Origin of the sequence: Micromonospora sp. NPDC005299 (genome assembly GCF_042872345.1) — a bacterium.
Taxonomy (GTDB): Bacteria; Actinomycetota; Actinomycetes; order Mycobacteriales; family Micromonosporaceae; genus Micromonospora.
Map to the genome: position 1 here is coordinate 1 of NZ_JBIAKG010000009.1, position 50,889 is coordinate 50,889.

The window sequence follows — 50,889 nt, forward strand, 5'->3', positions numbered from 1 at the left end:
CGGCAAGGGGGTGCGGAGGTGCCGCAGAAAGGGGAAAGTCTTTTGGGGTGCCCGGCGATCAGGGGGTGACCTGCTCGGGCGGACCGGGGATGTAACCATCGGCGGCGGGCGGTGATTCCCTCGACCTGACCCGATGGTGTCCCGGGGATGTAACCACCGGCGCCGGGGAGGCATTCCCTGGCTGGACCCGGTGCGGACCGGTGGTGCACGGTCCGGGGGATGTAACGACCGGGGCTGGGAGGTCATTCCCTCCGGCCGACCCGGGCGCGGTGGACCGGTGGTGCGTGGTCCGAGGGTGTAACGACCGGCGGGGCCGGGTCATTCCGGCCGGCGCTGCCTCGCTCGGGCGGGCTGCTGCGCGGTCTGCCATGTACAACGACCCCACCCCCGGCATGATTCCGCCGTGACGGTGACACCGACCACGCGCCGAAACCGGACACCGGGCAGGAACTGGTCACCACAAACCGGACAAACGCCCCAGGTCACGCAAGGCGACGGTGCGGATCTTGGACAGTTGTCGTGCGCAGGGAACGGCAATGCTCCAGGATTCGCAGCCGGAACGGCGGCGTGAACCCGGCGAGGTCGGCGGCCGACGTTCCCGTACGTTGATCAAGAGGTTTGCGTCGCGATCCAACCGAATCCCGACGCAAACTTCTTGATCAACACCAGCGGGCCGAGGCTTCGGGCAGTGATGAACGGTCGTCGGGGGCATAACGGACATCTCGCCGGACCGCGTCACGGGCGCTCGGACGGGGCGTCGGTGCGTGGAACGCCCTGGGTGTTTCGGCAGCCGCAAGACACCCATACCGTTCCACGGAAGCCCCAGTCGGAGGCGGGAGCTGGGCGGCGGTACTCGGGCGACAAGCGGCGTAGGGACGCGACCTGCCGAATGGCAAGCTCTCGGGTGCCGGCCCGGTCAGGCGCTCGGGGTCCGCTGGGCACCTTCGTCGAGGGCGGCCAGGATCGCCTCGGCGGTCCGCTTGCCCACCCCCGGCACCTCGGTAATCTCCTCCACCGTCGCCGCGCTGAGCCGCTTCAGCGAGCCGAAGTGCCGCAGCAGGGCCTTGCGACGTACCTCGCCGAGGCCGGGGACGTTGTCGAGCGCCGACTCGGTCATCCGCTTGGAGCGTCGCTGGCGGTGGAAGGTGATGGCGAAGCGGTGCGCCTCGTCGCGTACCCGCTGGAGCAGGTAGAGCGCCTCGGAGGTGCGCGGCAGGATGACCGGGAACTCGTCGTCGGGCAGCCAGACCTCCTCCAGGCGCTTGGCCAGTCCGCAGAGCGCCACGTCGTCGATGCCCAGCTCGGCGAGGGCCTGCGCGGCGGCCGCGACCTGTGGCGGGCCGCCGTCGACGACGACCAGCTGCGGCGGGTACGCGAACCGGCGCGGCCGCCCGGTCGTCGGGTCGATGCCGGGCCGGTCCGGGTCGCCGGCGGTCTCGTCGCCGATCTCCCCGGTTTCGGCGCGGGCGTCGAGGTAGCGGGCGAAGCGCCGGCGCAGCACCTCGGACATGGCGGAGAGGTCGTCGGTGGCGCCCCGCACGATGAACCGGCGGTACTCGCTCTTGCGGGGCAGGCCGTCCTCGAAGACGACCATGCTGGCCACGACGTCGGTGCCCTGGATCTGCGAGACGTCGAAGCACTCGATGCGCAGCGGGGAGGTGCGCATGCCGAGCGCGTCGGCGATCTCGTCGAGGGCCTGGCTGCGGGTGGTCAGGTCACCGGCCCGCTTGAGCTTGTGCCGGGCGAGCGCGTCCTTGGCGTTGCGCTCGACGGTCTCCAGCAGCGACCGCTTGTCGCCGCGCTGCGGCACCCGCAGCGACACCCGGCTGCCCCGCCGGGTGGAGAGCCAGTCGGCGAGCGCGTCGACGTCGCCGGGCAGCTCGGGGACGAGCAGCTCGCGGGGAACGTCGGCCTCGCCCTGCTCGCCGCCGTAGACCTGGGTGCAGAAGTGGTGCACCAGGTCGCCGGTGGTCAGCTCCTCGGTCTTCTCCACCACCCAGCCGCGCTGGCCGCGGACCCGGCCGTCGCGGACGTGGAAGACCTGGACCGCGGCCTCCAGCGGGTCGTCGGCGAAGGCCACCACGTCGGCGTCGGTGCCGTCGCCGAGCACCACGGTCTGCTTCTCCATGGCCCGGCGCAGCGCCGCCACGTCGTCGCGCAGCCGGGCGGCCCGCTCGAACTCGAGCTGCTCGCTGGCCTCCAGCATCTCCTTCTCGAGCCGGCGGACCATGGTGTCGGTGCGGCCCGCCATGAAGTCGCAGAAGCCGTTGACGATGTCCCGGTGCCCCTCGGCGGTGACGCTGCCGACGCAGGGCGCGGAGCACTTGCCGATGTAGCCGAGCAGGCAGGGCCGGCCGACCTGGCCGGCCCGCTTGAACACGCCGGAGGAGCAGGTCCGCGCCGGGAAGACCCGGAGCAGCAGGTCCAGCGTCTCGCGGATGGCCCAGGCGTGCGAGTACGGCCCGAAGTAGCGCACCCCCTTGCGCTTGGCGCCGCGCATCACCTGCAGGCGCGGATATTCCTCGTCGAGGGTCACCGCCAGGTAGGGATAGGACTTGTCGTCGCGGTAGCGGACGTTGAACCTCGGGTCGTACTGCTTGATCCAGGTGTATTCCTGCTGGAGCGCCTCGACCTCGGTGGCGACCGTGATCCAGTCCACCGACTCGGCGGTGAAGACCATCTGCCGGGTGCGCTGGTGCAGGTTGACCGGGTCGGCGAAGTAGGAGTTGAGCCGACTGCGCAGGCTGCGCGCCTTGCCGACATAGATCACCCGGCCGGTGCCGTCGCGGAAGCGGTAGACCCCTGGCGACTCCGGGATGGTGCCGGGTGCGGGACGGTAGGTCGAGGGGTCAGCCACGCGCCAAGCCTAGTCCGCACCCCCGACAACCGGCCGTCACCGCGCGTCCCCCGGCCGGCGGGCGGCGGGCGGGGGACGCGCCGGGACGATTCAGGCCAGGCTGATCTGCTCGCCGGTGACCTTGATGGTCTTCGGCGCGAGCGGCTTGGTCGCCGGGCCCTGCTTCACCGAGCCGTCGGTGATCGAGAACCGGCTGTTGTGGCAGGTGCAGTTGATGGTGCCGCCGTCGACGTTCGACACCGGGCAGCCCTGGTGGGTGCAGATCGGGTCGAAGGCCTTGAACTGGCCGGCCTCGGGCTGGGTGATCACGACGCCCTTGCTGGCGAAGACCGCCCCGCCACCGACGGGGATGTCGGTGGTGCGGGCGAGCGGACCGGTGCTGTCCCGGTCGCCGCCCTCGGCGCCGCCGGCGCCGGTGGCGCCCGGGCCGCCGCTGGTCGGGGCGGGGGCGCCCGCGCCCGATTCGTCGTCGCCGCCGCAGCCGGCCAGCACCACAGCCGCGCCGACCGCGCCGGCGCCCGCGAGCAGGGCTCGGCGCGTCTGCGTACCCGACCCGGTCAGCACCTGATCATCACTCATGTCCGGCCTTCCTCTCTGCTGTCGCCACCCGTCATGATCCGTGGCCGCACTTCGGAACACGGACCAGGGTGCCGCACGGTTCATACTCACGCGTCACCAAACGGATATCTGAGCAGACATCGGGCGGACCGGTAGCCCCCGGCCCGCCCGTCGTACGCCTCGTTTCAGCGCGCCCCGGCCGGCACCTTGCGGGTGCGTGGCTTCGCGGCGCCGCCGTTGGCCTTGGCCGCCCGGGTGGTGGCCGCCTTGGCGCCCTTGGCCGTGCCGTCGAGCTTGAGGATCGGCCGCAGGAACTGGCCGGTGTGGCTCTCCGGCACCTCGGCGACCTCCTCCGGCGTGCCGGTGGCCAGAACGGTGCCGCCGCGGTGCCCGCCCTCCGGGCCCATGTCGATGATCCAGTCGGCGGACTTGATCACATCGAGGTTGTGCTCGATGGTGATCACGGTGTTGCCCTTCTCGACCAGGCCCTCCAGCACCATGAGCAGCTTGCGGATGTCCTCGAAGTGCAGGCCGGTGGTGGGCTCGTCGAGCACGTAGACCGTGCGGCCGGTGGAGCGCTTCTGCAACTCGGAGGCGAGCTTGACGCGCTGCGCCTCGCCGCCGGAGAGGGTCGGCGCGGGCTGGCCGAGACGCACGTAGCCGAGGCCGACGTCGACCAGGGTCTTGAGGTGCCGGTGGATGGCCGGGATGGCGGAGAAGAACTCGGCCGCCTCCTCGATCGGCATGTCCAGGACCTCGGCGACCGTCCGGCCCTTGTAGTGCACCTCCAGGGTCTCCCGGTTGTAGCGGGCGCCCTTGCAGACCTCGCAGGGGACGTAGACGTCCGGGAGGAAGTTCATCTCGATCTTGATGGTGCCGTCACCGGAGCACGCCTCGCAGCGCCCGCCCTTGACGTTGAACGAGAACCGGCCCGGGCCGTAGCCCCGGACCTTGGCCTCGGTGGTCTCGGCGAAGAGCTTGCGGATGTGGTCCCAGACCCCGGTGTAGGTGGCCGGGTTGGAGCGCGGGGTGCGGCCGATCGGTGACTGGTCGACGCCGACGACCTTGTCGACGTGCTCCAGCCCGGTGATCCGGGTGTGCCGGCCGGGGACCAGCCGGGCGCCGTTGATCTGGTTGGCCAGCACCGCGTGCAGGATGTCGTTGACCAGCGTCGACTTGCCGGAGCCGCTGACCCCGGTGACCGCGATGAGCTGGCCGAGCGGGAAGCCCACGGTGAGGTTGCGCAGGTTGTGCTCGCGCGCCCCGTGCACCACCAGCTCGCGCCCCGGGGTCTGCGGCCGGCGGATGACCGGCGTCGGGATCGACCGGCGCCCCGACAGGTACGCCCCGGTGACCGACTCCTCGTTCTCCAGCAGGGCCGGCACCGACCCGCTGTGCACGATCTTGCCGCCGTGCTCGCCGGCGCCCGGGCCGATGTCGACGATCCAGTCGGCGACCCGGATGGTGTCCTCGTCGTGCTCGACCACGATCAGCGTGTTGCCCAGCCCGCGCAGCCGCAGCAGGGTCTCGATCAGCCGGTGGTTGTCTCGCTGGTGCAGGCCGATGGAGGGCTCGTCCAGCACGTAGAGCACGCCGACCAGGCCGGAGCCGATCTGGGTGGCGAGCCGGATGCGCTGCGCCTCGCCGCCGGAGAGGGTGCCGGCCGGGCGGTCCAGCGAGAGGTAGTCGAGCCCGACGTCGAGCAGGAACTTCAGCCGGGCGTTGATCTCCTTGAGCACCCGCTCGGCGATCATCTTCTGCCGGTCGGTCAGCTCGATGCCGGCGAGCAGGTCGGCGGCCTCGCCGACGGAGAGGTTGCAGACCTCGGCGATGCTCTTGCCGGCCAGGGTGACCGCGAGCACCTCGGGCTTGAGCCGGGTGCCGCCGCAGGCCGCGCAGGGCACGTCGCGCATGTAGCCCTCGTACTTGTCCCGCGACCACTCCGACTCGGTGTCGGTGTGCCGGCGCTCGATCCACTGCATCACACCCTCGAAGCCGGTGTAGTAGGAGCGCTCGCGGCCGTACTTGTTGCGGTAGCGGACGTGCACCTGGTCGTCGGAGCCGTGCAGGATCGTCTTCTGCGCCCGGGACGGCAGCGCCCGCCACGGGGTGTCGACATCGAAGTGCTGGGCCTCGCCGAGCGCCTCCAGCAGGCGCAGGAAATATTCGAGGTTGTGCCCGGTCGCCCAGGGCTGGATGGCGCCCTCGCGCAGGGTGCGCTCCGGGTCCGGGATCACCAGCTCCGGGTCGACCTCCTTCTTGGTGCCCAGGCCGGTGCACTCCGGGCAGGCGCCGTAGGGCGCGTTGAAGGAGAAGACCCGGGGCTCCAGGTCCTCGATCGCCAGGGGGTGGTCGTTGGGGCAGGCCAGGTGCTCGGAGTAGCGGCGCTCCCGACCCGGGTCGTCCTCGGCCAGGTCGACGAAGTCGAGCAGCACCAGGCCGCCGGAGAGGCCGAGCGCCGCCTCGACCGAGTCGGTCAGCCGCTGCTTGGCGCTGGGCTTGACGCTGAGCCGGTCGATGACCACCTCGATGGTGTGCTTCTCCTGCTTCTTGAGCTTCGGCGGCTCGGTGAGCGGGTGCACCACGCCGTCGACCCGGGCCCGGGCGTAGCCCTTGGCCTGGAGCTCGGCGAAGAGGTCGACGTATTCGCCCTTGCGGCCGCGCACCACCGGGGCGAGCACCATGAACCGGGTGCCCTCGGCCATGGCCAGCACCCGGTCGACGATCTGCTGCGGGCTCTGCTTGGAGATGCGCTCGCCGCAGATCGGGCAGTGCGGCTCGCCGATGCGGGCGAAGAGCAGGCGGAGGTAGTCGTAGACCTCGGTGATGGTGCCGACGGTGGAGCGCGGGTTGCGCGAGGTGGACTTCTGGTCGATGGAGACCGCGGGGCTGAGGCCCTCGATGAAGTCGACGTCGGGCTTGTCCATCTGGCCGAGGAACTGCCGGGCGTACGACGAGAGCGACTCGACGTAGCGGCGCTGGCCCTCGGCGAAGATGGTGTCGAACGCCAGGCTCGACTTGCCCGAACCGGAGAGCCCGGTGAAGACGATCAGGGCGTCCCGGGGCAGGTCGAGACTGACGTCACGCAGGTTGTGCTCGCGCGCGCCACGGATGATCAGTCGGTCGGCCACGGTGCGTGTGCTCCCGGAAGAAGATTGTGAGGCGGATCTGTCCGCCCGACGCGGGGTCTGAGCGGTTTTCTAGGCGCAGCGAAGACGCCTCGGCAACTCTAGCCCCGAGGTATGACAACTTCGTCGCGCGGACATTCCCCCAGCTCAGCGCGGTCGGGCGGACACCGACGCGGCCCGCCCGACCGCCCCGGCACGGTCTAGAGTCCCCCGGGTCCGGGCGGGGTCGCCGGACGCCCGGTCCGCCGCCGGCCGCTGCGCCAGCTGCCCCGCCGCTCGGCGGCCAGCCGGACCTCCCGGCGCCGGCTCTCGTACGCCACCTCGCGCTGGAGCCTGCGCCAGTTCTCCCAGCGCCGAACGGGCAGCTCGCCGGTCTCCAGGGCCTCCCGCACCGCGCAGGCCGGTTCGGCCTCGTGGGCGCAGTCGCCGTACCGGCAGTCGGCGGCGAGCTCGGCGATGTCGGCGAACGCCCGGTCCAGGCCGGCCGAGCCGTCCAGCAGGCCGACCGCCCGCACGCCCGGGGTGTCCAGCACCGCTCCCCCGCCGGGGATCGGCACCAGCGCCCGCCAGGTGGTGGTGTGCCGGCCCTTGCCGTCGGACCGCCGGATCGCCTGCGTACGCATCACGTCAGCCCCGGCCAGGGCGTTGACCAGGCTCGACTTGCCTGCGCCGGAGGGCCCGAGCAGGCCCAGGGTGCGCCCCGGCGCGACGTACCGGCGCAGCGGGTCCAGCCCGGTGCCGCGCTCGGCGCTGACCGGCAGCACCGGCACCCCGGGCGCCAGGGCGGCGAGCTGCCGGGCCACGGCCGCCGGGTGGGGGGCCAGGTCGGCCTTGGTGAGCACGACGAGCGGCTCGGCGCCGGACTCGTGCGCCAGGGAGAGCAGCCGCTCGATCCGGGCGGCGTCCGGCGCGGGGTGCACCGGCTCGACCACCGCGGCGGCGTCGAGGTTGGCGGCCAGCACCTGGCCGCTGGCGTCCTTGCCGGCGGTGCGCCGGACCAGCGCGGTGCGGCGGGGCAGCACGGTCTCCACGGTGACCGGCCCGTCCGGCCAGGTGGCCAGCAGCACCCAGTCGCCGGCGCAGGGCAGCGCGGTCAGGTCGCGGGCCGCGGCGGCCAGCACGCCGCCGCCCAGGCTGGCCCGGACGGGCCCGTCCGGGAGGAGCACGGTGCAGACCCCGCGGTCGACGCGGGCCACCCGGCCCGGTCGGCGGTCACTACGTCGATTCAGGTACGCCGCCCGGTCGGCGTCCCAGCCGAGGGCGGTGAGGTCGATGGTCATGGTGTCCTCATCGGTGTCGAGGGGGTTCATGGCGGAACACGCGTGCTGCGACCGGCATGCTCACCACCTCCGCTCCGACTCCCGGTGCCGCGTCCAGGACGACTTCAGCTCGGCGCGTCTGACGCCGCGACCTGAAGTCGTCGGCCCCGACGGTAGGGTGCGCGCCGACGCGCCGAAAGCGATTTCCGCGGCGACGGGACGGCGGCCGACCGCTAGGGTCGGTGCGTGAGCGCGAGGAGTGAGCCGATCCTGCGAGCCCCGCAGTCGCGAACAGAGGTGACGCCGTGAGCGCGAGGAGTGAGCCGATCCTGCGAGCCCCGCAGTCGCGAACAGAGGTGACGGCATGACGAGCGACCCCCTCCTGCTGACCGGCGAGCTGGACGAGGCGACCGCCCGGCTGCTGCGTACCGTGGCCGCCCTGGGCGCCGACGACGTGGCCGCGCCGTCCCTGCTGCCGGGCTGGACGCGCGGGCACGTCCTGACCCATCTGGCCCGCAACGCCGACGGCTTCGTCAACCTGCTGACCTCCGCCCGGACCGGCGAGACGATCCCGATGTACGCCAGCCCCGAGGCCCGGTCCGCCGACATCGAGGCCGGCGCGGGTCGCGGGCCGGCCGACCTCATGGACGACCTTCGCCGCAGCTCGCAGCGGTTCACCGCGGCGGTCGCCGAGATGCCGGTGGAGGCGTGGGGTGCCACCGTGCAGACCCGGCGCGGCCCGTGGCCGGCGGCGATGCTGGTCTGGGGCCGGCTGCGCGAGGTCGAGGTGCACCACGTCGACCTCGGGGCCGGCTACCGGCCGGCCGACTGGCCGGACGCGTTCGCCCAGCGGCTGCTGCACGAGGTGGTGGCCGGCCTCGCCGGCAACCCGGACGCGCCGGCCATGGTGCTGCGCTTCGACGGCGTCCGCCAGGAACTCGTCGTGGGTGACCCCGAGGGGGCGCCCACCGTCACCGGCCCCGCGCCGGAACTCGCCGCCTGGCTGACCGGCCGCAGCGCGGGCGAGGTGCTCACCGTCACTCCCGACGGTCCCCTGCCGACTCCACCGGAATGGATCTGAACGCCGTCATGACCTACAGCGGAGATGTCACGCCCGGCGGTCCGCCGGCCGTGCGCGAGCTCGACCGGCTCACCATCACGAAGGTGTCGGTGGGCCCGATGGACAACAACGCCTATCTGCTGCGCTGCCGGGAGACCGGCGAGCAGGTGCTGATCGACGCCGCGAACGAGGCACCCCGCCTGCTCGACGTGGCCGGTGCCGGGGGGCTGGCCGCGGTGGTCACCACCCACCGGCACATGGACCACTGGGTCGCCCTGGAGGAGGTGGTCGCCAAGACCGGCGCCCGCCCGCTGGTGCACGCCGACGACGCCGAGGGGCTGCCCATCGACGCCGAGCCGCTACGCGAGGGCGACACGGTCGCGGTCGGCGACTGCGCGCTGGCGGTGATCCACCTCAAGGGGCACACGCCGGGTTCGATCGCGCTGCTCTACCGCGACCCGTCCGGCGTGCCGCACCTGTTCACCGGGGACTCGCTGTTCCCCGGTGGGGTCGGCAACACCGAGCAGGACCCGGAGCGGTTCGGCCAGCTCATCGACGACGTGGAGCGGAAGCTCTTCGACCGGCTGCCGGACGAGACCTGGTTCTATCCGGGCCACGGCAAGGACAGCACGCTCGGCGCGGAGCGCCCGGCGCTGCCGCAGTGGCGGGCCCGCGGCTGGTGAGCGTGGCGGTCCGGCCCGGCCGGCCCGCTGAGCGGCGTCCGCGGCGGTCACCGCGCGGAGCCGGTGCCGGGTGCCGAGCAGTACCGGCCCGGCGAGCAGCAGGCCGACCGCCATGGTGAGCACGGTCGGGTTCGGCGCGCCGGGCAGCAGCCCGGTCAGCGTCCGCGCCGTGATGCCGAGGGCAACGTAGAGGCCGGCCCAGAGTGTCGCGCCGAGCGCCGCGCTGACCACGAATCTCCGGTAGGACATCCGCAGGCCGCCGGCGGCCAGGGGCAGCAGCGCGTTGAACACCGGCAGGAACGGCGCCACCAGCACCATCCGCCCGCCGCCGCGGCGCAGCAGCGCCTCCGCGGCCGCCCAGCGCGGCTCGCCGATCCAGTCGCCCAGCCGGCTGCGCCGCAGCCGCTCGCCCCAGCGCCGCCCGGCCAGGAAGCTCAACGACCAGCCGGCGAGGCATCCGGCCACCACGGCCACGACGGTCGCCAGGCCGGTCGCCGGCCGGCCCGCGCCTACCGCGGCGAGGACCGCGGCGTCGCCGGGGACCAGCACCCCGAGCAGGGGTACGGCGTCGGCGAGCATCACCATGCCCAGCATCCCCATCAGCAGGGTGGTGGGCAGCTCCCCGACCTGGGCCAGCAGATCCGTCATGCTCCGTACGCTAGGGCCCTGGGGCGACCCGGCACATCGGGCATGATCCCCCACCGGTCCCCGAGTCCGGCTCCGGATGATCCCTGAGGGGTCAGCGGGGGCGGAGCACCTGGACCCGGCGGACCGGGGAGTCGACCGAGGGCTCGGTGACGGGCACCGGGTACGTCGCCACCAGCTCCAGCCGGTCCGGCGGCAGGTGTCCCCGGTCCGGGTCGCCGACCAGCACCTGGACGCCCCGGTCGGCGGCCCGTTGCAGGTAGGGCAGCATCCGCCCGGCCAGCGCGGCGTCGTAGAGGACGTCCCCGGCCAGCACGAGGTCGGCGCTGGCGGTGCCGTCGAGCAGGTCGTCCCCGGTGGCGGCCACGGTCACCCGGTTGGCCCGGGCGTTGACGGTCACGGCCGCCACCGCCCAGGGGTCGACGTCGTTGGCGACGACCCGGTCGGCGCCGGCGAGCGCGGCGGCGATGGCGACCAGCCCGGAGCCGGCGGCCAGGTCGAGCACCCGCCGCCCGGCGGCCAGGTCGGGGTGGTCGAGCACGTGCCGGGCGAGCGCCTGCCCGCCGGCCCAGACGGAGGCCCAGTACGGTGGCGGCAGCGACCGGCCGGCCGCGGCCTCCATCCGGGCCCACCAGAGGATGGCGTCCTCGGCGAGGTGCAGGCGGACCTCCGGCACGAACGGCGCGTTGACCAGCCGGAGCCGGTCCAGGCCGTCGCCGGGCGCCGTGATCTCCCGTTCCAGGTCGGCCAGCGGCGTCGGTGTCCTCACCGGGGCAAGCATGCCCCCCGCCGCGCCGGGCCGGAGGGATTTTCTCGCTGACGGCGTATTCGTGAGCCACGCCGGCACTTCCGGCAGCGGATCGCGGTTCGGGCGGTTACTGTCGGGAAGGTACAGGGGGATCACCGGCCGCGACCGGTGCTTCCCGCATTGAACAGGGAGAGACGCATGGCAACCGGCACGGTCAAGTGGTTCAACTCGGAAAAGGGCTTCGGCTTCATCGAGCAGGACGGCGGAGGCCCGGACGTGTTCGTCCACTACTCGGCAATCCAATCCGGCGGCTACCGCGAGCTGAACGAGGGCCAGAAGGTCGAGTTCGAGGTGACCCAGGGGCAGAAGGGTCCGCAGGCGGACAACGTCCGTCCGATGTAGCTTCGTGCCGGTGGCGGCGGTCGGTTGTGCGGCCGCCGCCGCAGCGCATTCTCAGGCCGGCGCGGCCGGCAGGTCCCGGCGCCGCCGCAGCGGCCCGGCCAGCAGGATGAGCGGGGTCAGCGCGAGCCAGGCGGTCATCACCCGGATCGCCCCGGCCGGCCCCCACGCGGCGCCCAGCGCGCCGGCCAGCAGGGCGGCGAGCGGGATGGTGCCGTAGTTCAGCAGGTGCATGCTCACGGTCACCCGCCCGAGCAGCCCGTGCGGCGTGTAGGTCTGCCGGAAGCTGCCCTTCACCACGTTGCCGATCGCGACGCCCAGACTGACCAGGGCGCCGCCGAGCACCAGCCAGCCCACCCGACCGCCGGGGCCGGCCAGCGGAATGAGCAGCGCCGGCGGTCCGGTGAGCGCGCCCGCGACGAGCAGGGCGCGGGCCGAGCCGAGCCGCCGCGCGAGCCCGGTGGCCAGGGCGGCGCCGACGAGCCCGCCCACGCTGGCCAGCCCGATCAGGAGCCCGACCAGCCCGGCGGGCAGTCCGGCGGAGCGGACCAGGAAGACCACCAGCACCGCCTGGTAGCCGGTGAGGCCGATGTTGCTGGCCGCGCCGAAGACCGTCAGCACCCGCAGGTAGGGGTCGCGGACCACGAAGCGCAGCCCGTCGGCCACCTCCCGGCGCAGCGAGGACGACCCGGCGGGGCGCCGCGGGCGGGGCTCGACGGCCCGGATGCGGCTCAGGCATGCCGCGGAGACCAGGAAGCTGACCGCGTCGAGCAGGACCGCGGTCACCGCGCCGGCGAGCTGGGCGATCAGGCCGGCCAGCCCGGGGCCGACGAGGTAGCTCGCGGTCTGCGTGGCGTGCAGCCTGGCGTTGCCCTCCGGCACCTGCTCGGGGCGTAGCAGGGTGGGCAGGTAGACCTGCTCGGCGGTCTCGAAGAACACCCGGGCCAGGCCGGCGCCGAGGGCGACGACCAGGAGCTGCCCGACCGTGAGCAGGTCGAGCAGGGCGGCCACCGGCACGCTGGCGAACAGCGCCGCCGAGACGAGGTCGGCGGCGATCATCACGGGACGCCGGCGGATCCGGTCGACCCAGGCGCCGGCGGGCAGGCCGGCCAGCAGCCAGGGCAGCCAGGCCGCCGCCGTGAGCACCGCGACCTGGAACGTGGTCGCGTCGAGCACGGCCACCGCGACCAGCGGCAGTGCCACCGCGGTCACGTTGCTGCCGACGGCGCTGACCGTCTGCCCGGCCCAGAGCAGCCGGAAGTCGCGGTGCCGGAGCAGGCCGCCGCGCAGCCGGGTGTCTGGCGCGGTCGTGCGGACCGGGGCGGTCACGGCTGACCCGGCACGCCGTGCGCGAACAGGAAGACGGGCTCGCGTCGTTGCCCGTCGTCCGGGGCCGGGCGGTCGGCCCAGCGGGCGAGGAGGTCGGTGACCTCGCGGCTGAGCTGGTCCAGCTCCGCCGGGGTCAACCGCAGCCACTTGTCGGTGCTGAACGGGCCGTCGCCCCAGGCGGCGTGGGCCTCGTCGGGCGCGGCGTACCAGGCCCGGACGAGGGCGACGTGCCGGTCGAGGTTCAGCGAGCTGGCGGCGTCGGCCACCGCCCGGGCCGCGGGATCGGCGTCGAAGTCGGCGTTGGACCAGCGCACCCCCCGGTCGCGGAGCCGCCACCAGCGTTCCCGGCGGTCCCGGGCCAGTTCGGGCGCCTCCACCAGCAGGTCGGCGGCGGCGAGCACCTTGAGGTGGTGGCTGACGTTGGCCGGCGCCTGGCCGGTGCGCTCGGCGAGCAGGCCGACGGTGCACGGGCCGTACACCTTGAGGACGTCCATGAGGCGGCGCCGCAGCGGGTGGGCGAGCGCGGCGAGGACGCGGGAGTCGGTGACGTGCCGGACGGTGGGCTTGTCCATGGGGAGAGCGTGACATTAGCAAGAGCTGTTGCGCAATGCCTGTTGCTGAACTTTCTGGTCGGCGGAGCCGGGAACCGCGGCGCGGCACTCGCCGCGGGTCGGGCCCGCTCAGGAGGTCAGCCGCCGGGACAGCTCGTCGGCGACGTCGCGGGCGATCTGCGGCGGGATCGCCTCGGCGATCTTCTCCGGTGGCAGCCCGGCGAGGACCCCGGTGACGATCTGCTCCTCGTCGGTGAAGTCCCGGTTGGAAAGCGCGTTCACCTGCGCCACGAGCGCCGGCCAGGCCCGCGCCATGGTCAGCATCTGCTGCAGCGGTGAGTTCGCCTGGGGCTGGGTGATCAGGCCGGTGCTGTTGGCCGGCGAGATGAGCCAGTTGCGCAGGTTCTCCAGGTCGGCCAGGACGTCACCGACGGTCCGGTTCGCGGATCCGGTGTTCCTGACGAGCTTGTCGGTCTGTTCCATGTCGGGCTCCGGTTTCGGTGGGGCGATCAGGCCGATCGCGGTCAGGTAGCGACGGAACAGCGGGGTCTGGTCCCGGCCCGCCTTCGTCGAGTCACGGAAGAAGCTGAAGTGGGTGTGGAACAGGTGGCTGCTGTCCCCGGTGGTGCGCTTGCCCAGCCGGTCCCAGCGCTTCACGGTCCTGCCGTCCGGGGAGTAGATGATCTCCCGGATGTCCCTGGCGTCCGCGGCGTCCGCGGCGCACTGCGACACGAACCAGGCGGAGAGGGTACGCAGGTTGTGCGTGGCGCCGCCGGACGAGACCGAGAACGTCCCGACGTCCAGCGCGGACGCGTGCAGGGTCAGCCCGGAGGAGTCCCGGGTGGACTCCACCACCGAGTAGTCCCCGGGCACCACGCGGTCGGATCCGCAGTGGTATCCGCCCCTGTGGTGGGGATCGCCGACGATGCCGACCTCGGCCGGCTCCAGGTCCTGACTCCGTACGGTGTCCTTGTCGACGTTGAGGTGGGTGAGCAACAGGTTGCGGACGGCCAACAGGTTCGCCGGAGCCGACGTCATGGGATCTCCCCTCCGGATCGATGGCCGATGGGGCACGACAATCACTACGCGTGAGCACGCATGATCCGGGGACGCACCCCACCGGATAGCTGCACGGCACCGGGCACTTGCCCCGAGGATATCCACACAGGAAATGAATGCCCAGCTCAGAGCACTATCTGGAACTATGGGCCGACTGTGGACGGCGCCGGCACGACCGGCAGGACCAAGGCCGAAGGATGCTCGGAATCGTGCAGGATCTCCCGCCAGCCGGCACGAAGAGTGACGGCGGTGCCGAGCGGCTCGCCGGTGCCCGGGTTCCGCGCATAGCGCGGGTGGGCGCCGCCGGAGACCTGGACACGGAGCCGGTGGCCGGGTGCGAAGCGGTGTGCGGCCGGCCAGAGGGTGACCGGCACCCGGACCACACCGGACGCGTCGCGCGGGAAGCGTCCGGGAGCCACCCGGACCAGACCGTCGCAGACGTTCCAGGACCGCCCCCGCCGGTCGACGTCGCAGAGCCGGACGAAGACGTCCAGGTAGGACAGCTCGCTGCGGACGTGGATCTCGGCGTGCACCGGGCCGACCACCTCGACCGGCCCGGCCAGCGGCGCGCTGGTGTACGTCAGCACGTCCGGCCGGGCCTCCACCGGCCGGTTGTCCACCGCGCCGGCCCGCTGGGCGACCAGCAAGGGGCCGCCGAGCGACGGCGTGGGGTCGGCCGGGTCGTAGAAGAGCCGGTCGGGTGGGGAGCCGGCCGGCGGCGCGGGGGCCAACGCGCGGTCGGTGTGCAGGTGCCAGCGGGTCGGCTCGGCCGGCGGGGGCCAGCCGGGCAGGTCACGCCAGCCGCCGCCAGCCCCGCCGACGTGCACCCGGACCGGCGCGCGGCGCGGGGCCGGGCGCCCGGCCAGGTGTTCGTCGAGCCAGTCGAGCCCCTCGCACAGGGCCGCCAGAAGAAGCCCGGGGCTGCCGTGGGTCCACGGGCCGATCGTCAGCCGGGGGCGGGCGCCGGCCGCCCGGAGCCGGGCGTAGTCGTCGAGCTGGGCGGGGAGGAAGATGTCCTGCCAGCCGCTGACCATCGCCACGGGCGCGCGGACCTCCGCGATCCGGTCGCCGAAGATCCGGGTCCGCCAGTAGTCGGCGTCCGGCGTGTGGTGGCGCAGCCACTCCTGGAAGAACGGCACGGTCGCCCCGGTGGCGATCCGGTCCGCTTCGGCCAGCGGCAAGTGGGCCAGCGCCCGGGTGAGCCGGGGCTGCCCGCGCTTGAGCTCCCACTGCCGGGCCAGCCAGGGCACGGTCTGCGCCTGGAGCAGCTCCGCCCAGGTGAGCACCGTGTCCAGCGCGAACGACTCGCCCGCGTACGTCGAGTCCCGGGTGGCCGAGGCGGTGACCACGGCGACCATCGCGCGCAGCTCGTCGGCCGCCTCGGCGGCGAGCGCCCACTGCACGAACCCCTGGTAGCTGGCGCCGAACATGCCGAACGCGCCGGTCCACCAGGGTTGCCGGCGCAGCCAGTCGAGGGTGTCCAGGCCGTCGTCGCGCTCGTGCACCAGCGGGGCGAACTCGCCGCCGGAGCCGTACGTGCCCCGGCAGGACTGGATCACCACGTGGTAGCCGCGTTCGGCGACGAGGCGCCCGAGCAGCCGGACGGGACCACCCCGCCCGTACGGCGTGCGGATCAGCACGCAGGCCGCCCCGGGCAGGTCCGGGGCGTAGTGGTCGGTGCGCAGCGTCACGCCGTCGCGGACCCGGACCGGGAGGTCCCGGGTGACCGTGATCCGCCGGGTCCGGGCGGCGGGCAGCCGCAGCGCCGCCGCGGCGAGCCGGGTGACGAGGCCCTGCACGCTCAGTCCGCGGCGGGTTCCGGCGCGCCGCGCCGAGGCTCGTCCCGGGCCGCGCGCACGGCGTCGCGGTGCTCGCGCATCGAGAGCACCATCTCGGCCATGAACCGGTGCACGACGGTCAGCTCGTCGTCGCTGAACCGGGCCATCACCTCGTCGGTCCGCCGGCCGAGCGGACCGAAGAAGCTACGGGCCAGGGTGGCGCCCCGGTCGGCGTAGTGCAGGAGGACCTTGCGCCGGTCGGCGGTGTCCCGGTCGCGCCGGATGTGCCCGCCCCGCTCCAGCCGGTCGATCAGCGCGGTCACCGAGCCGGAGGAGAGGTGGAGCGCCTCCCCCAGCCGCCCCGGGGTGATCGGGTCACCGAGCAGCTCGGCGTCCATCACCGCGATGAGGGCGTGCAGGTCGGTGGCGTTGAGGCCGTGCAGGCCGGCGAACGCGTGCCCGATGTGCTGCGCGTCCACCGAGTAGCGGCGCAGGTCGTTGGTGATGTCGGCGATCATCCGCCCGCGCCGGTCGTCCCGCCGCCGGTACATGCTCTGCGCTGCCACGTCTCGCCGCTACCTCCTGCCCGAACCGTCCGGTTGCAGCATAGAACCTCCACCGATAATCTCGCTCATCAAGATACTTGGTCAGCGAGATTCATCACCGCACCGCTCACGTGAGGGCACCCCGATGTCACTGTTCACCCGCGTCGCCCGGGGCCGGCTGGCCGCCTGGCTCACCGTGGCCGCCGCGCTCGTCGTCGGCGCGGTCGTCTTCGGACTCCCCCGCCCCGACAACCCCGATCCCGTCTCCGCCACCGGCCTCTCCGTGCGGTGGCAGTCGACGCAGGTCGAGCGCCTCCAGGACCAGCTCCCGGACAGCGACGTGCAGCCCGCCGTCGTGGTGGTCAGCCGCGCCGACCGCGCCCCGCTGGCCGCGACCGACCGGGCCGCGCTCGACGGCGCATCCGCCGCGCTGAACCGGCTCACCGCCGGCGGGAAGGTCGCGCCGGCCCAGTTCTCCCCCGACGGCACCGTGGCGCTGGTCGCCGTGCCGCTGCCCGCCGCGGGCGGCCAGGAGGCCGTGGTCGACGAAGTGGCCACGCTCCGCGCGGCGCTCGCCGACCTGCCCGACGCGCTGACCGTCGAGGTGACCGGCGCCCCCGCCTTCACCGCCGACCTCACCAAGGTCTTCGACGGCGCCGACATCACCCTGCTGGCGGTCACGGCCGGCGTCGTGGCGCTGCTGCTGCTGATCACCTACCGCAGCCCGTTCCTGTGGATCGTGCCGCTGCTGGTGGTCGGCGCGACCGAACAGCTCACCCTGCGCGCCGTCGACACGATCGTGCCGGCGCTCGGCATCCACCTCCAGGAGGGCCAGGTCACCGGCATCGCCAGCGTGCTCGTCTTCGGCGCGGCGACCGACTACGCGCTGCTGCTGATCGCCCGCTACCGGGAGGAACTGCACCGCGAGCAGAACCGGTTCACCGCGATGCGCGCCGCCCTGCGCCGGACCGCCGAGCCGATCCTGGCCAGCGGCTCCACCGTGGTGCTCGGCGTACTCACCCTGCTGCTGTCGCAGCAGGAGACCAACCGGGCGCTCGCCGTGGCCTGCGCCACCGGTGTGGTCTTCGCCATGCTCTCCGCGCTCTTCGTGCTCCCCGCCGCCCTGGTGCTCTTCGGGCGCGGGCTGTTCTGGCCGTTCGTACCCCGGGTCGGCGGCAGCGCGCGGGAGGGCCGGCTCTGGGGTCGGCTGGGCGTCGCCGTCGCCCGCCGGCCGCTGCCGGTCGCCGCGCTGTCCACCCTGCTCCTCGCCGCCCTCGCCCTCGGCGGCCTGGGCATCCGCACCGGACTGTCCGAGACCGAGCAGTTCCGGGTGAAGCCGGAGGCGGTGGCCGGCGCCGAGACCCTGGCCCGGGCCTTCCCGGCGGGCGCCACCCAGCCGGTCGCCGTGCTCACCAACCCGGGCGCGGCCCAGGCCGTGCTGGCCGCCGCCGGCGCGGTCGACGGGGTCGCCTCCGCCCGGCCCGGCGCCGCCGGCGACCGGGTCGCCCAGGTCGACGTGGTGCTGGGGGCCGAACCGGGCACCGCCGCCTCGGACCGGGCCGTCGAGGCGCTGCGCGACGCGGTCGCCGCCGTGCCGCACTCCGCGCCACCCGCGGTCGCCGGCGCCGACACCCCCGGGGGCGCGCTGGTCGGCGGTACGGTGGCCGCCACCTACGACTCGGACCGGGCGAACACGAAGGACCTGTGGCTCATCCTGCCGATCATCCTGCTGCTGGTCGGGGCGGTGCTGGTGCTGCTGCTGCGCGGGCTGCTGGCCCCGGTGCTGCTGGTGCTGACGGTCATCGCGTCGTTCTTCGCCAGCCTCGGCGCGGCCTGGCTGCTCTTCGACCGAGTGCTGGGCTTCCCGGCGCTGGACAGCGGGGTGCTGCTGCTCGCCTTCGTGTTCCTCGTGGCGCTCGGCGTGGACTACAACATCTTCCTGGTCACCCGGGCCCGCGAGGACGCCCGCCGGGTCGGCACCCGGGACGGGATGCGCTCCGCGCTGCGGGTCACCGGCGGGGTCATCACCAGCGCGGGCGTGCTGCTCGCGGCCGTCTTCGCCGTGCTCGGCGTGCTGCCGCTGATCACCCTCACCCAGATCGGGATCATCGTCTGCGTCGGCGTCCTGCTGGACACGCTGCTGGTCCGCACGGTGCTGGTGCCGGCGCTGGCGTTCGGACTCGGCGACCGGTTCTGGTGGCCGGGGCGGATCGCCCGCGAACCGGACGCCCCGGCGCAGGCGCCCTCGACGCCCGTCGCACCGGCCGGCGCGCGGGACTGAACAGGGCGGGGCCCCGGCGATCCTCCGCCGGGGCCCCGCCCTGTTCAGTACTCCAGGCAGACGCACTCGGTCATCAAGGCCCGCACGTTGCGCACGTACTGCGGGTTGGGGATCGCCAGCGGCTCGCCCGCCCGGGCCACCGCGCCGTGCCCGTAGTTGTACGCCGCGATCACCGCGTTCAGCAGGCAGGAGTTCAGCTCCGACGTGCAGAGCGAGGCGTCCAGCCGGTAGTCCGCCTCGAAGTACATGTCGCCGATGTACTTGGTGAGCCAGGCCAGGTAGGTGCCGCCCAGGTAGGCGTTGTCGCGGTAGGCGTCGATGTCGTACGACTGGCCGAACCGCTGGTTCATCCAGTCCGCGGTGGCGGGCATGACCTGCATCAGCCCGATGCCGCCGTCGCAGGCCACGATGTTGGACTGCCAGCCGCTCTCCTGCCAGGCGGTGGCCTTCAGCAGGGTCAGCGGGATCTTGATGTCCGGCGCCGAGGTGGGCCAGTAGGTCCGCCCCGCCGCGTCGGACAGCGCCGACTTCACCTGGCTGCGGGTCGCCTGGGTGCCCCGGTAGCTGGGCTCGCACCCGCTCGCCGGTGGCTTCGGCGGGGGCGGCGGCACCTGGGTCTCGGTGGGCGGCTTCGGCTTGGCGAGCGGGCCGGTGGACGTGCGGGTCGGCTTGGGCTTCGGCTTCGACGACGCACTCGGGCTGGGCTTGACGCTGGGTTTCCCGCCCATCGCCGCGACCGCCGGCGGTTCGTCGCTCGGCAGGTCGGCGGGGCCGTCCGCCGGCGCCTCGGCGGGCACCTCGGCGGGCACCTCGGCCGCCACCTCGCGGGTCGGCTCCTCGCCGCCGCACCCGCTGACCACGCTCGCCGCCAACAGCGCGGCGACTGCCGCCGTGGCCCAGCGGCCCACTCCTCGACGCATCAGACCTCCCCCGTGGTCGTCCGCCGCACCCTAGCAGGGGTCGACGGGCCGGCGGGGTACCCGCGACGCCGGCCGGGAGGCCCGCGGCCGCGGCGGTCCGTCCCCTGTGGCCGGTCCCGCCGGGCCGGCCGACGGGTCGTCCCCGCCGACCGCGTGGTCCCGGGTGGCCCAGGCGACCACGAACACGGTGACCCAGGCCGCCCCGAGCAGCACCGACGTGGCCGTGCCGCTGGCCGTGCTCCACCCCAGGTAGAGGCGGGCGCCGGTGACGGCGACCACGCCGGCCAGCGCGCCCGTCCACACCGCCACCGCCACCGGCCAGCGGGCGCCCCGGGACAGCAGCCAGGCCAGCGTGCCGAGACTCGCCGTGACCACCGCGTTCTGGGTGGGCAGCACGTCCGGGGCGCCGTCCGGGCCGCCCGGTCCGGTCAGGCCGGCGACCACGACCAGCACCACCAGCGGCACGAACGCCCCCACCGTGCCGAGCACGCTGAGCAGGTCGGCCCGCCAGGGCCGGCTCCGCCAGGCCACCACGACCGCCACGAGGGCCACCGCGGCGATCAGCACCCAGCCGCGCAGCACCGAGACCGCGGCCAGCGCCGTGTCGGCCACCCCGGGGGTACGCCGGGCGGCGAACCAGTCCGCGAGGAGCCCGTCGAGCACCCCCAGCCCGCTGTGCCGGACCACCGCCTCCAGCACGGCCGCCACGGCCAGCCCGGCGGCGAAGAGCAGCAGCAGGCCGGCGGCGAGGTTGATCAGCAGCGTCCCGGCCGGGCCGAACCGCATGGCGACCAGGAAGAAGAACACCCCGTAGCGGGCGCGCAGCCAGCGCAGCGGTGGCAGGGCGGCGGCCCGGGCGGCGAGCGCCCGCACCGGGTCCGGGTTGCGGCCCAGCCAGCGGCCGGCCAGCACCACGCCGATCAGGCAGACCAGCAGCACGAGCACCGCGCCGGTGGCCCGGCCCAGGAACCGCGACACCCGCTCGTAGGACTCGCCGGCGGCGTAGCCGACCAGCACGGAGGCGGCGACCCAGCTCACCACCCCGGCCAGGTTCCACGGCGCGAACCGCCGGTACGGCAGTCCTGCCGCGCCGGCCAGCCGGGGCGCCAGGGTGCGGGCGAAGGCCACCCAGCGGGCCACCAGCACGCCCCGGCCGCCGAGCCGGTCGAGCAGCGAGTCGGCGCGCCGCCACCGCTGCGGCCCGATCCGGGCACCGAGGCCGGAGGCACGCAGTTTCGGCCCGTACCGGCGGCCGGCCCGGTAGGCGAGTGTGTCTCCGATCACGGCGGCAGCGGTCATGGCCAGCAGCGCCGGAATAATCCGCAGCGTCCCCGCGTAGGCTAAGAAGCCGACCAGCAGCAGGGTCGCCTCACCCGGCACCAGCAGCCCGAAGATCACCGCGGTCTCGCCCGCGACGATTGTCGCGGCGACCAGGTAGATCAGCAGAGGCGGCAGCTCCTGCAGCCAGTTCAGCAGGTCAGGCATCCGGTCCCCCGCACGGGAGTCAGCATGCCAGTCGCTGGAACGGTCGGGACAGCACTTTCGGCAGAGATCCGGGCGATCTCGGGGTGACCCCCGAGGCGTGCCCCGGCAACCGCAGACAGGAGTATGGAGGGTATGCAGCTACGCACCGACCTCCGCAACGTCGCCATCATCGCCCACGTCGACCACGGCAAGACGACCCTGGTCGACGCCATGTTGCGGCAGGCCGGCGCCTACGGCGCCCGTGGTGAGGACACCGAGCGGGTCATGGACTCGATGGACCTCGAGCGGGAAAAGGGCATCACCATCCTGGCCAAGAACACCGGCGTGCGGTACATGCCGGCGGACGGCTCCGACCCGGTCACCATCAACATCATCGACACCCCCGGCCACGCCGACTTCGGTGGTGAGGTCGAGCGCGGCCTGACCATGGTCGACGGGGTGGTGCTGCTGGTCGACGCCAGCGAGGGCCCGCTGCCGCAGACCCGGTTCGTGCTGCGCAAGGCCCTCAAGGCCCGGATGCCGATCATCTTGGTGATCAACAAGGTGGACCGGCCGGACGCCCGGATCAAGGAGGTCGTGGATGACACGTACGAGCTCTTCCTCGACCTGGACGCCGACGAGGAGCAGATCGACTTCCCGATCGTCTACGCCTGCGCCCGCGACGGCATCGCCTCGCTGACCCAGCCGGCCGACGGCTCGGTGCCCGACGACAGCCACAGCCTGGAGCCGCTGTTCCGCACCCTGTTGGACACCATCCCGGCGCCCGCGTACGACGAGGACGCGCCCCTGCAGGCGCACGTCACCAACCTCGACGCCTCGCCGTTCCTCGGCCGCCTGGCGCTGTGCCGGGTCCGGCAGGGCACGATCAGCAAGGGCCAGACGGTCACCTGGTGCCGCACCGACGGCAGCAGCCAGCGGGTCCGCATCTCCGAGCTGCTGATGACCGAGGGCCTGGAGCGCAAGCCGGCCGACTCGGCCGGCCCGGGCGACATCATCGCGGTCGCCGGCATCCCGGAGATCATGATCGGTGAGACCCTCGCGGACGCGGAGAACCCGATCCCGCTGCCGCTGATCACCGTCGACGAGCCGGCCATCTCGATGACCATCGGCACCAACACCTCGCCGCTGGTCGGCCGGGTCAAGGGCGCCAAGGTCACCGCCCGCATGGTCAAGGACCGGCTCGACAAGGAGCTCGTCGGCAACGTGTCGCTGCGGGTGCTGCCCACCGAGCGGCCGGACGCCTGGGAGGTGCAGGGCCGCGGTGAGCTGGCCCTGGCCATCCTGGTCGAGCAGATGCGCCGCGAGTCCTACGAGCTGACCGTCGGCAAGCCGCAGGTGGTCACCCGGGAGATCGACGGCAAGACCTGCGAGCCGGTCGAGCGGCTGACCATCGACGCCCCGGAGGAGTACCTGGGCGCCATCACCCAGCTCCTCGCGACCCGCAAGGGCCGCATGGAGCAGCTGGTCAACCACGGCACCGGCTGGATCCGGATGGAGTGGCTGGTCCCGGCGCGCGGCCTGATCGGCTTCCGCACCGAGTTCCTCACCGACACCCGGGGCACCGGCATCCTGCACCACGTCTTCGAGTCGTACGAGCCGTGGTTCGGCGAGCTGCGGACCCGGCAGAACGGTTCGCTGGTCGCCGACCGCGCCGGCGCGGTGACCTCGTTCGCCATGATCAACCTGCAGGAGCGCGGCCAGCTCTTCGTCGAGCCGACCACCGAGGTGTACGAGGGCATGATCGTCGGGGAGAACTCCCGCTCCGACGACATGGACGTCAACATCACCAAGGAGAAGAAGCTCACCAACATGCGGGCCTCGACCTCCGACGAGACCGAGAAGCTGATCCCGCCGCGCAAGCTGTCGCTGGAGCAGGCCCTCGAGTTCTGCCGCGAGGACGAGTGCGTCGAGGTGACCCCGAACGCGGTGCGGATCCGCAAGGTGGTGCTGGACCAGACCCAGCGCGGCCGGATGGCCGCCCGCCGCAAGCACGCCGGCTGACCACACAGCCGCCCGGAGCCCGGCCCGCCACTCGGCGGACCGGGCTCCGCCCGTTCCACCCCGGCGCCCCACCTGCGTCGATCATGAAGTTTGGCGGCAGTTTCGGAGATCCACACCGGCGCCAACTTCATGATCGACCCGCGAGGCGGGCGGGCGGGAAGGCGGGTGGGGGGTCAGGCGGGTTTGGTGGCCTGGAAGGCCAGGACGTCGGGGACGGGGCCGGGACCGGACTCGCGGACGGCGGTCAGGGTCAGGCCGGCGGCCGTGACCGCGTTGAGCAGATCGGCCAGGGGCAGGTGCCAGGCGCCGACCCGGGCGCGGACACCGGTGTCGTTCCAGGACCGGAAGGTGCGCTCCCGCTCGGCGTACCCGCCGTCGATCACCGCCCGGCCCGGCTCGGAGCGGTCGGCGAACGCGCCGACGAAGCAGGGGTGCACGCCGATGTGGACCAGCCGCCCGCCGGGCGCCAGTATCCGGGCCGCCTCGGCGATCGCCGCCGGGTAGTCCGGCATGTCGGTGTGAGCGAGCACGCAGGCCACGGCCGGCAGAGCGCCGGCCGGCAGGGGCAGCGCGGTCGCGTCGGCCCGGGCCACCGGGAGCCGCCCCCGGGCGTGGCGCAGCTGCCCGCCCGACAGGTCCACCCCGACCGGCTGCCAACCCAGCCGACGCAGCTCGGCGGCGTGCGCCCCGGTGCCGCAACACAGGTCGAGGCAGCGCCCCGGACCGGGACCGAGCAGCTCGGCCAGCACCGACCGGACCCGGTCGCTGTAGTCGGTGGCGGTGGTCGTGACGTAGTCGTCGTACCAGTCGGCGATGGCGTCGTACGCGGCGGTCGTCATCTCCGCACGCTAGACCCGGCCCGGCCCGGACCGCAGCCCCCGCGATGATCCGCTACGGTCACCGGCATGACCTGGGAGGATCTCGACGCGCACCTGGACCGGGTGCCCGGCACCGTGTCCGCGTACGTGGGGCGACTCGGCGCCCCGCCCACCTGGAGCCGGCAGGCCGACGCCACCCACTACGCGGCCAGCACCATGAAGGTCGCCGTGCTGGTGGCGCTGCACCGCGCCGCCGAGGCCGGCCGGCTCGACCTGGACCAGCCGATCCCGGTGCGCAACAGCTTCGACTCCGCCCTGCCCGGCGCACCCCGGTTCACCAACGCCCAGCACTACGACAACGACGACGCGGTCTGGGCGCGGGTGGGCGGTGAGGCGCCGCTGCGCTGGCTCGCCGAACGGATGATCGTCCGCTCCAGCAACCTGGCCACCAACATCTGCATCGGTCAGGTCGGGCTGCCCGCCGTGGCCGAGGCGTGGACGCTGGCCGGGGCCCGGCACAGCGTCACCGGCCGCGGCATCGAGGACTTCGCGGCCCGCGACGCCGGCATCGACAACCTGGTCACCGCCGCCGACCTGGCCGCCGTGCTCGGCGAGCTGGCGCTCGGCGCGCGCCGGCCCGGCCCGCTCGCCTCGCCGGCCGGCTGCGCGGCCATGCTGGACGTGCTGTTCGCCCAGGAGCACCGCGAGGACCTCGCCGCCGGACTGCCCGAGGGGACCCGGATCGCCCACAAGAACGGCTGGGTACGCGGCATCCGGCACGGCGCCGGCGTGGTCTTCCCCTCCGACGCCCCGCCGTACGCCGTCGTGGTCTGCACCACCACCGACCTGGCCGACGGCGGCCCGAGCGGCGAGGAGGTCGAGGACGACGCCTGCCGGCTGATCGCGCACGTCTCCGCGCGGGTCTGGGCGGCCCGGCACGACCTGGCCGGGTAGCGCTCAGTCCAGCAGGTTCGCGCGCAGCGCGGCCAGCGTCCCGTCGGTCAGCCCCAGGCCGTCGCGCAGGTACGCGTCGAACGTGCCGTGCACCCGGCGCACCTCGTCGTAGGCGGCGTCCAGGTACTCCGGCCGCACCTCCAGCAGCGGCCGGGCGACCGCCGGGTCCAGGTCCGGCCGGCGGCGGGTCATGGCGGCCAGCAGCACCTCGCGCAGGCTCTCGGTCAGCTCGTTGTGCCGCAGGTAGTCGGCCCGGATCGCCGGCTCGTCCACCCCGAGCGCGGTGAGCAGCACCACCGACAGCCAGCCGGTGCGGTCCTTGCCGGCCGAACAGTGGAACAGCAGCGGCAGGTTCGCCCCGTCGGCGGCCAGCCGCACCGCCGTCCCGAACCCCTCCCGGGCCGACTCCCCGGTGACGAACCAGCGGTAGATCCCCGCCATCGCCCCCGGCATGCCGTCCCGGGCCAACTCCTCGTACGCGTCGAGGTCGTGGCCGAGCAGCACCGCCGAGACGTAGGTGAACACCGGGTGGGCCGCGTCGTAGACCGGTAGGTGCACCACCCGCGGCTCGCCGGCCAGGCGGTCGGGCGGGGCGACCGCCTGCTCGGTGGCGTGCCGCAGATCCACCACGCAGGCCGGGGCCAGCTTGCCCAGCACCGGCAGGTCCTCGTCGGTGAGCCGGCCGAGCGCCGCGGTGCGGATCAGCCGGCCGGCGCGTACCCGCCGCCCGTCCGAGGTGGGCAGCCCGCCCAGGTCACGGGCGTTCGGCGCGCCCACCAGCTCCCAGTCCCGCCCGGTCATCGGCCCTCCCCGGTTCGCCGTCAGCTCCGTATAGGGTGCCCCACATGACGATCGCCGCGGTACGCACCCACCGGCTCTCGGCCCCCTTACACACCCCGTTCGTCACCGCGCTGCGCCGCACCACCACCGTGGACACCCTGGTCGTCGAGGTGGTGGACACCGACGGGCGGTCCGGTTTCGGCGAGGCGCCGCAGGTCTGGCAGGTGACCGGCGCGTCGATCGCCGGCGCCGAGGCGTGCGTCCAGCAACTGCTCGGGCCACTGCTGACCGGGCGGGACGCCGACGACCTCCAGGCCCGCTGCGCCGAGGTGCGCCGCGCGGTGGTGGGCAACGAGTCGGCCCGGGCCGCCGTCGACGTCGCCCTGCACGACCTGGCCGCGCGGCGGCTCGGCGTACCCCTCGTGCGGTTGCTCGGCGGCACCGCGCTGCGCGTCCCGACGGACGTCACCCTGGCCGCGGGCGACGCGGTGGACCTGGCCACGGCCGCCACCCGGCGCCGGGCCGAGGGGTTCACCGTGCTGAAGCTCAAGGTCGGCACCGACGCGCGCGGCGACCTGGACCGGGTACGCGCGGTCCGCGCCGCGGTCGGGCCCGAGGTGCGCATCCGGTTGGACGCCAACCAGGGCTGGACCCCGCGCGAGGCGGTCCGGGTGATCCGCGGCATCGAGGACGCCGGGCTCGACGTCGAGCTGGTCGAGCAGCCGGTGCACCGGCGGGACCTGGACGGGTTGGCCTGGGTCAGCGACCGCGTGGAGCTGCCGGTCCTCGCCGACGAGTCGGTCTTCGACCTGCGCGACCTGGTCGAGGTGATCCGCCGCCGGGCGGCCGACATGGTCAACGTCAAGCTGGCCAAGTGCGGCGGTCTGCACACGGCCCGGACACTGCTCGACCTGGCCGCCGCGCACGGCATGGGCACGATCGTCGGCTCCATGATGGAGAGCCAGGTGGGCGTCGGCGCGGCGGCGAGCCTGGTCGCCGCCTACGGCACCACGGCCGTGTCGGACCTCGACGCCGCCTGGTGGCTGGCCTGGTCGCCGGTCGCCGGCGGGATCCGGTACGACGGCGCGACCGTCGTGCTGCCGGACGCCCCCGGGCTCGGGATTTCGAACGTGAATGAAGCAAAGGTTCAGGCGCGTGGTTGAGCGCCGTTGGATTTTTTCATAGGGTCGCTCGAGAGAGGTGGGGGTGGGCATGGAGATTCAACCGGGCCGCGAGGCCGTCGTCCGGGTCCCGGTGGCGACCCTCTGGAGCACCCCCGAGGCGGTCCGCCCCGTCGACCGCCCCGCGCTGGGCGACCCGCCGGACGTCGCCGCCTGGATCGCCGGCATGGATCGCGACCAGCAGGTCGGCGACTGCGTCCTGACCCAACTGCTGCTGGGCGAGCGGGTGCTGGTCACCGAGGTGCGCGCGGACGGCTGGGCACACGTCGTCGCCCTGGCGCAGCCCGCCCCCAAGCTCGACGTACGCGGCTATCCGGGGTGGCTGCCCGCCGCCCAGCTCACCGCCCCGGCGGAGCCCGGCCCACCGGCCACCCCGCTGGTCGTGGACGCCGGCCACACCGCGCTGCGCGCGGCCCCCGACGGCCCGCCGGTCCTGGCAAGCGTGGTCCTCGGCACCCGCCTCACCGCGGCCGGGCGGCCCGTGGACGGCTGGCGGCCGGTCCGCGCGCCCGGTCGGGCCGACCCGCTCTGGGCCCCGGAGGGCGACCTGGTCCCGCTGCCCGCCGAGCGGCCGGAGGCCAAGGAGGTGCTCGCCCTCGCCGAGCGGCTGCGCGACCTGGTCTACATCTGGGGCGGGCGGTCCACCGACGGCATCGACTGCTCGGGCCTGGTGCACCTGGCCTGGCGCCGGTACGGCCTCACCCTGCCCCGGGACGCCGACGACCAGGCCGAGGCGACCACTCCCCTGGCGCTCGGCGAGGAACGCCCCGGCGACCTCTACTTCTTCGCCCGGCCGGGCCGCCGGATCCACCACGTCGGCATCGTCAGCACGGAGCCGCAGGGCGAGATCCGGCGGATGCTGCACGCCTGCTACGTGAAACGGCGGGTCGTGGAGGAGCGGCTTCCCCCGGACCGGGAGGCCACCCTGGTCGGCGCCCACCGGATCTGACCCCGTACGCCGAAAGGGGCGCCCCCGACCCGGGGGCGCCCCTTTTTCGCGCGGTCAGCGACGGGCCTCGGCCAGTTCGCGGCGCCGGTCGCGGGACGACTTGACCAGGCTGGCCGCGGTGGCCGCGGCGAGAGTGCCCAGAATGACGGTGAGCGACAGCCAGATCGGGATGTGCGGGGCCCACGCCACGTGCTCGCCGCCGTTGACGAACGGCAGGTTGTTGTCGGCCAGGGCCTCCAGGACCAGCTTGACCCCGATGAAGCCGAGCACCACGGCCAGGCCGTAGCTGAGGTAGATCAGCCGGTCCAGCAGGCCGCCGAGCAGGAAGTAGAGCTGCCGCAACCCCATCAGCGCGAACACGTTCGCGGTGAAGACCAGGTACGGCTCCTGGGTGATACCGAAGATCGCCGGGATCGAGTCCAGGGCGAAGATCAGGTCGGTGGTGCCGATCGCGATCATCACGATCAGCATCGGGGTGAACAGCCGCCGCCCGTTCTCGTGGGTGGTCATCCGCGCCCCGTCGAAGTCACGGGACAGCGGCAACGCCTTGCGGCTCCACCGGATCAGCAGGTTCTCGCTGAACTCGTCCTCGTCCGGCTCCCCCTGGCGGGCCAGGTTGACCGCCGTGTAGATCAGGAAGGCGCCGAAGATGTAGAACACCCAGGAGAACTGGGAGATCAGCGCGGCGCCGGCGGCGATGAAGCCACCCCGCATGACCAGCGCCAGCAGGATGCCGATGAGCAGCACCTTCTGCTGATACTGCCGGGGCACGCCGAAGCGGGCCATGATGATCACGAAGACGAAGAGATTGTCCACCGAGAGGCTGTATTCCGTGAGCCACCCGGTGTAGAACTGGCCCGCCACGCTGGGGCCTGAGGTGAGCCACAGCCCCGCCCCGAAGAGCAGGGCCAGCGCCACGTAGAAGCCGACCCACAGGCTCGACTCGCGGACGCTGGGCTCGTGCGGGCGGCGACCGATGATGAAGAGGTCGACCAGCAGGACCGCGGTCAGCCCGATCAGCGTCCCCGCCCACACCACTCCGGACACGTTCAAATCCATCCTCCGGCAGACACACAGCGTCGGGCACACCGTACGCCGGGTGAGGAGCCGGGGTGCGTCGACGCTGACTCTGGTGACTGTCGGAGGTCTCTTCCGCCACCGACCCGGAAGCGGGTCGGTGACCGACGGAGCCGGGTCGTGCCACCGGGGGGCCCGGCGCTCTTCCGTGCTGACGACTCCGTCGCGAGGGAATACTCCCCTCCTCGGTCGCCATTGTTCACCATCGGCCCGGGTCACCGCATCTTCGGGGGTCCCGTTTGCCGGGGTACGGGTCTTCTGGTGTGGGGCAGGTCTCGCAGCGCAAGGCGCCCTAGGAGGCTAGGTGTTGGGGCGGGGCCGGCCCTCCGCCGAGCGGGAGTCGATCAGGAGGGCCCGGCAAGCAGCGGGGCGCTGAAGGACCAGCCGGCGGCCAGCAGGACGTCGCAGGCGGCGACGGCCGCCGCCAGCCGCTCCTCGTGCCGGCCGCGCAGCTCGACCACCGGCACCCCGCAGCCGGCCAGCTCCTCCCGGAACCGTCCGGTCATCCAGGCCCGCAGGTGCTCCCCGTCGCGCAGGCCGTCGTCGGCGAACGGCACCCCCTCGTGGTCCGTCAGCAGGTACAGCGCCGGCCGGCGGGCGGCCGCCCGGACCGCCTCCGACGAGGACCCGAGGTAGCGCTCCTCCCAGATCCCGGTGGCCCGCGCGTCGGTGTCGCAGAACAGCAGCGGGCCGCTGGTCCGCGCCGCCGCGTCCTCGGCCGCCTGCTGCTCGCGGACCACCTCGACGAAGTCGTCCCGGTCCCAGGTGACGTCGACGATCGTCGCCTCCGGCCGACGGCGCCGCAGCTCGGCCAGCTTGCGCTCGGTCAGCTCGCGGCCGTACTCCGGGACCCAGGGGGTGCGGTAGTGGTCGGCGAGCGCCGCGGCCATCGTCGTGGTGCCGGTGGACTCGGCCCCGACCACCACGACCCGACGGACCAGCCAGGCCCGCACCGGCGGGCTCAGGCGATGCCAGTGCGCGGCAGGGTCCGCGCGCACGGCGGTGCCGGAGACCGGCACCGCCCGCCGGTCCAGGTCCACGCAGACCGCGACCGCGTCGAAACGACGGGCCAACTCCTCGCCGTACGCCTCGGAGGAGAAGACCGCGTCCACCGGCTCCCCGCCGAGCGCGTCGGCGAACACCGCGCAGTGCAGATCCCAGATCGCCGGGTCGGCGTAGTCGACGGGGTGGTCGTCGTACCGGCCGACGAACCGCACCCAGGGCGTGGCGGCGTGCGCCTCGCGCAGCCAGGCGACCCGCAGGTCGAGCGGGATCGACTCGCGCCGGGACGGCGCGACCACCACGGTGACCGCCGCGCAGCGGGCCGCGGCCGCCTCGATGAGGGCGTGGTGCCCGGCGTGCGGCGGGTAGAACTTGCCCACCACCAGGCCGTGCCGGAACTCCCGGCCCGCGACCGCGCGGCCCGGCTCGCTTCCCGCGCTCACGCCGCGACGGGAGCCGGGCCGGGCGGCACCGGGGTCGCCGCCGAGCGCCGGCGCAGGTCCGCCCGCCACTCCCGCAGCCCGACCACGCAGAGCGCCAGGAAGATCAGGTAGAGGCCGCCGGTCAGCCAGAGTCCCTTGTACGCGTAGAGCGGGATGTAGATGAGGTCGGCGGCGATCCACAGCCACCAGCTCTCCACCAGCTTGCGGGTCTGGCCGTAGGTGGCGAGCAGCGACAGCGCCGTGGTGACCGCGTCGGCCAGCGGCACCGTGGAGTCGGTGGCCCGGTCCAGCAGCGCCCAGAGCCCGGCGGTGAGCAGCACGCCGGCCACACCGAGCGCCCACCACTCCCGCCGGCCGGTCCGGGCCACGGTCAGCCGGCTGCGCCGCTCCCCGCCGAAGAGCCAGTGCCACCACCCGTAGAGGCCGAGGACGACGTAGACGATCTGGAGGCCGGCGTCGGCGTACAGGCCGGCGGTCCAGAACAGCAGCATCAGCAGAAGCACGTTGGCGATGCCGATCGGCCAGTTCGCGATGTGCTGCCGGGCCACCAGCCAGACGTTGACCACACCGGTGGCGAAGCCGAGCAGCTCGGCCCAGGTGGTGCCGGCGCCCAGGACGGTGAACGCCGTGGCGGTGAGCCAGTCGAGCATGTGTTCCTCCCCCGTTTCCCGAGCGCCCACCCTAGAGGGGGTGTGGCGCGCGGAACAGCCCCCGGGGCGTATCCGCCGGGTGCCGGCGTGCGAGGCTTCCGGCATGGTTCTTGAGGTCGCGCTGATCGACGTGACGCCCGGAAACGAGGACGACTTCGCCGCCGCCTACGCGCAGGCGCACCCGATCCTCGCCGGCACCGAGGGCTGCCGCTCGGTGCGGATGACCCGCGGCATCGAGTCGCCGTCCCGGTTCGTACTGCTCGTGGAGTGGGACTCGGTCGAGGCACACGACGTCAACTTCCGGCAGAGCGAGCGCTTCCCGCAGTGGCGTGGGCTGATCGGCCCGTACTTCGCCGGCCCGCCGCTGGTCGAGCACTTCCTCGACGTGCCGGCCTGAGCTGTCGTACCCCTGACATAGCCTGCGCTCGACGCGCCGGCCGCCGGTTCCGACGGACATCGGGGGCGCCGGACCCGGTGGCCGCGCGCCAACGCCGCGCGGCCACCGGCGGAACCGCTGCCCCCCGCTCAGTCGGGCTCGTGCGGTTCGCGGGGCCGGGGCACCGGCGCGGGGCCGAGCCGCCGGGTCAGCAGCTCCACCGTCTCCTCCGCCGGCAGCGCCGCCACTAGCAGCCAGTCGACCAGCTGCTCGTAGCGGGCGACGTCCGCCTCGGCGACCAGCCGCAGGTCGGTGGTGAGCGTCTCCACCAGCACGGTGCGCGGGTCGGCCGGGTCCGGGTACGCGTAGTAGGAGAACGGCGCGAGCGGATGCAGGTCGCCGTAGGGGGACGCGTCGCGGGGCAGCAGCCGGATCGTGACGTGCGGTCGTTCGGCGAGGATCGCCAGGTGGCGGAGCTGGTCCCGCCAGACCTCGGCGGGAAGGCCGCCCGGATCGCAGGCCCGCTCGTCGATCAGCGCGGTGTAGTGCGGCGGATCGGGCCGGCGCAACACCTCCTGGCGCACAGCACGGGCGCGGACGTCGGCCTCCACGTCCACGTCGTCGGCGAGCAGCGCGCCGGCCGACACCCGCAGCCGGGCGTACTCGGGCGTCTGGAGCAGCCCGGGCACCAACGCCGGTTGGTAGTCCACGATGCGGACCGCGCCCGCCTCCAGCTCCGCGTACGCCCGCTGCCGCTCCCCCATCTCACCCAGCGCCTTGGACCAGCCGCGGCCGGTGGCGGCGTCCCGGGCGATGACGATCAGCTCGTCCCGCTGATGGGGTGGCACCGCGTAGACGTCGAGCAGGTCGAGCACGTCGGCCAGGTCCGGCCGGCTCTGCCCCAGCTCGATGCGGGACAGCTTCGATGTGGACGCCCAGCCGAGCCGGCCGCAGACCTGCTCCAGGGTGAGCGACTCCCGGCGGCGCAGCCGGCGCAGCTCAGCGCCGAGCCGCACCCGCCGGACGACAGGACTTGCTGACAACGGCATGTGCGCCTCCCCACCGTGGGAGAGTACGCATGGCCGTCACTCAGGGCAATACCTTGCTCGCACAGAGCTATCGTCGAGGCGTCACGGGCGGTAGGTGCCGAAGGACCACACCAGGCCGGCCAGATCGCGGGCGGCGTAGTCCCGGGAGCCGTAGTCGGTGTCGAAGGGCGGACGGATGATCTCCGCACCGGCCGCCCGGGCCCGCTCGTGGTGCGCGTCGACGTCGTCCACTGCCACGTAGACGCGGAAGTCGTCGTCGGCCGGCCGGGTCACGGGGGCCGGCCCCGGGCCGAGCATGACGAGGTCGTCGCCATAGCCGAGCTGGGCGTGCCGCACCGTGCCGTCGGGCCCTTCGTGCACCTCGTGGACGGTCAGGTCGAACGCGGACCGGAGGAAGTCGACGGCGGCGCGGGCGTCGGGATACCGGAGGACCGGGTAGATGCTTCGCATGGGTCCGAGTCTGCCGCCGGCGGCGTCAGCCCGGATTGGACGAATGTGACCCGGCCAGCGCCGCGGGCGTGGCCCCGGCGAACTCGCGGAACTCCCGGATCAGATGCGACTGGTCGTAGTACCCGAACCGCACCGCCAGCTCCGCCCAGCCGCGCCCGCCCGGAGCGGGGTCCGCGCCGCCGACCAGCGTGGCGCCCACCATCGCGTACGCCCGCTGGAAGCGCAGCAGCCGGGCGACGGTCTTCGGCGGCAGGCCGAACTCCTGCCGGAATCGGACCGCCAGGTGGCGGCGGCTCCAGCCGATGTCCTCGGCCAGCGCGCCGACGCCCTGCGCGCCGCTGCTGCGGTCGAGCAGCCGCCAGGCCCGCAGCAGGCGCGGATCGACCGGCCCGGTCACCGCCAGCCGGGCGGCGAGGGCGGCGTCGAGCCGGGCGAACCGACCCGCCCAGTCGGGCAGATCGGCCAGCTCGTCGCGGAGCCGGACGAGCCAGCCACCGAGCCGGTCGACCGGGACCGCCCGGTTGGCCAGCTCGCCCAGCGGCAGCCCGAGCAGCCGGCGGGCGGCCGGGGCGGTCAGCAGCACCTGCACCCCGACGCCCTCGCCGGCCGTGCGGGTCGCGCACCAGCCGTCGAACGGCCCGGCCAGGAAGGCGCTCGTCCCGTGCGCACCCCGGTCGGCGGCGCGCGGATCGGTGACGTCCAGCGGGGCGCCCCACCCGAGGATCAACACCACGAAGGCGCCGGCCGCCTCCCGGCGCACCAGCGGGCCGGCCGCGTGCTCCCGGTAGCCGAGGTAGCGGTCCACGTAGGGCCGGAGCCCGGGGTCGGGGAGCCCGATCACGGCTTCGGTCAGCACGGCGGCCTCCCCCGACCCCGGGTCGTCACTTCACCCCGGCGGCGTCCATCCCGCGGAGTTCCTTCTTGAGGTCGGCGACCTCGTCACGGATGCGGGCGGCCAGCTCGAACTGCAGTTCCCGCGCGGCCGCGAGCATCTGGTCGTTGAGCTCCTGGATGAGGTCGGCCAGGTCGGCCCGGGCCATCCCCTCCCGCGACGGGGTCGCCGCGCCGCCGCGGCTCCGGCTGCGGGTCTCCTTGACCGGCGCCTTGCCCCGGGACAGCTGCCGGACGGCCCCGCCGACCCGGCTGTTCTCGGTGTCCTCCGCCTCGCGGTAGATGTCGTCGAGGATGTCGTGGATCTTCTTGCGCAGCGGCTCGGGGCTGATCCCGTTGGCCTCGTTGTGCGCGATCTGCTTGGCCCGGCGCCGGTTGGTCTCCTCGATCGCCTGGGCCATCGACGGGGTGATCTTGTCGGCGTACATGTGGACCTGGCCGGAGACGTTACGGGCCGCCCGGCCGATCGTCTGGATCAGCGACCGGCCGCTGCGCAGGAAGCCCTCCTTGTCGGCGTCGAGGATCGCCACCAGGGAGACCTCGGGCAGGTCGAGACCCTCCCGGAGCAGGTTGATGCCGACCAGCACGTCGTAGTCGCCCTTGCGCAGCTCGCGCAGCAGCTCCACCCGGCGCAGCGTGTCGACCTCGGAGTGCAGGTAGCGCACCCGGATGCCGTTCTCCAGCAGGTAGTCGGAGAGATCCTCGGCCATCTTCTTGGTCAGCGTGGTGACCAGGACCCGCTCGTCGCGCTCGGTCCGCAGCTTGATCTCGTGCATCAGGTCGTCGATCTGGCCCTTGGTGGGCTTCACGACGACCTCGGGGTCGATCAGGCCGGTGGGGCGGATCACCTGCTCGACGAACTCGCCCTGGGCCTTCTCCAGCTCCCACGGGCCAGGGGTGGCGGAGAGGAAGACCATCTGGCCGACCCGCTCCAGGAACTCGTCGAAGCGCAACGGCCGGTTGTCGGCCGCGCTGGGCAGCCGGAAGCCGTGGTCGATCAGCATCCGCTTGCGGGACGCGTCGCCCTCGTACATGCCGCCGATCTGCGGGATGGTCACGTGCGACTCGTCGACCACCGTCAGGAAATCGTCGGGGAAGTAGTCGAGCAGGCAGTGCGGCGGGCTGCCCGGCAACCGCCCGTCCATGTGCATGGAGTAGTTCTCGATGCCGGAGCAGAACCCGACCTGGCGCATCATCTCGATGTCGTAGGTGGTGCGCATCCGCAACCGCTGCGCCTCCAGCAGCTTGCCCTGCCGCTCCAGCTCGGCCAGCCGCTCGACCAGCTCGGCCTCGATGTCGCGGATCGCCCGCTCCATCCGCTCCGGGCCCGCCGCGTAGTGGGTCGCCGGGAAGATGACCAGCCCGTCGACCTCCTTGACCACGTCACCCGTGAGCGGGTTGAGGTAGTAGAGCTTCTCCACCTCGTCGCCGAACAGCTCGATCCGGACGGCCAGCTCCTCGTAGGCCGGGATGATCTCCAGCGTGTCGCCGCGGACCCGGAAGGTGCCGCGCTGGAAGGCCATGTCGTTGCGCGTGTACTGGATGTCGACCAGCCGGCGCAGCAGCTTGTCACGGTCGAGCTCCTGACCGACGGCGACCCGGACGGCCCGGTCGAGGTATTCCTCCGGGGTGCCCAGGCCGTAGATGGCCGAAACGGTGGCCACCACGATCACGTCGCGCCGGGTGAGCAGCGACATGGTCGCCGAGTGCCGCAGCCGCTCGACCTCCTCGTTGACCGAGGAGTCCTTCTCGATGTAGGTGTCGGTCTGCGGGATGTAGGCCTCGGGCTGGTAGTAGTCGTAGTAGGAGACGAAGTATTCGACCGCGTTCTGCGGCAGCAGCTCGCTGAACTCCTTGGCGAGCTGCGCGGCGAGGGTCTTGTTGGGCGCGAGCACCAGGGTCGGCCGTTGCAGCCGCTCGACCAGCCACGCCGTGGTGGCGCTCTTGCCGGTGCCGGTCGCGCCGAGCAGCACCGTGTTACGGTCGCCGCGTCGCACACGACGCTCAAGATCGTCGATGGCTGCCGGCTGGTCGCCGGCCGGCTGGAACTCGCTGACGACCTGGAAGCGGCCGTCGAGCCGGGGAATGTCGAGCGCCATGACCTCAACGGTACGCCCGAGGTCCGACACTTCCGGGCCGAGCGCGCACCGTCCCTGATCGGCTTCGATATTCCCATTGTGTGGCTCATCTCACCGGACTACCCTCGTACCGTAGGCCGCTCGCGGCGGCCGATCGGGCAGGTGGCCGCCCCTCCGGGGCCCGGCCGCCCCCGACACCGGGGGTCGCAGCACCCGAGAAACCGGCGTGCGCACCCGGGGTGGTCGCGCTCGAGGCGCTGACCGGCCGCCGCGAGCGCCCCTGCTCGTCACCGAAACCCGGCAGCCGCGTTGTGCACTCGTGGAGACCTCTCCCGAACGCCGGCCGCGACGCGCGCACACCCGCGACACCGGCCCGCTCCCCACCGACGAGACCCACCCCGCCCGGCCCGCTGACGCCGCCGGGCCCGAGTCGGCAGATCGCACCACGCCCGCTGCCCCCTCTGAAGCGGCGCCCACCGAGCCCGCCGCTCCGTCACCCCCGGGCGGCCCCACCGGCCAACGCCCACCGGACGCCGACCCCCCGCCCCGCCCCGCCGGACCGGATCCCGCCGGTCTCGGCGCCTTCCCGTCCGCCACGGACGGCACGTCGCCACCATCCCGGAAGCGGCGGCGCCGAGCAGGGCCCCACCGCGGTCGCGTCCACGCCACCGACATCCCCACCGCACCCGAGCCCACCGCGCCCGATCCCGCCGCGGCCGGCGTCCCCCGCGAACCCGGCCGCGGCCACCGCCGCGCCGGCACCGCCACGCCCGCCGGCTCTCCCGGCCGCCCGCACGCCGATCCGGCCATCACCCAGCCGCTACCCGCGCCGTTCGCGCCCTCCAGCGGCCCCGAGGTGGACGGAACCGGCGACCCACCCGAGCAATCCACCCGCCGCCGCGCCGCCCTCATCGCGCTCGCGGCGGCCGCCACGGCCTCGGCGGCCGCCCTGGTCGCCGTCCTGCTGAGCTGGTCGCCCGAGCCGGCCGAGCCGACCGAGACGGCCCGCCCGCTCACCGCCGCCGAGGCCGACCGGCTGGCCGCCCTGCGGGTCACCAACCAGCGGGACGTCCGCGTCGGGGTCCGGGTCACCGTGGGTGAGGGCGGCGGCCGTACCGAACTGGTCGGCTGGGTCGACTGGGCCCGGCCGCTGATCTACCTGGACGTCAGCGGCCCCGGCGCGGGCGCCGAGCGGGGCCTGATCCAGGCGAACCCGTCGACACTGCTGGTCCGACCCGATCCCGCCGCGACGCCCACCCCGGCGCCGCCGCCGCTGGTGCCTCCGGCCGACCGATGGCGGCTGCCGGAGCTGCCGGCCGGTCGGGGCCTGCCGGCGGTGCGGGACCTGCTGCTCGGGCTCGGCGCGGCCCGGGTCGACCCGGCCGAGCCCGAGGCCCGCTGGCTGCGCCGGGAGACCGTCGACGGGGTCCCGGTGGACGTCCTCCAGGCCCCCCTCGCCGCCCTCTGGCCGGCCGCCCACCAGAGCACCCCGGCGCCGGACCGGCAGCCCCGGCTCTGGGTCGACCGGGACGCCCGGCTGCACCGGCTGGCCGGACGGCTGCCGGACGGGACCCCGGTCACCGTCGAGCTGGCCCGCACCGACCGTCCCACGCTGCGCCCGGTGGACGCGCTCGGCGGGCGTCCCGGGCTGCCCCGGGCGCTCTCCGACGCCGAGGCCGACCGGTTGGCCCGGCTGCCCGCCCGGCTGCGCGCGGCCGGCGGCGCAAGCCTGTCCCTGGCCGCCCCGCCCGCCGACCTGCACGGCACCGGGTGGGTGAGCTGGGCGGGCTCCGCGGCGTACCTCGCGGTGGTGCAGGGTGACGAGCCGGGACGCCGCACGCTGGTGCGGGCGCGGCCGGGAAGCGTGGCCCGGCTCGTGGTGCCGGGGGGCGGCGCGGCGGCCCCGCCGCTGCCGGCGCCGGCCGGGCTGGTCCGGGCGGCCGGGCGGCCGCCGCGCGACGACGTGGAGCGGCTGCTCGACGCGGCGCTGCGCGGCGGCGCCGCGGCGCCGGCCGCCGAGGCGGTCCGGATCCGCGACGACCGGGTGGCGGACCGGACGGTGGACGTCATCGAGGTACGCGGACGGCTGCGCTGGTGGATCGACCGGAACGGGCTGCCGCGCCGGCTGGAGCTGCGGACCGGCCGGGGCGTCTGGGTTCAGCTGGACCTCGCCCCCGGCCGGGTGCCGGCGCTGCCCGGCGCCGAGCGGGAAGTCAGGCCGCCGGCGACCGGCCGCTGAGCGGGCTCAGGGCCGCCAGCCGGTCTGCGCGGCCCACTCCTCGGCCCGCAGGTGCTCCTCGTCGAACCAGGGGTCCCTCAGGGTGCCGTAGGTGGCGCTGTCCGGCGCCGAGGCCGCCAGCTCCCGTTTGAGCTGCAGGTACGCGGACCGCTGCGCCGGGTCGGCGCGCAGGTGGTCGCGCATCAGCAGGGCGTACCGCCAGCCGGGCGAGTCGGCCACCCGCAGGTGCAGGTGCACCGGGCGGCCGGGGTCGGCGCTGCCGTGCAGCCGCTTCTCCCGGCGGCGGCTGACGGGCGGGCGGGGGTTGTCCCACCAGTCGCCGGGCAGCCGGGGAAAGCCGGCGTCGGCGAGCCGGTCGGCGAGCGGCCCGTCCGCCTCGGCGAGCGACGGCACGGTGAGCTGGATGTCGATGACGTCCTTGGCGGCCAGCCCGGGCACGGCGGTGGAGCCGATGTGGTCGATCCGCAGGTCGGCGCCGGCGGCGTGGCGGATCCGGGCGGCCAGCCGGGCGTACTGCTGGGGCCAGGTCGGGTCGGGCTCGGCGAGCACCACCTGCTCGGGCCGGACGGCGCGGTGTTCCCGGACGTTCCGCTCGTAGGGCAGCAGGCGCCCGTGCCAGAGGGCGTCCACGGCGGCGTGCAGGTCGGCCAGGGTGCCGTCGTTGCCGAGCAGCACGTCGGCCGCCGCCTGCCGGCGGGCGTCGTCGGCCTGCGCGGCGATCCGCCGCTCGGCCTCCGCGCGGTCCATGCCGCGGTCGCGGGCCAGCCGCTCCAGCCGGGTGGTCACCGCCGCCTGCACCACGAGCACCAGGTGGTACGTGGGCGCGAGCCCCACCTCGACCAGCAGCGGCACGTCGTTGACGACGACGGCGTCGGGGGGCGCCGCGGCGACCAGCGCGGCGGTGCGGGCGCGGACCCGGGGGTGGGTGATGGCCTCCAGCCGGCGGCGGGCGGCCTCGTCGCCGAAGACCACGGCGCCCAGGGCGGCGCGGTCCAAAGCCCCGTCGGCGTCGAGGACCCGGTCGGAGAAGGTCTCGACGATCTCGGCGAGGACCTCGCTGCCCGGTGCGACCACCTCGCGGGCGATCCGGTCCGCGTCGACGATCACCGCGCCGAGCGCGGCCAGCCGGCTGGACACCGCGCTCTTGCCGGACCCGATCCCGCCGGTCAACCCCACCTTCAGCACCGGAACAGTCAACCCGATCACCGTTTCCGGTGCCAACTTGCCCCGGACACGGCGAGGGCCCCGCCCCCGGCGACCCGGTGGTACCGGATCGCGGGGACGGGGCCCGTCAGCGACTGCGCCAGGCTCGGCTAGCCGAGCTGGGGTGTCACTTGCCGCCGGCGAGCTTCTCCCGCAGAGCGGCGAGCGCCTCGTCGGTGGCCAGCGTGCCGGCCGGCTCCTCGGCCTGACGGCTCGGGGCCGTGGTCGAGGTGGTGGTGCCGGTCACGGCCGGGGCCGGGTTGGCAGCGGCCTCGGCGTCGGCGGCCCGGGAGGTCTGCACCTGCTTGGTGTGGGCCTCCCAGCGCACGCGCGCCTCGGCGTACTGCTGCTCCCACGTCTCGCGCTGCTTGTCGTAGCCCTCGAGCCACTCGCCCGTCTCCGGGTCGAAGCCCTCCGGGTAGATGTAGTTGCCCTGCTCGTCGTAGGTCGCGGCCATGCCGTAGAGGGTCGGGTCGAAGTGCTCCTCGCCCTCGACGAAGCCCTCGTTGGCCTGCTTGAGCGACAGCGAGATCCGGCGGCGCTCCAGGTCGATGTCGATGACCTTGACCATGACCTCGGAGCCGACCTGCACGACCTGCTCCGGGATCTCCACGTGGCGCTCGGCCAGCTCGGAGATGTGGACCAGGCCCTCGATGCCGTCGTCCACCCGGACGAAGGCGCCGAACGGCACGAGCTTGGTGACCTTACCCGGCACGATCTGCTGGATCGCGTGGGTGCGGGCGAACTGCCGCCACGGGTCCTCCTGGGTCGCCTTCAGCGACAGCGAGACCCGCTCGCGGTCCAGGTCGACGTCCAGGACCTCGACCTCGACCTCCTGGCCCACCTCGACGACCTCGGACGGGTGGTCGATGTGCTTCCAGGAGAGCTCGGAGACGTGCACCAGGCCGTCCACGCCGCCCAGGTCGACGAACGCGCCGAAGTTGACGATCGAAGAGACGACGCCCTTGCGGACCTGGCCCTTCTGCAGCTTGTTGAGGAACTCGGTGCGCACCTCGGACTGCGTCTGCTCCAGCCACGCCCGGCGGGACAGGACCACGTTGTTGCGGTTCTTGTCCAGCTCGATGATCTTGGCTTCGAGTTCGCGACCGACGTACGGCTGCAGGTCGCGGACCCGCCGCATCTCGACGAGCGAGGCGGGCAGGAAGCCGCGCAGGCCGATGTCGAGGATGAGACCACCCTTGACGACCTCGATGACCGAGCCGCGGACGACGCCGTCCTCGTCCTTGATCTTCTCGATCGTGCCCCAGGCCCGCTCGTACTGCGCCCGCTTCTTGGAGAGGATCAGACGCCCCTCCTTGTCCTCCTTCTGGAGGACAAGGGCCTCGATGTGGTCACCGACCGAGACGACCTCGGCGGGGTCCACGTCGTGCTTGATCGACAACTCCCGAGAGGGGATGACGCCCTCGGTCTTGTAGCCGATGTCGAGCAGGACCTCGTCCCGATCGACCTTGACGACGGTGCCTTCGACAATGTCGCCGTCGTTGAAGTACTTGATGGTCTCGTCGATCGCGGCGAGGAAAGCCTCCTCGGAACCGAGATCGTCGTGCGTGACCTTGTTGGCGCTCGAGGGGGCCTCGATGCTGCTCGTCATGTGGGCGGTTGCTCCGGTCGGATGGGTTGTCACAGCAGGCGTGGCGTCGCGGTGACCTGTCCGCGCCAGCGGATCCGTCGCCGGGCACACCGAACGATCGCCATTAGAAGATCATTAGTGGCTCCGGTGACCGCACACCTGCTCCCTGCCGAGGCACACGATCCGCGAGCGCATCGTCTAGCCTACCCGCTGCATTACCACAGCGTGCAAGCCCTCCCGGGTCTGCTCGGGCGCGTCAGCTGCGAAAGCGGAGATTTCGCGCGGTAAGGGGCTACTCCTGTCTCGTCCGTCACATCCGCCCCAGCCGTCACGGCGCCGGCCCCGGGAGCGGCCCGCCCCCCGCGCAAAGCGTCCGGGGGCCTAGCGTGGGCGGGTGGACGACGACAGGGTGACCCGGCGCCGGGTGGGCGCCGCCGAGGTGCGCCGGGCCAACCGGGGCTGGTGGGACGCGGACGCCGACGCGTACCAGGCCGAGCACGGCGCGTTCCTCGGTGAGGTGGACTTCGTCTGGTGCCCGGAGGGGCTGCGCGAGGCCGACGCCGGGCTGCTCGGCGAGGTGGCCGGCCGGCGGATCCTGGAACTCGGCTGCGGCGGGGCCGCCGCCGCCCGCTGGCTCGCCGCGCAGGGCGCCCGGCCGGTCGCCCTGGACCTGTCCGCCGGCATGTTGCGGCACGCCGCCGAGGCCGCCGCCCGGACCGGGGTACGCGTGCCGCTCGTGCAGGCCGACGCGCTCGCCCTGCCGTTCGCCGACGCGGCCTTCGACTCCGTCTGCACGGCGTTCGGCGCGATCCCGTTCGTGGACGACTCGGCGGCGGCGATGCGGGAGGTGGCCCGGGTGCTGCGCCCGGGCGGTCGGTGGGTCTTCTCGGTCACCCACCCGATGCGCTGGATCTTCCTGGACGACCCGGGCGAGGGCGGGCTGACCGCCGTGCACTCGTACTTCGACCGCTCCCCCTACGTCGAGCAGGACGAGCACGGCGTGGCCACGTACGTCGAGCAGCACCGCACCCTCGGCGACCGGATCCGGGAGCTGGTCGGCGCCGGGTTCCGCCTGCTGGACCTCGTGGAGCCGGAGTGGCCCACGGGGCACGAGGGAATCTGGGGGCAGTGGAGCCCGCTGCGCGGCCGGCTCTTCCCCGGCACCGCCATCTTCGTGGCGGAGAAGCCGGCCGTCGGCTGAGGGCGTCGTTTCCGCTCACCAGGCCCGGGTACGCCGAGTGCATGGCCGAGAAGGAGTTCCGCAGCGGTGACCACGTCTCCTGGGCCAGCCACAGCGGCCGGGCGTACGGCGTGGTCAAGGAGAAGCTCGTCGACCGCACCCACGTCCGCGGGCACGCCGTGAACGCCACGCCCGAGGAGCCGCAGTACCGGATCCGCAACGACGACTCGGGCCGGGACGTCGCCCACCGACCGGAGGTGCTGCGCCATGAACCGAAGTGATGATCCACAGCAGACCTACCGGGAGTTCACCGACGCGGTGAACATGAAGCCGGGCGAACTCCAGCAGTGGCTGGAGACCGACGAGTCCAAGCACGTGGGCTGGCGGAAGGGCACCCGGGGCGGCGAGTCGGTGGGGCACGAGTCCGGCCGGAGGATCATCGACCTGCTGCGCCGCAAGCGCGACCAGCTCACCGCCGCCGACTACCAGCACATGCGCAAGGTCGTCGGATACGTCCGCCGGCACATGGCCCAGCGACCCAGCGGCGACGTGCGCCGCACCCGCTGGCGGTACTCCCTGATGAACTGGGGCCACGACCCGGTCAAGGGGCCGCTCCCGCCGCCCGGCGGCCCGTCCCGCAAGGCCCTGCAGCGGCACGGCGCCCCGCCGAAGGAACGCCGCGGGCCGGGACGCTGACCCGGGCGCTTGACCCTGCCACCGACGGCAGGGTCGGACGATCGGCGGCATGAACGACGAACAGCAGCGGACCGTGGTGGTCACCGGCGCGGGCAGCGGCATCGGCCGGGCCACCGCCCGCGCCTTCGCCGCCGGGGGCGCCCGCGTCCTCGCCGTCGGCCGCCGCGCCGCGCCCCTGGCGGAGACCGCCGCCGGCCACCCCCTGATCACCCCGGTCACCGCCGACGTGACCGACGCCGACGCGCCGGCCCGGGTGGTCGGCGCCGCCCTCGACCGGTACGGCCGGCTCGACGTCCTGGTCAACAACGCCGGGATCGCTGGCGGCGGACCCCTGGCCGGGCTGGACGAACCGGCGGCCCGCCACCAGCTCGACACGAACCTGATCGCGCCGATCCGGCTGGCGCACGCCGCGGTCGAGCCGCTGACCGCGAGCCGCGGCGTGATCGTCAACGTCACCACCACCGTCGGCCAGCGCGCCTGGCCGGGCAGCTCGGTGTACGCGGCCGGCAAGGCCGCCCTCGACTCGCTGACCCGCAGCTGGGCGGTGGAGCTGGCCCCCCGCGGCGTCCGGGTGGTGGCGGTCGCCCCCGGCGCGATCGACACGCCCATCGGCGAACACCAGGGCCTCTCCCCCGACCAGCGCGCCGCCGTACGCCGCTGGCAGCTCGACCACACTCCCCTGGGGCGGATCGGCCGGCCCGAGGACGTAGCCTGGGCCGTCCTGCGGCTCAGCGACCCGGCGGCGGCCTTCGTCACGGGCGTGGTGCTGCCGGTCGACGGCGGAGCTCTGGTCGCCTGACGGACGGAGCCGACACGGGACGGAGGCGCGGGTGCGGATCGGCGAGTTGGCGCGGGTGACCGGCTGCACGCCGCGGGCCCTGCGGCACTACGAGGAGCAGGGCCTGATCGCGGCGACGCGGGCGGCGAACGGCTACCGCGAGTACGACGAGGCGGCGGTCACCCGGGTCCGCAACATCCGGCACCTGCTCGGCGCCGGGCTGACCCTGGACGACGTCCAGGTCTTCCTGCCCTGCCTGGACGGGGACGTGGCCGCCGCGCCACCGTCACCGGCCGGGCTGCGGGTCGGGCGGGAGCGGCTGGCCGTGCTGGACGCCCGGATCGCCGCCCAGCTCGCCGTCCGGGACCGCCTCGCCGCCGCCCTGCGCGACGCCGCCACGGCCCTCACCGGCGACGACAACCCGCCGCCGGCGTCGAGCCCCCACCCCGCACCCGCCCCGAGCCTCATCGACCAGCCCGACGCTTTAGCAATCGTGGACAGTTGCCGTTCGCCGAACGGCAACTGTCCACGATTGTGAGCCCCGGCGCGCCGGTCAGTGGTCGGCGCTGTTCCAGTCGCGGCCCTCGCCCACGGAGACCTCAAGCGGCACCGAGAGCGGGTGCGCCTCACCCATCTCCTTGCGGACCAGCGCCTCCAGGGCCTCCCGCTCGCCGGGGGCGACCTCGAAGACCAGCTCGTCGTGCACCTGGAGCAGCATCCGGGAGCGCAGCCCGGCGTCGCGCAGCGCGGTGTCGACGTGCAGCATGGCGACCTTGATGATGTCGGCCGCGGAGCCCTGGATGGGGGCGTTGAGCGCCATCCGCTCGGCCATCTCCCGGCGCTGCCGGTTGTCGCTGACCAGGTCGGGCAGGTAGCGGCGGCGGCCCAGGATGGTGGAGGTGTAGCCGTCCTGCCGGGCCCGCGCCACCACCTCCTGGAGGTAGTCGCGCACCCCGCCGAAGCCGGCGAAGTAGTTCTCCATCAGCCCGCGCGCCTCCTCGGCGGTGATCCCGAGCTGCTGGGACAGGCCGAACGCGCTCAGCCCGTACGCCAGGCCATAGTTCATGGCCTTGATCTTGCGACGCTGGTCGGCGGTGACCTGGTCGACCTCGACGGTGAAGACCGAGGAGGCGGTGGCGGCGTGGAAGTCGTGCCCGGAGTTGAACGCCTCGATCAGCGCGTCGTCGGAGGACAGGTGCGCCATGATCCGCATCTCGATCTGGCTGTAGTCGGCGGTGAGCAGGCATTCGTAGCCCTCGCCGACCACGAACGCGCGCCGGATCCGCCGCCCCTCCTCGGTGCGGATCGGGATGTTCTGCAGGTTGGGCTCGGTCGAGGAGAGCCGGCCGGTGGCCGCCACCGTCTGGTTGAAGGTGGTGTGGATCCGGCCGTCGTCGGAGACCGACTTGAGCAGCCCGTCGACCGTCATCTTGAGCTTGGCGACGTCGCGGTGGCGCAGCAGGTGCTCGAGCACCGGGTGCGGGTTCTGCGCGTAGAGCCACTGGAGGGCGTCGGCGTCGGTGGTGTAGCCGGTCTTGATCTTCTTGGTCTTGGGCAGGCCCAGCTCGCCGAAGAGGATCTCCTGGAGCTGCTTGGGCGAACCCAGGTTGAACTCCCGCCCGACCGCCGCGTACGCGCCCTGGGCGGCGGCCTTCACCTCGGCGGCGAAGTGCGCCTCCAGCTCGGAGAGGTAGTGGGTGTCGGCCGCGATGCCGGTGCGCTCCATGGTGGCCAGCACCCGCATGAGCGGCAGCTCGACGCCGGCCATCAGCCGGGCGGACTGCTCGCCGTCGCGGGACAGCTCGGCGTCGATCGCGTCGGCCAGGTCGAGGGTGGCCCGGGCCTGGAGCATCAGGTTCTGCTCGGCCGCCTCGTCGTCGCCGAGCCCGTCGAGGGTGAGCTGGCCGCTCTCCGGCGCGTCGACCCGCAGCTCCCGGTGCAGGTAGCGCAGCGCCAGGTCGGTGAGGTCGTAGGAGCGCTGGTCGGGGCGGGCCAGGTAGGCGGCGATCTGGGTGTCGCGGGAGATGCCCTGCAGGTCCCAGCCGTGCGCGGCGAAGGCGAGCACGGCCGGCTTGCTGTCGTGCAGCACCTTGGGGCGGGCCTCGTCGGCGAGCCAGCCGGCCAGCGCGGCCTCGTCGTCGGCCACCAGCCGGGCCGGGTCGAACCACGCGCCCGCGCCGCCGGCGGTGGCCAGCGCCATGCCGGTCACCGCGGCGGCGTGCCGCCGGTTCGGGCCGGTGTCCAGCTTGACCGCCAGGCCGACCGGGGTGCCGGCCGGGGCGTGCGTGGCCAGCCAGCCGGCGAGCGCGCCGGGCTCGGTGAGCACCTGCCCGGCCAGCTCGAAGCCGGCCTCGGCCTCCGGCTCGACGGCCTCCAGGTACTGGTAGAGCCGGTCGCGCAGGATGCGGAACTGGAGGGTGTCGAAGACCTGGTGCACGGCCTCCCGGTCCCAGCCCTGCCAGCGGGCGTCCTCCGGGCGCACCGGCAGCTCCAGGTCGGTGACCAGGCAGTTGATCTCGTAGTTGCGGATCACGTCGGCCAGCCGCTCGCGCAGGCTGTCGCCGGCCTTGCCCTTGATCTCGTCGGCGCGGGCCACCACGCCCTCGACCCCGTCGTAGAGGTTGATCCACTTGGCGGCGGTCTTCGGGCCGACACCGGGAACGCCCGGCAGGTTGTCGCTGGTCTCACCCACCAGTGCGGCCAGGTCGCGGTAGCGGCCGGGACCGACCCCGTATTTCGCCTCGACCGCGGCCGGGTCCATCCGGGCCAGGTCGGAGACGCCCTTGCGCGGGTAGAGCACGGTGACCTGGTCGCCGACGAGCTGGAACGCGTCCCGGTCGCCGGAGGTGATCAGCACGTCCATGCCCTGGTCGCGGGCCTGGCAGGCCAGGGTGGCGATGACGTCGTCGGCCTCGTAGCCCTCCTTCTCCACCACCGGGATGCGCAGCGCCGCGAGGACCTCCTTGACCAGGCTGACCTGGCCCTTGAAGTCGGTCGGGGTCTCGCTGCGGCCGGCCTTGTACTCCGCGTACTTCTCGGTGCGGAAGGAGCGGCGGGAGACGTCGAAGGCGACCACGATGTGGCTGGGCTGCTCGTCGCGGAGCACGTTGATCAGCATCGAGGTGAAGCCGTAGACGGCGTTGGTCGGCTGCCCCGTGGTGGTGGAGAAGTTCTCCACCGGCAGGGCGAAGAATGCCCGGTATGCCAGGGAGTGTCCGTCGACGAGGAGCAGGCGCGGCGTCGTAGCTGTCACGGCAGCGACTCTAGTCCGTACCGCCGACAACCCGGCGGACGGCGGCACCGGCGCGAACGGCGGCGGCCGGCCGCCCCGGAAGGGGACGGCCGGCCGCCGTCGGGTACGCCTCAGGCGACGCCGAGGTACGCCTCCTTGACCGCCGGGTCGTGCAGCAGGTCCCGGCCGGTGCCCTCCTTGACGATCCGGCCGGTCTCCAGCACGTAGCCCCGGTGGGCCCGGGAGAGCGCCTGCTGGGCGTTCTGCTCCACCAGCAGGATGGTGGTGCCCTGCTCGTTGATCCGGGTGATGATCTCGAAGATCTGCTGGATCAGCATCGGCGCGAGCCCCATCGAGGGCTCGTCGAGCAGCAGCAGCTTCGGGCGGGCCATCAGCGCGCGGCCCACCGCCAGCATCTGCTGCTCGCCGCCGGAGAGCGTGCCACCCGCCTGCTTGCGCCGCTCGTGCAGCCGGGGGAAGAGGTCCATGACCATCTTCATGTCCTCGGCGATGCCCGACCGGTCCCGGCGGGTGTACGCGCCCATCTCCAGGTTCTCCACGACGGTCATCCCGGGGAACACGCCCCGGCCCTCGGGCGCCTGCCCGATGCCCCGGACCACCCGCAGGTCGGCCCGCATCCGGGTGACGTCGGTCCCGTCGAAGACGATCGAGCCGGAGGCCACCGGGCGCAGCCCGGAGATCGCCCGCATGGTGGTGGTCTTGCCGGCGCCGTTCGCGCCGATCAGGGCCACCACCTCACCCTCGTCGACGTGCAGGCTGATCCCGTGCAGCGCCTGGATCCGCCCGTACAGCAGGGTCAGGTCGTTGATCTCAAGCAGCATCGGTCGGCACCCCCAGGTACGCGGCGATCACCTTCGGGTCGTCCCGGACCTCGGCCGGCAGGCCCTCGGCGATCTTCTTGCCGAACTCCAGCACGACGATCCGGTCGGTCACGCCCATGACGAGTCGCATGTCGTGCTCGATCAGCAGCACCGTCGTGCCATTGTCGCGGATCTTCCGGATCAGGCCGAGCAGTTCCTCCTTCTCCGCCGGGGTGAAGCCGGCGGCCGGCTCGTCCAGGCAGAGCAGTTTCGGCTCGGTGGCCAGGGCCCGGGCGATCTCCAGCCGGCGCTGCTCGCCGTACGAGAGGTTCCGGGCCAGGTCCCCGGCGCGGCGCTCGATGCCGACGAAGCGCAGCAGCTCGAGCGCCCTCTCGCGGCCCTGCCGCTCCTCCCGCCAGTGCCGCGGCAGCCGCAGCATCGCGGCGATCACGCTGGTCTTGTGGTGGGCGTCCGCGCCCACCATCACGTTCTCCAGCGCGGTCATCTCCGGGAAGAGCCGGATGTTCTGGAACGTCCGGGCGATGCCCGCCTTGGTGATCCAGCTCCGGCGCCTGCCGTTGACGCGCTGCCCGGCGAACCGGATCTCGCCCTCGGTGGGCCGGTAGACGCCGGTCATCGCGTTGAAGCAGGTCGTCTTGCCGGCGCCGTTCGGGCCGATCAGGCCGAGGATCTCACCCTTGTACAGGGTGAAGGCGACGTCGTTGAGAGCGACCACACCGCCGAAGCGGAGGGTGACGTGGTCGACCTCCAGCAGCGGCTCCCGCCCGGCCGCGGCGGTCTCGCCCGGCGTGGGCTCGACCGGCGTGTCCGCGCCCTTCTCCGGCGGGGTGCCGACCGTGCTGCGACCGTCGTCGGCGATGTCCCGCTCGCTGGTCTCGTCCCGCTCGCTGTGCATCTGCGGCTCACTCATTGGGCACCGTCTCCTGGGGAACCGCTTCCTTGCGCCGGTCGGCGAACTCCGCCGCCCGCCGCCGGTTGGGCACCAGACCCTGCGGCCGGAAGATCATCATGACGATGACCACCAGGCCGAAGACCAGGATCCGGTACTCGGCGGCGTCGAACTCCACCCCGAGGAGGTCGCCGATGCCGCGCAGCCACTCCGGCAGGTACCAGGTGACCGCGCCGCCGACGATGGCGCCCTTGATGTTGCCGGCGCCACCGAGGATCACCGCGGCCAGCACCAGGATGGAACTCTCCAGCACGAACTGGTCGGAGTTGATGAACGTCTGCTTGCCGGCGAAGACCGCGCCGGTCAGGCCGGCCACGGCCGCGCCGATGGCGAACGCCCACAGCTTGTACTTGAACGTCGGCACGCCCATGATCTCGGCGGCGTCCTCGTCCTCGCGGATCGCCACCCAGGCCCGGCCGACCCGGCTGTTGGCCAGGTTCCGGACCAGCAGCAGCACGATGAGGATCAGCGTCAGCATCAGCCAGTAGTACGGCCGGGCGTCGACCACCCCGAACAGCGGCTTGCCGTCCGTGCCGGAACCCGGCGGGTGCGGGATCGCCGGGATGCCCCGCTGGCCCTGCGCGATGCCCTCGTTGCGGGCCGCGTACAGGCGGATCATCTCGGCGAAGCCGAGGGTCACGATGGCCAGGTAGTCACCGCGCAGGCGCAGCGTCGGGCCACCCAGGATCACGCCGGAGACCATCGCCACCATCACCGCCAGCGGCACCGCCGCCAGCCACGGCCAGTTCGTGCCGAACCGGCTCTCCGGCGACGTGAGCAGCGCGACCGTGTACGCGCCGAGCGCGTAGAAGCCGAAGTAGCCCAGGTCGAGCAGGCCGGCGAAGCCGACCACCACGTTCAGCCCGACGGCCAGCAGGACGAACACCGCGGTGTCGAAGAGCACCCCGGCGAAGTCCGAGCGGGTCGTGTAGAAGGCGAAGTAGTCGCTGCCGATGGGGAAGCCGAGGTATTCGTAGAACCACTTGTTGGGCAGGATGTAGAGCAGGACGATCAGCGCGGCGATCGCCGCCCAGCGGACCTGCTTGGGCATGGCAGCCCAGCGGCTCTTGAAGCCCGCGGTCCGCTTGTTGTCCACGGTGGCGGTCATGCGCGCGCCCTCCCGAGAGATTCGCCGAGCAGACCGGTCGGCCGGAACATCAGCAGCACGATCAGCAGCACGAAGCCGGTGAAGTCCTTCCACTCGCCGCCGAAGAGGCCGGCGGCGTAGTTCTCCGCCACGCCGAGCAGCAGGCCGCCGAGCAGCGCGCCGCGCAGGTTGCCGATGCCGCCGAGCACCGCGGCCGCGAAGGCCTTGAGCCCGATCAGGAAGCCGACGTTGAACTTGGTGTAGCCGAACCGGATGTCCCAGAGCAGGGCGCCCACGCCGGCCATCAGGCCGCCGAGCACGAACACCAGCAGGATGACCCGGTTCTTGTTGACACCCATCAGCGCGGCGGTGTCCGCGTCCTGGGCGACCGCCCGGATGCCGCGGCCCTGGCGGCTGCGGTTCACGAACTGGTCCAGCGCGACCATCATGATCAGCGTGACGCCGAGGATGAGCAGCTGGACGTTGGTCACCGCGGCGCCGAAGAGGGTGAAGACCGTCTTCTGCGGGATCATCTCCGGCATGCCGAACGGGGCCCGGCGGGTGCCGATGCCGAACGACTCGGCGAGCACGAACGACGCGCCGATCGCGGTGATGAGGAAGGCCAGCGGCGGCGCGTTGCGGCGGCGCAGCGGCCGGTAGGCGACCAGCTCGACCGTGACCGCGGTGACGGCCGAGGCGGCCATCGCGATCACGAGACCGGCGACCACCGCCAGGATCAGCGGGCCGAGGGCCGGGGAGGCCGAGTTCTGGTTGTAGCCGAGGGCCTGCCAGGTCCACAGGGCGGTGAAGGTACCGACCATGAAGACCTCGGAGTGAGCAAAGTTGATCAGACGCAGAACGCCGTACACCAGGGTGTAGCCGAGGGCGATGAGCGCGTAGATCGCGCCCTGCTCCAGGCCGGTGATGGTCAGCGCCGGGAAGTTCCCGAACAGCTCATCGAAGTTCAAGTGGGGGCTCCAACTGTGCGGCCAAGCGGTGGGGGGGGGGGGCCGGGACACCCCCCCCCCCCCCCGGGGTGCCGGGGCGGGCCCGCCCGCCCCCCGCCGGCCCGGGGGGGGGCGAGGTGGGGGGCGCGCGTGACCGCCGG

General features: G+C 73.5%; 43 protein-coding genes and 1 pseudogene. 15 read left to right on the plus strand and 29 right to left on the minus strand.

Going from position 1 to position 50,889, the window contains the following annotated elements; all coding sequences use genetic code 11:
• Positions 1-916: 916 nt before the first annotated feature.
• From uvrC to rsgA, 4 genes are all read right to left on the minus strand, one after another.
• The gene (gene uvrC / locus ACFYPD_RS23790) at positions 917-2,857 is read right to left on the minus strand and encodes an excinuclease ABC subunit UvrC (RefSeq protein ID WP_387117394.1); all 1,941 of its coding nucleotides are present in this window, start codon (positions 2,855-2,857) and stop codon (positions 917-919) included.
• 90 nt (positions 2,858-2,947) lie between these two features.
• Positions 2,948-3,436, minus strand: coding sequence for a Rieske (2Fe-2S) protein (locus tag ACFYPD_RS23795; RefSeq protein ID WP_387117397.1), 489 nt, complete (start codon positions 3,434-3,436; stop codon positions 2,948-2,950).
• A 164-nt stretch (positions 3,437-3,600) separates the two neighbouring features.
• Positions 3,601-6,546, minus strand: coding sequence for an excinuclease ABC subunit UvrA (uvrA, locus tag ACFYPD_RS23800; RefSeq protein ID WP_387117401.1), 2,946 nt, complete (start codon positions 6,544-6,546; stop codon positions 3,601-3,603).
• 197 nt (positions 6,547-6,743) lie between these two features.
• Positions 6,744-7,823, minus strand: a complete 1,080-nt coding sequence (gene rsgA, locus ACFYPD_RS23805) for a ribosome small subunit-dependent GTPase A (protein ID WP_387117403.1) — start codon at positions 7,821-7,823, stop codon at positions 6,744-6,746.
• A gap of 343 nt (positions 7,824-8,166) precedes the next feature.
• On the opposite strand from rsgA, the gene ACFYPD_RS23810 reads away from it, so the two are divergent.
• A complete protein-coding gene (locus tag ACFYPD_RS23810) occupies positions 8,167-8,883 on the plus strand; it encodes a maleylpyruvate isomerase family mycothiol-dependent enzyme (protein WP_387117406.1) in 717 nt (238 codons plus the stop codon).
• 8 nt (positions 8,884-8,891) lie between these two features.
• Positions 8,892-9,545 carry an MBL fold metallo-hydrolase gene (locus tag ACFYPD_RS23815; RefSeq protein ID WP_387118098.1) on the plus strand — a complete coding sequence of 218 codons (654 nt, stop codon included), beginning with the start codon at positions 8,892-8,894 and terminating at the stop codon, positions 9,543-9,545.
• Here ACFYPD_RS23815 and ACFYPD_RS23820 read toward each other — a convergent pair.
• Both ACFYPD_RS23820 and ACFYPD_RS23825 read right to left on the minus strand, forming a co-directional pair.
• A pseudogene (locus ACFYPD_RS23820) lies at positions 9,528-10,193 on the minus strand (DedA family protein); the annotation flags it as partial. The gene ACFYPD_RS23815 and the pseudogene ACFYPD_RS23820 overlap by 18 nt on opposite strands.
• A 91-nt stretch (positions 10,194-10,284) precedes the next feature.
• The gene (locus ACFYPD_RS23825) at positions 10,285-10,971 is read right to left on the minus strand and encodes a class I SAM-dependent methyltransferase (RefSeq protein WP_387117409.1); all 687 of its coding nucleotides are present in this window, start codon (positions 10,969-10,971) and stop codon (positions 10,285-10,287) included.
• A 165-nt stretch (positions 10,972-11,136) separates the two neighbouring features.
• Here ACFYPD_RS23825 and ACFYPD_RS23830 point away from each other — a divergent pair, with 165 nt between their 5' ends.
• Positions 11,137-11,340 carry a cold-shock protein gene (locus ACFYPD_RS23830; RefSeq protein ID WP_091059998.1) on the plus strand — a complete coding sequence of 68 codons (204 nt, stop codon included), beginning with the start codon at positions 11,137-11,139 and terminating at the stop codon, positions 11,338-11,340.
• A gap of 51 nt (positions 11,341-11,391) precedes the next feature.
• On the opposite strand, the gene ACFYPD_RS23835 is transcribed toward ACFYPD_RS23830, so the two are convergent.
• From ACFYPD_RS23835 to ACFYPD_RS23855, 5 genes are all read right to left on the minus strand, one after another.
• Positions 11,392-12,666, minus strand: coding sequence for an MFS transporter (locus tag ACFYPD_RS23835; RefSeq protein WP_387117412.1), 1,275 nt, complete (start codon positions 12,664-12,666; stop codon positions 11,392-11,394).
• The gene (locus tag ACFYPD_RS23840; RefSeq protein ID WP_387117415.1) at positions 12,663-13,238 is read right to left on the minus strand and encodes an ArsR/SmtB family transcription factor; all 576 of its coding nucleotides are present in this window, start codon (positions 13,236-13,238) and stop codon (positions 12,663-12,665) included. The genes ACFYPD_RS23835 and ACFYPD_RS23840 overlap by 4 nt, the downstream gene beginning before the upstream one ends.
• Before the next feature lie 108 nt (positions 13,239-13,346).
• Positions 13,347-14,255, minus strand: coding sequence for a hypothetical protein (locus ACFYPD_RS23845; protein ID WP_387117418.1), 909 nt, complete (start codon positions 14,253-14,255; stop codon positions 13,347-13,349).
• Between the two features lie 164 nt (positions 14,256-14,419).
• Positions 14,420-16,075, minus strand: a complete 1,656-nt coding sequence (locus ACFYPD_RS23850; protein WP_387117420.1) for a CocE/NonD family hydrolase — start codon at positions 16,073-16,075, stop codon at positions 14,420-14,422.
• Positions 16,076-16,077: 2 nt separating this feature from the next.
• A complete protein-coding gene (locus ACFYPD_RS23855) occupies positions 16,078-16,605 on the minus strand; it encodes a MarR family winged helix-turn-helix transcriptional regulator (RefSeq protein WP_387118101.1) in 528 nt (175 codons plus the stop codon).
• 139 nt (positions 16,606-16,744) lie between these two features.
• On the opposite strand from ACFYPD_RS23855, the gene ACFYPD_RS23860 reads away from it, so the two are divergent.
• A complete protein-coding gene (locus ACFYPD_RS23860; protein ID WP_387117423.1) occupies positions 16,745-18,880 on the plus strand; it encodes an MMPL family transporter in 2,136 nt (711 codons plus the stop codon).
• 44 nt (positions 18,881-18,924) lie between these two features.
• Here ACFYPD_RS23860 and ACFYPD_RS23865 read toward each other — a convergent pair whose 3' ends face one another.
• On the minus strand, positions 18,925-19,800 hold the full coding sequence (locus tag ACFYPD_RS23865; RefSeq protein ID WP_387117425.1) for a transglycosylase SLT domain-containing protein: 876 nt from the start codon (positions 19,798-19,800) through the stop codon (positions 18,925-18,927).
• A 30-nt stretch (positions 19,801-19,830) separates the two neighbouring features.
• Entirely contained in the window at positions 19,831-21,285 is a 1,455-nt protein-coding gene (locus ACFYPD_RS23870; protein ID WP_387117428.1) for a DedA family protein, read from the minus strand.
• A gap of 132 nt (positions 21,286-21,417) precedes the next feature.
• Here ACFYPD_RS23870 and typA point away from each other — a divergent pair, with 132 nt between their 5' ends.
• Entirely contained in the window at positions 21,418-23,286 is a 1,869-nt protein-coding gene (gene typA, locus ACFYPD_RS23875) for a translational GTPase TypA (RefSeq protein WP_387117431.1), read from the plus strand.
• Between the two features lie 173 nt (positions 23,287-23,459).
• Here the strand turns inward: typA and ACFYPD_RS23880 are convergent, their stop codons facing one another.
• Positions 23,460-24,125 carry a class I SAM-dependent methyltransferase gene (locus ACFYPD_RS23880; RefSeq protein WP_387117434.1) on the minus strand — a complete coding sequence of 222 codons (666 nt, stop codon included), beginning with the start codon at positions 24,123-24,125 and terminating at the stop codon, positions 23,460-23,462.
• 66 nt (positions 24,126-24,191) lie between these two features.
• Here ACFYPD_RS23880 and ACFYPD_RS23885 point away from each other — a divergent pair, with 66 nt between their 5' ends.
• Positions 24,192-25,058 carry a serine hydrolase gene (locus tag ACFYPD_RS23885; protein ID WP_387117437.1) on the plus strand — a complete coding sequence of 289 codons (867 nt, stop codon included), beginning with the start codon at positions 24,192-24,194 and terminating at the stop codon, positions 25,056-25,058.
• 3 nt (positions 25,059-25,061) lie between these two features.
• Here ACFYPD_RS23885 and ACFYPD_RS23890 read toward each other — a convergent pair whose 3' ends face one another.
• Positions 25,062-25,859: a tyrosine-protein phosphatase gene (locus tag ACFYPD_RS23890; RefSeq protein WP_387117440.1), complete on the minus strand. Its 798-nt coding sequence runs from the start codon at positions 25,857-25,859 to the stop codon at positions 25,062-25,064.
• Between the two features lie 44 nt (positions 25,860-25,903).
• Between ACFYPD_RS23890 and ACFYPD_RS23895 the strand changes: the two genes are divergently transcribed.
• Together ACFYPD_RS23895 and ACFYPD_RS23900 are read left to right on the plus strand one after the other, a co-directional pair.
• Complete coding sequence (locus ACFYPD_RS23895) at positions 25,904-27,001, plus strand: mandelate racemase/muconate lactonizing enzyme family protein (RefSeq protein WP_387117443.1); 1,098 nt, start codon at positions 25,904-25,906, stop codon at positions 26,999-27,001.
• Between the two features lie 49 nt (positions 27,002-27,050).
• The gene (locus tag ACFYPD_RS23900) at positions 27,051-27,968 is read left to right on the plus strand and encodes an NlpC/P60 family protein (protein WP_387117446.1); all 918 of its coding nucleotides are present in this window, start codon (positions 27,051-27,053) and stop codon (positions 27,966-27,968) included.
• Between the two features lie 54 nt (positions 27,969-28,022).
• Here ACFYPD_RS23900 and ACFYPD_RS23905 read toward each other — a convergent pair whose 3' ends face one another.
• The 3 genes from ACFYPD_RS23905 to pnuC all read right to left on the minus strand — a co-directional run bounded on the left by ACFYPD_RS23905 (position 28,023) and on the right by pnuC (position 31,140).
• Positions 28,023-29,021, minus strand: a complete 999-nt coding sequence (locus ACFYPD_RS23905) for a TerC family protein (RefSeq protein WP_387117448.1) — start codon at positions 29,019-29,021, stop codon at positions 28,023-28,025.
• A gap of 368 nt (positions 29,022-29,389) precedes the next feature.
• Positions 29,390-30,490, minus strand: coding sequence for an AAA family ATPase (locus tag ACFYPD_RS23910; protein ID WP_387117451.1), 1,101 nt, complete (start codon positions 30,488-30,490; stop codon positions 29,390-29,392).
• Positions 30,487-31,140: a nicotinamide riboside transporter PnuC gene (gene pnuC, locus ACFYPD_RS23915; RefSeq protein WP_387117454.1), complete on the minus strand. Its 654-nt coding sequence runs from the start codon at positions 31,138-31,140 to the stop codon at positions 30,487-30,489. The genes ACFYPD_RS23910 and pnuC overlap by 4 nt, the downstream gene beginning before the upstream one ends.
• A gap of 103 nt (positions 31,141-31,243) precedes the next feature.
• On the opposite strand from pnuC, the gene ACFYPD_RS23920 reads away from it, so the two are divergent.
• Complete coding sequence (locus ACFYPD_RS23920) at positions 31,244-31,537, plus strand: antibiotic biosynthesis monooxygenase family protein (protein WP_387117457.1); 294 nt, start codon at positions 31,244-31,246, stop codon at positions 31,535-31,537.
• A gap of 128 nt (positions 31,538-31,665) precedes the next feature.
• Here the strand turns inward: ACFYPD_RS23920 and ACFYPD_RS23925 are convergent, their stop codons facing one another.
• The 4 genes from ACFYPD_RS23925 to uvrB all read right to left on the minus strand — a co-directional run bounded on the left by ACFYPD_RS23925 (position 31,666) and on the right by uvrB (position 36,005).
• The gene (locus tag ACFYPD_RS23925; protein WP_387117460.1) at positions 31,666-32,565 is read right to left on the minus strand and encodes a DUF5753 domain-containing protein; all 900 of its coding nucleotides are present in this window, start codon (positions 32,563-32,565) and stop codon (positions 31,666-31,668) included.
• 81 nt (positions 32,566-32,646) lie between these two features.
• Positions 32,647-33,015 (minus strand): VOC family protein, encoded by a 369-nt coding sequence (locus ACFYPD_RS23930; protein WP_387117463.1) that lies wholly within the window; start codon positions 33,013-33,015, stop codon positions 32,647-32,649.
• 25 nt (positions 33,016-33,040) lie between these two features.
• Positions 33,041-33,871 carry a helix-turn-helix domain-containing protein gene (locus ACFYPD_RS23935; RefSeq protein ID WP_387117466.1) on the minus strand — a complete coding sequence of 277 codons (831 nt, stop codon included), beginning with the start codon at positions 33,869-33,871 and terminating at the stop codon, positions 33,041-33,043.
• A gap of 25 nt (positions 33,872-33,896) precedes the next feature.
• Positions 33,897-36,005, minus strand: coding sequence for an excinuclease ABC subunit UvrB (gene uvrB, locus ACFYPD_RS23940; RefSeq protein WP_387117469.1), 2,109 nt, complete (start codon positions 36,003-36,005; stop codon positions 33,897-33,899).
• Between the two features lie 835 nt (positions 36,006-36,840).
• Here uvrB and ACFYPD_RS23945 point away from each other — a divergent pair.
• The gene (locus ACFYPD_RS23945) at positions 36,841-38,223 is read left to right on the plus strand and encodes a hypothetical protein (protein ID WP_387117472.1); all 1,383 of its coding nucleotides are present in this window, start codon (positions 36,841-36,843) and stop codon (positions 38,221-38,223) included.
• Between the two features lie 6 nt (positions 38,224-38,229).
• Here the strand turns inward: ACFYPD_RS23945 and coaE are convergent, their stop codons facing one another.
• Entirely contained in the window at positions 38,230-39,408 is a 1,179-nt protein-coding gene (gene coaE / locus ACFYPD_RS23950; protein ID WP_387118104.1) for a dephospho-CoA kinase, read from the minus strand.
• Positions 39,409-39,553: 145 nt separating this feature from the next.
• Positions 39,554-41,038, minus strand: a complete 1,485-nt coding sequence (gene rpsA / locus ACFYPD_RS23955) for a 30S ribosomal protein S1 (protein ID WP_387117475.1) — start codon at positions 41,036-41,038, stop codon at positions 39,554-39,556.
• A 373-nt stretch (positions 41,039-41,411) separates the two neighbouring features.
• On the opposite strand from rpsA, the gene ACFYPD_RS23960 reads away from it, so the two are divergent.
• Genes ACFYPD_RS23960 through ACFYPD_RS23980 form a run of 5 tightly spaced genes read left to right on the plus strand, consistent with a single transcriptional unit; the run spans position 41,412 to position 44,209 of the window.
• Positions 41,412-42,218 (plus strand): class I SAM-dependent methyltransferase, encoded by an 807-nt coding sequence (locus tag ACFYPD_RS23960; RefSeq protein ID WP_387117478.1) that lies wholly within the window; start codon positions 41,412-41,414, stop codon positions 42,216-42,218.
• Between the two features lie 41 nt (positions 42,219-42,259).
• Complete coding sequence (locus ACFYPD_RS23965; RefSeq protein WP_387117481.1) at positions 42,260-42,478, plus strand: DUF2945 domain-containing protein; 219 nt, start codon at positions 42,260-42,262, stop codon at positions 42,476-42,478.
• A complete protein-coding gene (locus ACFYPD_RS23970) occupies positions 42,465-42,893 on the plus strand; it encodes a DUF3140 domain-containing protein (protein ID WP_387117485.1) in 429 nt (142 codons plus the stop codon). Before ACFYPD_RS23965 ends, ACFYPD_RS23970 begins: the two co-directional genes overlap by 14 nt.
• A 49-nt stretch (positions 42,894-42,942) precedes the next feature.
• The gene (locus tag ACFYPD_RS23975) at positions 42,943-43,692 is read left to right on the plus strand and encodes an SDR family NAD(P)-dependent oxidoreductase (protein WP_387117489.1); all 750 of its coding nucleotides are present in this window, start codon (positions 42,943-42,945) and stop codon (positions 43,690-43,692) included.
• A gap of 31 nt (positions 43,693-43,723) precedes the next feature.
• Positions 43,724-44,209, plus strand: coding sequence for a MerR family transcriptional regulator (locus tag ACFYPD_RS23980; RefSeq protein WP_387117492.1), 486 nt, complete (start codon positions 43,724-43,726; stop codon positions 44,207-44,209).
• Between the two features lie 15 nt (positions 44,210-44,224).
• On the opposite strand, the gene polA is transcribed toward ACFYPD_RS23980, so the two are convergent.
• The 5 genes from polA to ACFYPD_RS24005 all read right to left on the minus strand — a co-directional run bounded on the left by polA (position 44,225) and on the right by ACFYPD_RS24005 (position 50,749).
• Positions 44,225-46,924, minus strand: a complete 2,700-nt coding sequence (polA, locus tag ACFYPD_RS23985) for a DNA polymerase I (RefSeq protein WP_387117495.1) — start codon at positions 46,922-46,924, stop codon at positions 44,225-44,227.
• 110 nt (positions 46,925-47,034) lie between these two features.
• Positions 47,035-47,745 carry an ABC transporter ATP-binding protein gene (locus ACFYPD_RS23990; protein WP_151464709.1) on the minus strand — a complete coding sequence of 237 codons (711 nt, stop codon included), beginning with the start codon at positions 47,743-47,745 and terminating at the stop codon, positions 47,035-47,037.
• The gene (locus ACFYPD_RS23995; protein ID WP_387117497.1) at positions 47,735-48,655 is read right to left on the minus strand and encodes an ABC transporter ATP-binding protein; all 921 of its coding nucleotides are present in this window, start codon (positions 48,653-48,655) and stop codon (positions 47,735-47,737) included. Before ACFYPD_RS23995 ends, ACFYPD_RS23990 begins: the two co-directional genes overlap by 11 nt.
• A complete protein-coding gene (locus ACFYPD_RS24000; RefSeq protein WP_387117500.1) occupies positions 48,648-49,802 on the minus strand; it encodes a branched-chain amino acid ABC transporter permease in 1,155 nt (384 codons plus the stop codon). The genes ACFYPD_RS23995 and ACFYPD_RS24000 overlap by 8 nt, the downstream gene beginning before the upstream one ends.
• On the minus strand, positions 49,799-50,749 hold the full coding sequence (locus ACFYPD_RS24005) for a branched-chain amino acid ABC transporter permease (protein WP_387117502.1): 951 nt from the start codon (positions 50,747-50,749) through the stop codon (positions 49,799-49,801). Before ACFYPD_RS24005 ends, ACFYPD_RS24000 begins: the two co-directional genes overlap by 4 nt.
• Positions 50,750-50,889: the final 140 nt, after the last annotated feature.

Coding starts and splice junctions, on each gene's coding strand:
- ACFYPD_RS23795 (WP_387117397.1), bottom strand. CDS start 3,436: ATGAGTGATGATCAGGTGCTGACCGGGTCGGGTACGCAGACGCGCCGA.
- rsgA (WP_387117403.1), bottom strand. CDS start 7,823: ATGACCATCGACCTCACCGCCCTCGGCTGGGACGCCGACCGGGCGGCG.
- ACFYPD_RS23810 (WP_387117406.1), top strand. CDS start 8,167: ATGACGAGCGACCCCCTCCTGCTGACCGGCGAGCTGGACGAGGCGACC.
- ACFYPD_RS23815 (WP_387118098.1), top strand. CDS start 8,892: ATGACCTACAGCGGAGATGTCACGCCCGGCGGTCCGCCGGCCGTGCGC.
- ACFYPD_RS23825 (WP_387117409.1), bottom strand. CDS start 10,971: ATGCTTGCCCCGGTGAGGACACCGACGCCGCTGGCCGACCTGGAACGG.
- ACFYPD_RS23830 (WP_091059998.1), top strand. CDS start 11,137: ATGGCAACCGGCACGGTCAAGTGGTTCAACTCGGAAAAGGGCTTCGGC.
- ACFYPD_RS23840 (WP_387117415.1), bottom strand. CDS start 13,238: ATGGACAAGCCCACCGTCCGGCACGTCACCGACTCCCGCGTCCTCGCC.
- ACFYPD_RS23845 (WP_387117418.1), bottom strand. CDS start 14,255: ATGACGTCGGCTCCGGCGAACCTGTTGGCCGTCCGCAACCTGTTGCTC.
- ACFYPD_RS23855 (WP_387118101.1), bottom strand. CDS start 16,605: ATGTACCGGCGGCGGGACGACCGGCGCGGGCGGATGATCGCCGACATC.
- ACFYPD_RS23860 (WP_387117423.1), top strand. CDS start 16,745: ATGTCACTGTTCACCCGCGTCGCCCGGGGCCGGCTGGCCGCCTGGCTC.
- ACFYPD_RS23865 (WP_387117425.1), bottom strand. CDS start 19,800: ATGCGTCGAGGAGTGGGCCGCTGGGCCACGGCGGCAGTCGCCGCGCTG.
- ACFYPD_RS23870 (WP_387117428.1), bottom strand. CDS start 21,285: ATGCCTGACCTGCTGAACTGGCTGCAGGAGCTGCCGCCTCTGCTGATC.
- typA (WP_387117431.1), top strand. CDS start 21,418: ATGCAGCTACGCACCGACCTCCGCAACGTCGCCATCATCGCCCACGTC.
- ACFYPD_RS23880 (WP_387117434.1), bottom strand. CDS start 24,125: ATGACGACCGCCGCGTACGACGCCATCGCCGACTGGTACGACGACTAC.
- ACFYPD_RS23885 (WP_387117437.1), top strand. CDS start 24,192: ATGACCTGGGAGGATCTCGACGCGCACCTGGACCGGGTGCCCGGCACC.
- ACFYPD_RS23890 (WP_387117440.1), bottom strand. CDS start 25,859: ATGACCGGGCGGGACTGGGAGCTGGTGGGCGCGCCGAACGCCCGTGAC.
- ACFYPD_RS23895 (WP_387117443.1), top strand. CDS start 25,904: ATGACGATCGCCGCGGTACGCACCCACCGGCTCTCGGCCCCCTTACAC.
- ACFYPD_RS23900 (WP_387117446.1), top strand. CDS start 27,051: ATGGAGATTCAACCGGGCCGCGAGGCCGTCGTCCGGGTCCCGGTGGCG.
- pnuC (WP_387117454.1), bottom strand. CDS start 31,140: ATGCTCGACTGGCTCACCGCCACGGCGTTCACCGTCCTGGGCGCCGGC.
- ACFYPD_RS23920 (WP_387117457.1), top strand. CDS start 31,244: ATGGTTCTTGAGGTCGCGCTGATCGACGTGACGCCCGGAAACGAGGAC.
- ACFYPD_RS23925 (WP_387117460.1), bottom strand. CDS start 32,565: ATGCCGTTGTCAGCAAGTCCTGTCGTCCGGCGGGTGCGGCTCGGCGCT.
- ACFYPD_RS23930 (WP_387117463.1), bottom strand. CDS start 33,015: ATGCGAAGCATCTACCCGGTCCTCCGGTATCCCGACGCCCGCGCCGCC.
- uvrB (WP_387117469.1), bottom strand. CDS start 36,005: ATGGCGCTCGACATTCCCCGGCTCGACGGCCGCTTCCAGGTCGTCAGC.
- rpsA (WP_387117475.1), bottom strand. CDS start 41,038: ATGACGAGCAGCATCGAGGCCCCCTCGAGCGCCAACAAGGTCACGCAC.
- ACFYPD_RS23965 (WP_387117481.1), top strand. CDS start 42,260: ATGGCCGAGAAGGAGTTCCGCAGCGGTGACCACGTCTCCTGGGCCAGC.
- ACFYPD_RS23970 (WP_387117485.1), top strand. CDS start 42,465: ATGAACCGAAGTGATGATCCACAGCAGACCTACCGGGAGTTCACCGAC.
- ACFYPD_RS23975 (WP_387117489.1), top strand. CDS start 42,943: ATGAACGACGAACAGCAGCGGACCGTGGTGGTCACCGGCGCGGGCAGC.
- ACFYPD_RS23990 (WP_151464709.1), bottom strand. CDS start 47,745: ATGCTGCTTGAGATCAACGACCTGACCCTGCTGTACGGGCGGATCCAG.
- ACFYPD_RS23995 (WP_387117497.1), bottom strand. CDS start 48,655: ATGAGTGAGCCGCAGATGCACAGCGAGCGGGACGAGACCAGCGAGCGG.
- ACFYPD_RS24000 (WP_387117500.1), bottom strand. CDS start 49,802: ATGACCGCCACCGTGGACAACAAGCGGACCGCGGGCTTCAAGAGCCGC.